The following is a 57,671-nucleotide window of genomic DNA, read 5'->3' on the forward strand; positions in this document are numbered from 1 at the left end:
TACTTTCTGCGGTTAAATAAAAATTACATTGAATTAATCCATATCTTTTTGCTCCTTAATTCCTAGCTTTACAGCTATCTTATGGCTTTCACCACGTCGTGGAACTTTATTATTTTTTAAAATTCGGTATACGAGGTCAGGTGAAAAATTATTATCTCGTGCCCATTCTGCGATTGAAATTCCTGATTTTATAAAATCATCTCGAACTTGCTTAATTGACTTGATCATATCAGACGAATTTTGAATAAATTTGACGAAAAAATATCGGATGGGAATGCTTAAGTCAAGTAATTATTTTTTATTTTAAGCTATTGTTTTTACTATAATAAATTAATTGAGAAACGTTTATTTATTCATTATATCGTCCATTAATTTAATATTTGATTTTATATTTTTAATATCATTCTCCATAGTTTCTTTATGGTTAATAAAATATTTCTCTAATGTTTTATCATCCGATAATAATGATTCTAGAAACTCAATATTATTTTCTTTATCTTTAATTTGATCTAAAAATTCTGTTTTCTTTTTAGAAAAAATCTCTTCCAATTTTTGCTTCTTTGTTCGATTCCTGAGTTCATTCATACGTGGTGTTTCGGTATAAGAAAAAACATTTTTTCTTGATGTTTCATGATTAACTTCTAAATATTGAAATCGTATTAAAACTTTTAAACCAGAATACATCAAACGCTTGGTCTTATCATTTCTGTAGATCTGATTAATATTAAGTTTTTCCCAAAATTGTTTGGCTTCCCAATTTTGAATTTCATAGTTATCGAATAATTCTAAGAATTCGTGATACAACGGCAAATGTACAGGTCTCTTCATGTTCAGTCTTTTAGTCTTTTATTAAAAATGAGGATTATAGTCCGTGGATATTTAATCCTCAATTAGTGATATTTCTATTTTTTGAACAATTTATTTTAAATGTTAGAATTATCTATTGAGATTGGTCAATTAATACGCAAAAAAAGAAAAGAGAAAAAAATTACACAAGAAGCTTTAGCGTTACAGTGTGGTATTGACCGCAGTTATATCGGTCGCATTGAGCGTGGCGAAGTAAACCTTACTGTTGAAAAGCTGTATGAAATCGCCACCGCACTAGAAGTAGACATGAAAGAATTATTGCCATAATTTTTAGCGTTTTTTTCCAGTACCATATCCTCCAAATACAGTCCGACCACCAATTTTCATAGACGTGTTCTCTATCAAGTCAAATTCGTCACGGGGTTCTTTAGAGTATTTTTTGTATTTTTCTATATAGTCTTCTTCGATCTCTGCTTTATGTGATTTAATTTCAGGTAATGGCCCTTTGTAAGTTTTTAGAAACTCCCCAAACATTTGATAATTCTCGTCTAAAAGAGTATTACTCTTACTCTTCTTTAATTTGTTATCTTCGATAAAAAAGCATGTACCAGTTCTATATTCAAACCATCTTACTGCTTTTAGATATTCGGTCCCTTTCAATTTTGTGAAATCCAAAACTTGCATAATAGGCGTGCTATCACTGTGTTCTTTATAATGCATCGCAGCAAAGACTGCTATTTGATGAAATAGCGTGGAATGTAAGAATTTTTTATGATCCAAAAATGGAGCTAGTTCTGATTTGGAAATTTCACTTACAGTTCTCAAAAGTTTCTGAAATCTGTCTTTGTTGCGTTTATATTCCTCACTTTTCATGCTCCTTCCTCTTTAGCGAATAGTTTATTTAATTTCTAATCTAGATGAATTTCTTGCATCTGTGAATAGGCTTTGTTGCACAAAGATTTCATAACTATATGATTTTAAAAGTTTTGATTATTTTTTGATCCAAAATTAAATTTATTTAAATCAGATGCTTACATATTTATGCAACAAAGCCGCTCTGTGATGACATCTGAAATTGCCCTATTAATATTGGTATAAAATTTAACCTCGCCTAAATAAAGATCTAATGTGCTCCCATCATAAACAACATGAACTGAATCAAACCCTTTAACAGTATCGTTTCTTGAGTCTTTAAAGAATATTTTAGAAATTGCAGGTGTTGTTTTAAAACATTGCCTTAAGATGATATGTAATATTAACTCACCAAACTCACCTCTACTCTGAAACTTATCAGTTTGATAAATTGATCTTGCTGCTTTTTGAAGCAATGCAACCGCATTATGCGCACTCATTGAACGCACTTCTTGATAATTCAAAGCAAACTCAGGCAACCATTGCATTACATGATTGGCAAACTGGGTTTCTCTCCATTCACCCAATTCGTATCCAGCACATACAGCAAGAAGGTTAGGATCTAAATCTGTTTTATGTATCCTTACTTCTAAAAAAGGCTCAGGCATTGCTAGTAAAGTTTGATTACCCATCATCTCGATATAATTTTATTATTCAATCGATTGCGTAATACTTTACCTTATTTTCATATTGAACATTTTAAATACAAATTGATCATTTTTATTAATTTTATTAAGTATTAGGAAAATACCTGAATTTGACCGAAAAGTTTTAGAGGTTTTAAGACAACCTTTAGAAGCAAGAGAAATTGTGATCTCTCGTGCATCACGACAAATTACTTTTCCTGCTAATTTTCAACTCATTGCAGCAATGAATCCTTGTCCGTGTGGTTATGCATTTAATCAAGACAGTCGTTGTCAATGTTCAAGTGAAGTCATCAAGCGTTATCAAAATCGTATTTCTGGTCCATTATTAGACCGTATAGATTTACACATTGATGTACCACCATTAAAAGCTCATGAACTGCAAAATGATGCTGTTACTGAAAACTCTACTGTCGTTCGAGAACGCGTTTTACAAGCTTATCATTTCCAAATCAATCGACAAGGTGCAACCAATCAAAATTTGTCGCCACAACAACTTGAAAGCTATGCTCGACTTGATCAAGCATCACAAAAAATGCTGGCAATGGCTCAGCAACGTTTAAATTTATCTGCACGTGCATATCATCGAATTTTACGTGTAGCGAGAAGTATTGCCGATCTGGCACAGTGTTCGGATATTAACAGTGCTCATCTGAGTGAGGCGTTGTCTTATCGCCAACAAGAATCTTGAGTATATATTTTTATTTATTTTTTAAATTACAAAAAAAGGCAACCACTGTTGCCTTTGATCTTTTATGCATGATTTCGCATTATTGTTATAGGGTTAGAATGCTTTAGTTAAAGTAAAAACAGCACCTGTTTCAACACCACGTTCAGCCGCAGATGTCCAGCCATCAGTGTCAATATTGGTACCAACGGCTGCAAGTTCTGCACTCAGACCTTGTACAGATTTAAAGCCATAGTTTACGCCCAGTTTCCAATCCACATAATTATCATCACCATTAAATGAGTACTTTTCTTTATCATCGACAACGGTATATCCAACTGCGGCAACACCACCAAATCCTGTAGCACCAAATGGCGCAGAATAACCAAAATTAATATTCCAGCTATTGGTATCTGCACCTGCATAGTCATTGGTAAAGTTAATATTGGTCAATAAACTATCTCCCGATACAACCGTGTCTTTTAAAGTCACTTTACCGTAGAGCTCAGCCCAATTTAAGTCGCTATAACTTGGATAGTTATAATAAACCACCCCAACATCAATGACAGGTTTCGTACTAAAATTTTCTAAAGTTGTTGAATAACCAATCGATGGGTCTAGTTCTAAATGTGGACCACCATCACCAAAATTAACATTTGAACCCCAAACACCTGCATAAAAACCTGATGAATGTGCCAAAGTAAACCCAGCCTGTACAGCAGGATCATTACTTGTTTGCGTGATGCCACGGAAACGATAATCACTGGTTAATGCTGCACTGCCTGAAAAAGTTAAGCCTAGATTTGAAAGTGAATTTTCTTCAGCCATACTGACTGTTGCGGTTGAAGCCAAGATGCCAAATGCTAAAAGTTTAGTGATAATTTGCATGTTTAATGCTCCCCCATCGCTCGGATGTTTATTCTTGGTTTAAATTGGTCAAACTCCTTAGGTATTTAGCAATTGCTATGCCAAACTTAAAAAAAGATTAAAAAAATCATCTTAAAAAATAATATCACTTTGTTTTTTTATTTAGTTTTTATATAAAAATTATTTTTCTACATTAAGTTTTTAAACATCACTAAAAAAGATAATATGCTTTGCTATAGTTGATTTATTGTCATATTTGTTTCATTTATTCACAAATTGCTTGGTCTCTTTGATTACATCAGCCGCTATATCGTTGCATTTATTTTATGATTCTTTTTTGGTCACTTATTTTTATACATTTTCCCCATGCACAAAAAAAGCGCATTTTATATCCAAATGCACTTTCTCATTCTCAGGTTTACTCTTAAAACAGTGATGCTTTAAAAGTGGTAATCTAAACCAAAAACCACATGATTATCAAAATCTTCACCTAAACGGTCTTCGCCACCCATGACATAATCAAGTGAAGCAACAATACCCGTTTCTGCAATACTTTTGCTTAAGCCTATACGTGCTTCATTAAATGCAAAATCTTGAGTGGTCTGAATTAGTTCATCGTCACGGCTACTGTTATAAGCAGAACCACCGACTGAAGCATTTAAAATAAAGTTTTGAGGCAATGGATGATTATAAGCCGCACTCAAATAGACATCTCCTGCATTACCAAATGAAGCATCAGCCAGTAAAACAGATGCAGCAAAAGTGACTTCTTTATAAGCTAACTCACCAAGCACATCAAATGCTGTGGTTTTTCTTTTATTTTCATCACCATAAATAGTACCGCCATGATGATATACATAAGCGGTTGCTTGTAGGTTGTAGCTTAAATCTGGATTAATCTCATTACCATACGCCACATAAAAATCATGTTCAAAACCATGATTACGGGTTTCATCTGTAGCATCATAATCTAATGTTGAACCCCAATAGCCCACGCTCATTCCACTTTTATGGGCATATTCCAAACCTGTTTGTATAGCAACTTTGTCATTTTCCACGCCACCACGATAAATATATTGAGATACAGCAGCAATATTTCCTGACCAGACCCCATTTGAAGTTGTTATTGGGGCTTGTGCTGCATAGAGCGCACTTGATGGCACTACAACACATAATGTCATCATTAATTTTTTAAATGAAAATGCTATCATTTTTCAACACATATAGAGGGAAAATTTAAGCGAAGAATTTTACTGGTTTTTTAAACTTTTGGTAAATTATTCAATCATTTTTACACTAGAACTTAAGTATTATTTCACTAAACTCAAACAACAATATCTGTTAAAAAGCTAAAGTTAGAAAATAAAATTGTTACAAATACTAGTTTTTCTGTAATTTAATTATACAATTCACTTATTTTAAATATATTGAAAAGCAACATTCAAGAGGCAGCCTTAATGCTAACCCAAAAAAAAATGACCTTAGTTGTCCTAATACAAGCTGCGCTGATCTCTACAGCTTATGCAAGTGAACAAAGTGAAGCAAAAGGATTTGTAGAAGACGCTGATGCATCTGTTCTATTTCGCACAGGCTTTATACATCGTGATAAAAAAAATGGCGTTGAAGACCAAAGCTCTTATGCCCAATCTGCAATTGTCAATGTAGACTCTGGCTTTACTCAAGGGATCGTCGGTTTTGGTGTTGGTGCTGTAGGCGATGGCTCAATCAAATTGGGTTCAAATAACCATGCTGGCAACAATATGATCCCGAAACATAACGATGGTTCTGCTTATGATCATTGGGCGCGTGGTGGAGCAAATGTAAAAGCTCGTTTTTCTAATACCACTGTGCGTTATGGTACACAAGTTTTAGATTTACCTGTTCTTGCAAGTAATACAGGTCGTATGGTTCCTGAGTATTTTGAAGGTACATTAATCACAAGCCGTGAAATTAAAAATTTAGAACTGACTGCGGGTAAATTTACTAAAAACCAAATGTCAGACCAAATTTCTACTGATGGAAATCACTTAGATAATGCCATCGTTTGGGGTGCAAAATATAAGTTTGATGATCAACTCAATGCTTCATATTATGGCTTAGATTCTAAAAATGCTTTAGAACGCCATTATGTAAATGCAAACTACAAGCTTCCACTTGCAGATAAAAGCTCTTTGACGTTGGACTTTAGTGGTTATCATACTGAATGGGACAAAGATGCAGCAACGTATTCTTCTACTATTGGCAATGAAAATATAGAAGGTCGTAGCAATAATATTTGGGCATTATCAGGTACATATAACCAAGGCGCTCATAGTGTTATGTTGGCTTACCAACAAAATACAGGCAATACAGGTTATGACTACAACACAAATGCCGATGGTTTCCAAAGTATCTATTTACCAAACTCATATTTGTCTGATTTTATTGGAAATCATGAAAAATCAGCGCAACTTCAATATAACTTAGACTTTAGCAATTATGGTGTAGCAGGACTTAACTGGACGACAGCATTTGTTTATGGTTGGGATATTAAAGTTGCGGGTCTTACTGATGATGCGCAAGAACGTGAATTCTTTAACCAAGTAAAATATACCGTTCAAAATGGTTTTGCTAAAGATGCAAGTTTACGTCTACGTCATTCATATTATCGTGCAAGTGATGACTACCAAACCAATGCGTATATTGGTGATACCAATGAATGGCGTGTATTCCTCGACATTCCAGTTAAATTATTCTAATTCTTCAAATATTTAAGATATAGAAACATTTTAAAACCTGCATTTTGATGCAGGTTTTTTTATGTTCTGCCAAGCAAATAGCTCATCGTTTGACTTGAACAGAAGATTTATCAACTGATTAATGTGTACGCTCTAAAATATGAATCGTTGCAGTACGTCCAGCAACAAAGGCTAATTCATTTTTTGGTAACTCATCTAACACAATTTTTACAGGTACACGCTGCGCTAAACGCACCCAACTAAAAGTAGGGTTCACATTTGCCAATAAACCTGAAGATGTAGTGCGCTCACGATCTTCAATCCCAGATGCAATGCCCTGTACATGCCCTTTGATTTTTTCAGAATTGCCCATTAATTGTATAGTCGCTGCATCACCTAAATGAATTTTATTCAGTTTAGTTTCTTCGAAGTATCCAACAACATACAGTTGTTTTCTATCCAATAAAGCAGCAACAGCTTGACCAACTTTGACATAATTTCCTACGCGCATATCAAAATTAGATAATGTCCCATCGGCTGGTGCAACAACTTCAGCACGATGCATATTTAACTCAGCTAAATGAAAACTACTGGTTGCAGCTTCGATTAAAGCTTTTTGTTGTTTAATATTGGCTTCTGACTGTTGAATAGCAGCTTGCAGTTGTTGATGTTCAGCATGTGACTGATCTCTTGCTGCAAACATTTGATCTTGTTCTTGTTTAGAGATCGCACCATTCATTAAGTCTGCATATCTCTGTGCATTTTTATCTGCCAGTTGAATATTCGCTTGTGATTTGATGAGGTTGGCTTGGGCTTGGGCAAGACCTGCTTCTGCTTCTGCTAAACCTGAGTTTGCTTTGGCTAAATCTGATTTGGCTTGCTCAACATCTAAGGTTTGTCGTGCAAGATCAATTTTAAATAACACTTGCCCTTTTTTGACTGTCTGGTTGTCTTGCACCAAAACTTCTGTCACCAAGCCAGAAATGTCTGAAGAAACTTGTATAACATCACCACGAACGCGTCCATCACGTGTCCACGGCTCAGCATTATAGTAATTCCATAAATGTAAAACACATATGATTGCCAGTATTGCAACTGTCAATAAACCTAGAGGACGTATCACTTTACGCATATCAAAGCTGTTCATTTTTACCTGACCTAATCATCAAATTCCACATTAATCCAAATACATCGTAAAAAGATGATGCACTCCCCACAGCAACAACACGTATATACACAAATTAAAAATACTCGGTAATGCAATCCAGCCTTGCGTCGCCCAACGATCAGTGACTAAATTGACTATTTTTAATAGCAAATACGCTAAAATTGCCTGTACTAAAAAAGTGGGAACATAAACACCATAAAGATTAAATTCACCCATTTTTAAACTCCAATACTGGCATGTTCGAGTGTATGATCTGCTGCACTTTGCTCATCTTGATGGCAAATACTATGCCGAATATTATTTACAGAAATCCATAAACGATGACGTATATCTCGATCTTCAATACTCTCTGCATCGACTTGAATTTCTTTTAGTTTCAGCAAAACTTGGTCTAAAGTTGTAGTGACTTGTTGTTTTTCTTTTTCACCTAGCCATAACTCTAAATACGTTTGTAATTGTGCAATTTGAGCAATCAGTGGCGAATTTTTTGGTAATTTTTCTGCCAACTCTTGTAGTCGAGTAAAATCAATCACTGCACTTGACTCAATCAGCGCCGCATTCATTTCATGTATTAACTCTTCTGACAGTACTTGCTTTGTATTGAGTACGCCAATACGGTCTAACATACTTCTTAAATGAATACGAAAGTTTGCACCATAATTCATACGTACCGCTTTTTTCATTGCCTGATAATGTAAAGACAAAATACGCTGTGCCGTCATATCAGGCGACATTGCACGAACCAAATGCACGATATACACAGAAATAATAGGTCCAATAATCGTGCCTATCGAAAAGTCAAAAAAAGCCACTTGATCTAAAAAGTAACGATTTTGAATATTCATCCCCATGACACCTGCCATAATCAGCGGTAGCCCTAAACCATTTAGCGGAGGATGCAAGTACAGCATGAGGCAAAAAATTAAAAAAGGTGCGAGTACAATCATGAGTTCTATAAATGAATGTACATGTGGAAAAATGCCATATGCATAAATAAAAACAATAATCGCAGCATAAAAACTAGCACGAATAAAAATCTTTAATGCAGGTACAGGATTATCAAGTGCAGTCAAAATACATGCACTAATGGCTGCCATTTGAGCCATCATAAAACCTGATGTCCACCCACTCAAAATCCAAATACTTGAAGCAACAATAATCGTTAAAAAAGCAGATAAACCACCCCGAACTGCCACACCATAATCACGGTGTAAACTTGGATAAGATGTTGTTAATGGCACAATCGCTTCAGGTAAAGTGGTATCACCTTGTTGCATTCTTTGCCAAATCAAACGGACAGCACGAACATTTTGAATAAAATGTCGGATATCCATTTTTAAACTTCCTAACATGACATATTGTGTGGGTTGTGCTTGTTTCAAAATCAATTCAAATTTTTGCTCAAAATCACTCGGCAAATGATTTAATTCAGATTCTAAAATTTGATGTTGATCATCTAAAAATGCGTCAACCTCGGTATGTAAATCTTGCAAAGCAGCTCTATAATGAAGGTCAATTTGATCTAATTGTTTCAGACGCTCTGACATTGCCACCAAGTTTGCAACCAACATAGTCACTTGATGCAATAACTCTTGCAAAGGTTTCGCCATGCTTTTAAGCTTTGATTTTTCATAGTTTAAATGCACAAGCATAGTATGAAGATCTGAAGTATCTCGTGCAATTTCTGCCAATAATTTTGTATAGTTTTTTTGCTGTGGATCAGGATGAGATAAAATAAGATCAAACAATTTTTGCGTATCGGTCATGGTTTTTACTACACGATTTTCAACCACAGGACCAATATGCATAGGTAAAATCGTACTTGTTACCACTGCACTACAAATTACACCTATCGAAATTTCTAAAAACCGCCCAAGCGCCATATCAAAAATAGAAATCTTGTCGATATAATAAATGCTATTAAAACAAATAATAACAGCAGTATAACCAGCCAACATCACCACATAACTACGTGGTGTCCGATCCAATAAAGACAGATAAAGGCAAATACCCAACCAACACGCCAAGACAAAAATAAAAAGCCACGGTGTATTAATCAAATAAGGAGTCACTGCAACTGCAAAAATTGCTCCAAAAGTTGTACCCAGTAAACGATATAGACTTTTTGAAGCCACCATACCTGAGTAGGGATTTGCGATCACAAAGACAGTCCCAATTGCCCAAATGGGATAACTTAAATTCAATTCAAATGCGATAAACAGCGCCAGCATACCTGCAATAAAAGTCTTTATTGCAAAGATCCAATCCAACTTATTGGGTCGAAATGCTAAAAGCTGTTTAGTCAATAACATGAATGATCTCTATTTCATTGGAATCAAAAGATTGAGAAATATCTTGCTGCACATTTTGAAACGACCAAAAAACTCGCCATTTGACCTAAAGTAAATAGCGCATTTATTTAGAGAATGTTAAAACACTGAAAAGAGAAAATAAAATCAGATAAAAATACTGTTTTATTCCAACTTAGAGATATAAATGGCAAAACATGATGCTGAGTGAGATTAAATAAAAGCTCAAAAATTCATCATTAGATATTTAATCTGTTAATTTTTTCAAAAAAAATAGACTTAGTCAACAAAAATATCTTATATTGATAATACAAATGAATTATTTTATATTTTAGTGAGAATAATCTATTTTTTCTCAGGCAGAAATAAAAATAAGTGAATATTATTTTTTTGCTATTTTCTCTTTAAAAATCCATAAGAAATAGCTCAAATCCTAGAGAATTTTCTCAGAATATCTGAATTGATTCGATTTATGATGAAATTCCTTTTTTTTTGATAATTTTTTGTTATAAAGTAACATTATAAAATTTATTTTTTGATTTACAGTTACTAAGTAGGTAATCAATGGCGCTTTCTAGTTTTGGTAAAATTCTCACCGTATTAGATTTATTTTCGGTGTCACGCCCAGTGATTAATGTTGATGTCATTTGCGAAGAACTAAACCTATCAAAACCAACAAGTTATAGATATCTTAAAGAATTAGTTTCAGCAGATATTTTACAACGTTTAAGTGGGACTTCAGGTGATTACACACTTGGACCTAAAATTGCAGTCATGGATTATATTTCAAGAACAACAGATCCATTGGTGCAAATCAGTAAACCCTTTATGCAAGAGATTTCTGAGCGTACAGAACTTTGCTGTCTACTCACCCAACTGAATGATCATTATTGTATTGATCTTCATCATGAAGTGTATCGTGATGAGACTTTATTAACTTATGGGCGTGGTTGCCCTCGTCCTGTGTATATGGGTTCATCGCCTAAAGTGATCATGGCACATCTTTCTAAACAAAATCTGCAAAATTACTATACCCGTTTTCAAAATGAGCTTGCTCAAGTCGGTTTTGCTGAAAGTGAAGAAAATTTCATTCAAAGAATGAAAAAAATCAAAAAACAAGGTCACTATTTTTCCCAAGGTGAGCTTGATCCAAACGTTTCTGGTCTTTCCATTCCAATTAAGTTTTCAAATAAAGAAGCACCATTAGCACTCACTGTTTTGGCATCAAAAAATCGTTTTGAGTATTTAAATTTGCAAAAATTGATTGAAACATTACAAGATTCTGCTTCACAAATTGAAAAGCGTTATCAGGCGCTGTCTGAAAATGACCAATTGTCTGAGCTAAACCCAAGCCCTAAATTATTTCCAATTCACATCTAAGGCAACATGATAATTTAAAGAAATTTTACAATTTCCATCATTGTAAATTTAAACTTTTTCTCATAATATGATTATGTTCTTCAGCACAAATGCTATTTAAGTATTGCTTTTGCGAAAACAATACTTCCTCAGAGAGTAGAAAACCGATATATCATATGTCGGTTTTTTATTGTCTGCTCACTTTGCAAAAATTGACATTTAAAAACATGAAAACGTCTGTTCAGTAATTGGCTAAAGCAACTCTTTTGGTAATAATGAAGTCGATAAAAATACTCGCCAATAATTTGAGAAAGCAAGCTTATGAATATTTTAATTGTACATGCACACCCTGAACCGCAGTCTTTTACCAATGCGCTAAAAAATACAGCGATTGAAGAATTAAAAAAATTAGGGCATCAGGTTGAAGTTTCTGATCTTTATGCCATGAATTTTAATCCTGTTGCCTGTGCAGCAGACTTTACTGAACGCGGTAATCCTGACTATTTAAATTATGCCTTAGAACAACGCCATGCCAGTAAACAACATGCTTTAGCTGATGATATTCAAGCTGAAGTGGAAAAAGTCCAAAAAGCGGATTTGCTGATTTTAAATTTTCCAATGTATTGGATGTCTATACCTGCAATTTTAAAAGGTTGGATTGATCGAGTATTTGTATCAGGGATTTTTTATGGCGGTAAACGTTTTTATAACCATGGTGGCATGTCAGGAAAAAAAGCCATGCTGAGCTTTACCCTTGGTGGACGTGATCATATGTTTGGAGATGGTGCAATTCATGGCTCACTTGAGAATATTCTGATTCCTATTCAGCGCGGAACACTGGCTTATGTTGGCTATGAAGTGTTAACTCCTTTTATTGCCTATCATGTGCCCTATATTTCTCATGAAGCTCGTGAACAAATGCTCATAGACTATCGTCAACATTTACAAAATATCGAAAATTTACCCTCTATCGCATTTCCAACCTTAGAGCAGTTTGATGACAAACTCTATCCTCTAAATCAAAATTAAAACCTATGCAGCATAAGTGCATCGCTTGTGCTGTATTTTTATAAAGTGAGCTTAATCTTTATTTTCTTTTTATATTTTCTAAATCTAAGCATGTTTCAGCGCTCACGCAAAACAAAAAAACCTTTCATCAAGAAAGGTTTTTTTAAACACATCAAGCAGTCATTTAAGGCTGTTTTAAATAAGGCCATGCCGCTTTTAGGTAAATGAACATTGACCAAAGCGTCAAGATCACAGCAGTATAAAGTAGTGCATAAGCTAACATTTCTAATGGTTGCCAATTCAGTAAAAATACTGTAATCGCAATCATTTGAAATGCCGTTTTATATTTCCCTACTGTAGATACAGCGACATTGGTGCGTGCGCCTAATTCTGCCATCCATTCACGTAATGCTGAAACGGTAATTTCACGTGAAATAATCACAATCGCAGCAAATGCCATTGCAATAGAAGGCTGCCATTGAACTAACACAATCAAAGCTGCTGCGACCATCAATTTATCTGCAACAGGATCTAAAAACCGCCCAAAAGCAGAAGTCTGATTCAAAGTTCTAGCGAGATAACCATCAAACCAGTCTGTGATTGCGGCAATTACAAAAATTGCCGTCAAAATCAAATGACGGGTCATGCCACCTTCATGCCCACCAACCCCAATTGCAGGAGGCCAATAAGCGATGGCTAGAAAAACAGGAATTAACGCAATACGAGCTAGCGTCAAGATATTTGGAATATTCAGGATACGACCTGTAGTCATAGACACCGCCAGTAAGTCCCCTATTTACCTATGGAAAAGGCAAACTGTAATTTAGAGTAAAGCTCTATTTCGTTAATACTTTAAACGATTCACATGAAACTGTCGACTAGGTAAAGACTGTTACTGTCTGTCTGGCAATAGCAATAAGTCGATTTTCACTGTCCCACAAATAAGCATGTTCAGTGGCATAACCATGCTCTGCATAATCTGTAACCACTTGATATTTAAACCAGTCATGTAAATGGCTTTGTAAAGGATGAACAAAAGTCACTTGCCATGTTAATGTACTTGCAGGTGCAGGCTTGCGAAACATCGGTAAAACCCCAGGTGGCCATACATCCATTAAGGTTAAAATATCAGGCAAAGTCATTGCACGTTGAGTATGAAAATTAGGATCAAAACGGCATAAGCCTTTGAAGTCAGGGGTTTTACTGCCTGACATTGGATATTGCCCATCTGTCCAAGCCAGTTGGAAATTTTGAACACATTCAGGGAATGGCAAGTTTTTAGGTAAAACATGAATGTCATCTATTGCAGGGAAAGCAGGCACTTTAGGTTCAAGTGCAACCTGAATGCGTGACTCACGCTGACTGCCAAAACTTGCAATTAAAATACTTTGTACAGCATCATTTTGCCATAAACGTACTTCGATGGTGGTGACAGACTTACCCTGACGTAAAATTTCCGCAGTCAATCTGACCGCTTTTTCCTCAATGGGTCCGACAAAAGTCACACTGCAACTGAGTAGTTTTTTGCAAGCGTCATCAATGGTATGTGTGGCTTTATGGATCAACACGCCTGCCACCAAACCACCAAAGATTGTTCGTCCTTGTAGCCAGCCCTTTGGAAACTCAAATTCGCTGTTTTGTTCAATATCCTGATACAACTGTGCCAATACAGACATAGGTTTTCTCATTAAAACGTTGTGGTTTACTATGCCTATAGATAGTTCACTTGTGAATGATCAATGACTGTCGGGTCAATGAGTATTTCGGCAAATGAATACTGCAATGCTTACAAATTTTCAAGATTTAATACAAGCGGTTCACCTAACCACTGTGCCCCCTCAGTATGTGCAAGATATTCATTTTCCCATAAAGGATGAATCAACACAGATAACCCTAAATTACGACGATCCAATGTATTTTTCAACTGCGGCAAAACAGCTTGATCAAATGCCAATTGAAACATAGGTTTGGTATGTGGTCCTACCAATTTTTGATGTATACGACCATAACTCATGGTTTCACCAAACTCTTGCTGTAGTTGCACATAAAGCGACTCTATCAGCTCAATTTGCGTCAAATCAAAATAGATATGTGCATGATATTTCATAAATTTATAACATCCAAAACGTTTAAACCTGCATTGCAAAAAGTTTGAGTCAATGACTGACTATTCGTGTAACACCTTATAAATAGTTCTCGCCATCACATCACCCAAGCCGGGCACAAGTTTCAGATCATTTTCAGAGGCTTTCAATACACCCTGAATCCCACCAAAATGGGTCAATAAATCACGACGGCGTTTTGGTCCAAGTCCCGAAATAGCTTCCAACACTGAACCACCACGGCGTTTATCTCGTTTGGCACGATGTTTCGTGATCGCAAAACGATGCGCCTCATCCCTTACCTGTTGAATCAGATGCAAGGCTTTATTGTCCTCAGGCAACTGAATTTTAGTGCCATCCGTAAAATGTAAGGTTTCCAAGCCCGGTTTACGTCCTTCACCTTTGGACACACCGACCATAAAGGCTTCCAGTCCCAGCTCCTGCATGACTTCCATTGCCATATGGAGTTGACCTTTACCGCCATCAATCAACAGTAAATCAGGTAACATGGCTTTTTTATAGCGTCGGGTCAGTGCCTGACGCATTGCGGCATAGTCATCACCGCCTGTAATATCTTCAATGGAAAACTGACGATAATCACGTTTACGTGCGCCACCTGCATCAAAAACCACACAGGATGCAATGGTCGCTTCGCCCATAGTATGCGAAATATCAAAACACTCGATGCGGTCAATCGGACGTCCACAGACTTTTTCCAGTTGATGAAAGCGTTCATTTAACTCCAGATGATTGGCTAACTTGCCTTTAATGGCATGCTGAACATTCATTTCCGCCAACTCAAGCCATTCGGCACGGGTTTCACGTACTCTGTGTTTAATCTGAATTTTCTGCTCAAACTGCTGTTGTAAGCCTTCCTCAAGCTGTTTTTGATCGGGAATGGCAACATTGACAATCAACTCACTCGGCACTTCATCAGCGACCTGAAAGTAGAAATTTGCCATAAAATCCGACAGCATTTGCCCCAAATCATCACCGAGCATGTCAGGAAAATAACTTTTTCCGCCTAACATTTTACCGTTACGCACATGCATGATTTGCACACAGGTCACCCCTGCTTGATAAGCAATCGCTAAAATGTCCGCTTCGCCTTTGACTTTATAAATGGCTTGCTGTGCCTGTACATCACGTAATAAAGCCATGCGATCGCGATAGAACACCGCTTTTTCAAATTCCAAATTTTCTGCCGCTTGTTCCATTTTCTGAATCAATTCCTGATTCAGTTCTTTGGTATCGCCTTTTAAAAAACGGATCGAGTTCTGCACATCTTCATTATAGGCTTCAGGACTGATCAGACCGACACAAGGCGCAGTACAACGCTTGATTTGATACTGTAAACATGGACGTTTACGCTGTGAAAAATAGCTGTTTTCACATTGACGTACATTAAATAATTTTTGCAGAACCAATAAAGTATCTCGTGCATTATAAGCACTCGGATAAGGTCCAAAAAACTTACCGACCTGATGTTTTCCTTTACCTCGCCCTGCGGCAATTCGTGGATAAGGTTTATCTGCGGAAACAAAGATATAGACGTAAGATTTGTCGTCCCGCAACATGATGTTATAAGGTGGACGGTGCAGTTTAATCAGGTTTTGTTCGAGCAATAGAGCTTCGGTTTCTGAACGCACGATCAGTGTTTCTATATTATAAATACGTGCAACCAACGCCTGCGTTTTTGGATGTTCAATGGTTTTAACAAAATAACTCGACACACGATTTTTTAGATTTTTAGCTTTGCCGATATAAAGTAAATCACCATCTTTGCCCAACATCTTGTAGACACCCGGCAATGTGGTCATATTGGCTAAAATCTTTTCGATATTTTCACGTGCGTTTTCGTTCACTGTTGACCTATCATTCTCATTTCTACTGCATAATGTCGTGCTTTTTCATCCAATTTCAAGCACTCATTCTACAAACTATGCAGAATGTATAAATTTAGCAATGACCTGATTGTTAAAAGTGATTTTTATCAAAAGAAATAAATTTGGAGATGTTCTAAATAGTATGCTGATTATGATAATACTGAAATGAATGAAAAATATTCAAGCACAGCCTCATTTATATTACAAAGTTTGTACTTTTTTGCGTAGGTGATGCCTTACTTTTTAAGGATAAAAAGTAACAAAAATCCTTTGTTGGACAAAAGGGGATATCCTATCGCCCTTGTCCAACGGCGACATCCATGTCGCCCTGCGATAGCACTACCACGTTAATCTTTAATTTTGCATAAGATCTACTACAAAATGTAAAGTACTTGGTGTCTAGTTTCTTAAATATCGCTCAAAAATTTCTGAAAAATCATAATTTTCAATCTCTTTAATACGCTGGTTTGCATATTCTTCAACTTGATGTGCTGTTTGATTAATAATTTCAGGTAAATTTAAAATCACTTGCTCACTCAGCTCACGTAAATTAAACATTTTTTGCACATTTTCATTACTTTGCAGCAAAATATTACGTTTACGATTAATTTCCCTACATGTTTCACCAAGGGTAAATAAGGCTTTATATAAATCACGAATTTTTTCGATTTGCTTTTTATCAATATCAATAGAGAATGTTTGTTCGCCTAGTTGAAATTTAATTTCTGCATCTAAATCCACTGTACCTGCGGTTTCAAGCAATACATTTTTGATTGGATGATGTTTATATAAGTAACGGTAAAGCATGCGCTTTTTACTCATGGCACTTTTACCATCTAGGTGCATAAAAGCCACATTGGTAAAACAATATTCATCAGTCTTACTTTTAATGACGAAGAAAATTTTTTCATTGTCTTCATGAAAAATATAATCATCAATATCGGTTTTATTAAATTCATGTGGCTCAATAATGACCCCAATATCACTTATTCCCATGACTTCAGAGGCTAAATTTTTAAACATTTTTTATTCCATCCCAATAACACCCTTCTCAATTTAACAGTTCATGTGTGCGGTACAAGCTTAAAATTGTTATTTAGCTGCAAAATCATTTCCCATAAAAAAACGCCCCAAAAGGCGTTCTATAAAATACAAACTGAGCTTTTAAAAAACATAAGGACGTACAAAAATAAGGAAGAAAATTCCTAACATCAAAAACCATTTTAGAAAATAATACAATTTACGATTGGTTTTCTTTAATGCTTTGGCTTTGATCCGAATTTGGTAAACATAACCAAAAACTTTATTTAAACCACCTGTTTGATCACCTGCTTCATTTGGTGAACTCGCTGCAGTCATCACTTTTTTACCAAACCAATAATTAAAACGTTCCATCCATTTTGTGGTTAATGGACGCTCAACATCAGCAAAGAAAATGATACGATTTTGATCAGTTTTATTTTCAGCATAATGAATATAGGTTTCATCAAAGACTACGCTTTCACCATCACGCCATGAATATTTTTGCCCATCGACATCAATAAAACAGCGGTCATCATTGGGTGTAATTAAACCCAAATGATAGCGCAAAGAACCTGCATAAGGATCACGATGGCGAACCAAACGACTATCAGGCGCAAGCTCTGTAAACATCGCGGCTTTAATGGTTGGCAATGTTTTTAATAAAGCTGTAGTTTTTGGGCAAAGATCTGCCGCAGAAGGATGTGCGGAGTCATACCATTTTAAATAAAAACGCTTCCAGCCTGTCTTAAAAAATGAATTAAAACCTAAGTCATCATAACTGCTCGACGCTTTAATACCACCTTGTGTATATAAAGCTCGTGCTTCATCACGAATCATTTCCCAGTTCTCATCCAACACTTTTAAGTCTTTAAAATGTTGAGTGTCAATATACGGTTGATTTGGCACTTTAGAGAACATATACATTAAGAAATTAATCGGTGCGAGGATCGTGGAATGGTCAAAAAATTGACGATAAAACGAATGTCGCACCTTACCGCGATTTTGGATATACAACGCTGAAATCACAAAAATCGCCAATATGATCCATTTAATCATATAGCACTCTTTCAAATATTCAGGGGGGGAATGCACCTTGTTAAAGGTGTAAGTTCGAAGGATAGAACCTTAAGATGATCAAATTTTAGCAAAAGCAACAAATAAAATCTGTATTATTTTTATCCTTTACCCTTTTTTACTTACTCACTACCATAAAAACACCCCTACTTTTCTCAATAAAAATAGGGGCATAGCACAACCAAATAAAATAATATTCACTTAATCAAATTTAGCGATCCCAATTTAATCCTCGTAATGCAACTAAAGATTTTGCTGCCGTTTCATTATAGATATAACAACCTGTGTTAATTTCTGCGATACGTAATTGAGTATTTCGTTTCTGCTGTTTATCTGTCAAAGTTGTCAGCAATTGATTTAATACTTTTGCTTCTTGTTGAAGTGTTCGCTCAAAGTTTGGATTAAACTCGGCTGCATAGAGTCGATTTTGGAACTCAACGGCTGTGCCATCTTTTGGATTTATTCCAAAATCTAAATCATAAACGGTTGACCAAGGAATTGATTGCCAAATACCACTTGCATAACGATAGTTTAAACCATTTTTTTGCTGATTAAGCTGATCAACATACATTAGATTTTCATCATCAAAATCTTCAAAAGACTGCTTAATTTCATTATCAGTGTTGACATCAAAGTTGAAAGAATCTACTTGATCTTTTTGAGAAATAAGACGATAGCAGCTACTGCCATTTGGAAAACGCTCTGATCCATAACTATTTAAGAAAATACGTGCATAAGCATAGGCATTCTCACTGTCAAAACCAAGTTGACGATAAGCAGGAAAAACCGTATCAAACATATTTTTGCCTGATAAGTTAACTTTTTCAAATCTCCAATCAGATTTTACCGCACCAATGGTATTGAATGTCCAATGCGTTAAACCATCTAAATCAATTGTATTTTGTGCAATATCTTTGGGTGTATAAAGCTTATTTTCAGTTAATAGATAATAACCAAGTGCTTTATTTGATTTTGAGTCTTTGAATTGTTTATTTTGAACTTCAATATAGCTCGCTCTTAAACGATCTGTAATTTTAGATGTTGAGTATTGTATATAATAATAACGAGTGCCATTTGCTAAAGAGTCTTTAGATTCAGTGTTATAGTCGTCATCTGAACCACCTCCACCACCACAGCCAGTCAAAACAAAAGATGTAGCGACCATAGATAACAATAATTTTTTTGTGAACATTCGTATTCAACTTATTTCTCATTTTTAAGTTTAAAATAATATCTATGTCTCAAAAAAAGTACAATTTTCTTTTTGCATTTTGTTTAACCAAAATCATTATTTTTGTATCAAGCATTGACCTAAATGACCAAAACAATACAAATAAATAAAAGCATCTTAAAACACTTTTTCATGAAAAAAGATTTGTATTTTCCATAAATTTATAATAAAAATAATGTATTAACTATAGATATAAGCACAACAATCAAAACTCAACATCAATGATGAGATTTATGCAAAAAAAAATTCATGACCCTTGCGTCACGGCTTGATACAACTTGTTATGTTCTTTTTAGATATAGTTATCGTAAGATTAGAGAAGTCGAAATGTGTGTAGAAAAAACACACATGTACTTCAAAACATCAACGTAGAAGTCCTCCAAAAAAAGGAGATCAGGGCATGATCCACGCTGGCAATGCCATTACCGTCCAATTGCTTTCGGACGGAATCGCAGAATTCCGCTTTGACTTACAAGGTGAGTCGGTTAACAAATTCAACCGTGCAACGATTGAAGATTTTAAAGCCGCTATTGAAGCTGTAAAAAATAACAGTGAAGTAAAAGGTTTAATCGTAACAAGTGGTAAATCAACATTTATTGTTGGTGCAGATATCACTGAATTCGGTGAAAATTTTAAACAAGGCGAAAGCGCAATCGTGGAATGGGCAATGCCTGTTCACGAAATTTTCAATGCTTTTGAAGATTTAGATATTCCTAAAGTCGCTGCGATCAATGGGATTGCATTAGGCGGCGGTTTTGAAATGTGCTTAGTGTGTGACTATCGTGTCATGTCTGAAGCAGCTGTAGTCGGTCTACCGGAAGTTAAACTTGGGATCATTCCTGGTTTCGGTGGTACTGTTCGTTTAAGCCGTGTGATTGGTATCGACAATGCTGTCGAGTGGATTGCAACGTCAGCAAACAAAAAACCTGCTGCTGCACTCAAAGATGGTGCTGTAGATGCGGTTGTTGCTGCAGACAAACTTCAAGACGCTGCGATTGATCTTGTTAAACAAGCAATCTCTGGTCGTTTAGACTGGAAAGCAAAACGTCAAGAAAAATTAGAGCCTGTTAAACTCGACATGCTTGAACAAATGATGGCGTTTAACTCATCTAAAGGTGTGGTTCTTGCGAAAGCAAACCCTGCACAATACCCTGCGCCTAAACTTCTTCTTGATTCACTGCAAGCAGGTGTCAGCCAAGGTCGTGATGCAGCATTGAAAATTGAAGCTGAAGCATTTGCTAAAGCTGCGATTACACCACAAGCAGGTGCATTGATCGGTTTATTCATCAATGACCAAGTTGTGAAAAAAGCCTCGAAGAAACATGAGAAAGGTGCTCATCCTGTCAACCAAGCAGCTGTTTTAGGTGCGGGTATCATGGGTGGTGGTATCGCTTACCAAGCGGCAAGCAAAGGTACACCAATCATCATGAAAGATATTGGTAATCCACAACTTGCTTTGGGTATGAAAGAAGCAAATGGCTTGTTGACTAAACAAGTTGAACGTAAGCGTTTAACACCTGCGAAAATGGGTGAAACCCTTGCTCGTATCCGTCCTACTTTAAGCTATGACGAGTTTAAAGAAGTGGATATCGTGATCGAAGCGGTCACTGAAAATCCGAAGATCAAAGAAGCTGTTCTTAAAGATACAGAAAGCAAAGTACGTGAAAATACCATCATTGCTTCAAATACATCAACAATTTCAATCACGCGTCTTGCAAATGCATTGGCTCGTCCTGAAAACTTTGTCGGCATGCACTTCTTCAACCCAGTTCACATGATGCCTTTGGTTGAAGTGATCCGTGGTGAAAAAACCTCTGAAGAAGCAATTGCAACCACTGTTGTGTTAGCTCAAAAAATGGGTAAAACACCAATCGTTGTCAACGACTGCCCGGGCTTCCTTGTAAACCGTGTATTGTTCCCTTACTTCGGTGCGTTTGACCTTCTGCTTAAAGATGGTGCTGACTTCCAACAAATCGATAAAGTGATGGAAAAATTCGGTTGGCCTATGGGTCCTGCTTACTTGATGGACGTTGTCGGTATCGACACGGGCGTTCATGGTGCAGAAGTCATGGCTGAAGGCTTCCCAGACCGTATGAAACCTGATTATAAAGGTTCAATCCAAGCGATGTATGAAGCAAAACGCCTAGGTCAAAAGAACGATGTCGGTTTCTATAAATACGTTTTAGACAAAAAAGGTAAGAAAGCGAAAACTGTTGATCCAACAGCGTATGACGTGATTGCATCAGGTGTTACGGGTGAAAAACGTGAGTTTGATGCTCAGGAAATCATTGACCGTATGATGCTTGCATTCTGTAACGAAACTGTTCGTTGCTTAGAAGACAACATTGTTGCGACACCAAACGAAGCAGATATGGCGATGATCATGGGTGTAGGTTTCCCTCCATTCCGTGGCGGTCCAGCACGTTATATCGACCAGACAGGTGTTGCTGAATACGTTGCACTTTGCGACAAGTATGCACACTTAGGTAAGGCTTATGAAGCGCCACAGATGTTGCGTGACATGGCTGCTAACAACAAAAAATTCTACGGTTAAGGAGCGACGTGAATGGCTACTTTAAATCCGCGTGACGTTGTCATCGTTGATGGCGTACGTTCTGCAATGGGTAAAACCAAAAACGGTATGTTCCGCAATGTACGTGCTGACAGCTTATCTGCTGAGTTAGTTCGTGCTTTAGTTGCTCGTAACCAATTTGATGTCAACGAAGTTGAAGATGTGATCTGGGGTTGTGTTAACCAAACTTTAGAGCAAGGTATGAACATTGCTCGTAACATCGTGTTATTGGCAGATCTTCCTAAGACTGTTGGTGGTCAAACGGTTAACCGTCTTTGTGGTTCTTCTATGCAGTCAATCCACACTGCTGCGGCTCAAATTGCAACCAACCAAGGTGATATTTTCATCATCGGTGGTGTTGAGCATATGGGTCACGTTGGCATGATGCACGGTATCGACCTAAACCCTGAAGCATCTAAACACTATGCAAAAGCGTCTAACATGATGGGCTTAACGGCTGAAATGTTAGGTCGTATGAATGGCATTAGTCGTGAAGAACAAGACGCATTTGGTGTTGAATCTCATCGCCGTGCTTGGGCTGCTACACAAGAAGGTCGTTTCAAAAACGAAATCGTAGGTGTTGAAGGTCATGATGCCAATGGTTTCAAAATCCTATGTGATATCGATGAAGTGATTCGTCCAGATGCTAACCTTGAAGCATTCCAAGGTTTACGTCCTGTATTTGATCCTAAAGGTGGTACGGTAACGGCTGCGACTTCTTCTGCATTGTCTGATGGTGCATCTGCAATGTTGTTGATGTCTGCTGAACGTGCGCAAGCTTTGGGTCTTAAGCCACGTGCTGTGATTCGCTCTATGGCAATTGCAGGTTGTGATGCTGCGATCATGGGTTATGGTCCTGTTCCTGCGACTCAAAAAGCACTGAAACGTGCAGGTTTAACAATGGATGATATCCAAACCATCGAGTTGAACGAAGCGTTTGCTGCTCAAGGTCTTTCTGTAATGAAAGGTTTGAACATCTATGACAAACAAGACATCATTAACTTGAACGGTGGTGCGATTGCGTTAGGTCACCCATTGGGTTGTTCTGGTGCACGTATTACAACGACATTGCTTAACGTAATGGAGCAACAAGATACTCAAATCGGTCTTGCGACCATGTGTATCGGTCTTGGTCAAGGTATCGCGACAATTATCGAACGTGTTTAATTTTTAATTAAACTCCGATAAAAAGAACCCCGCTTATTGCGGGGTTTTTTTACTTATATCTTTCTAGCTATTTTCCACACATTATTAGCTTCTAATAAAATATCAAGTTCATCTAGAAGTTCTTTAAATAAATTATGGTAATCTTCTTGAGTCATATCATCATACATAATATCTCTTGCATTCCATGAATCAATTACTATTTCATCAAAATAATTTAAGCTTACATTTAAATGATTAATACTTTTTTTGAAGTTTAAAATATCTTCATCACTTGCATTTTCCCATTCAAACAAAAGTGGTAAAATAAGAAGTTTCTTGGTGTTCTGAATACCTGCTAGACGAATAGCTAATTCTGATCTGCAAAATAATGGTTTAAATTTTTGAAAAAACGGAAGCTCTAACCACTCATCGTTATAAAATTGTCTTTTATCTGGTGATTCTAAAAAAGTATTCATATCATTAATTATTTTATAGTTGCTATCTAATTCTAATGTATTTTTCGAATATACTTGCTGATTAAAGCGTCCCATTCTTTTTTCTTCAATAATTCCATTATTTTTATACCAGCATTCATTAAAATCATTCATAGCCCAAGAACGAAATTGATTTGTATCAATAAGTATGTCATTTACACTAAATTTTTCCTCAATTTTATTGCTTGATCTTATATCAACAATAGAAAAACTATCCAATTCAAGTAACTCATTAAAAGAATTTTCATATAAGCCACAATTCTCATTATAATTTCCATATGTTAATCTTTTAGAGAAAAGCTTCATATTTTTCCAAAAGTTTTGATCTATTTTTTTCAACTTATTTTCTGGATCATATAAGTAGCTAAAAAGACTAAGCTTCAAATCATCCTCTAACATTTCTTTTAATTCTTCATAATGTAATTCCAATACCGAATAATTTAAATTCTCAAAAAAATTATTCTTTTGAATCTTTCTTATAAAATCATTTTTCCAACTTTTCCTATCCACATTTAAACTTGATTTTGCATCTAAGCCATAGAATATAATAGAAAAGTTAAAGACATCGTATATTCCAGTATTTAATCTATCAACATGTTGACCTTTAAACCAAGCATTCCATCCGCCACTAAAATCAGAAAGACTATCGCCATTAGTACTTACATAGAAATACAGTTGTTCATGCTCCAACCAAATCCATTTATGACTTTTTTTATCCGTAAACTCATTGCTATAAATAATATCTAAATTTTTCTGCCAGAAATCACCAAACTTGATACTTATTGGTGAAAATTTAGCTACATCATTATAAATATCATCTAATTGCGTCGCAATGTGTAACTTATCAAAAGTTTCTTCTAATAAAGGATCATAATTTTTTTCTAAATATTTATATAGTTTAGAGTGATTTGAATAATATTTCCGTCCACGCCTAATAACTTTCAATTTTAATTTAATGGTTGTCCCATAAGATATATCACTACTATCACTCAATTCTTTAATAAAGCAATACCCTTTACTCTTACTTAAAGGAGAATACATTTCAACTTCATAAGCCTTATTCGTGTAAATACTTTTTGTAGTTAAAACTATCTTCTGCTCATCTTCTGATAAATTTTTCATAAGTAGGAATGCACTATGCATACCTATACCGAATTGCCCCGATGGGCGAAGCCATCGAGGCATACTTTCTATTATTTTTTGTCGATTTATATTTTTACTAGAACCTGCTATTTTTTGCATATAATTCAAATCATTTAAAGATATGCCACATCCATTATCTTTTAATTCAAATTCCCATATACTTTCATCTTCACCATCAATGTCTTCTATTTTTTTAAAATCGATAGTAATAGGATATTTATTCAGTATTTCTTGTGTTTTCTTATCAAATGGATGAGAGTTTTTTAGTAATTTATTCTCTTTACTTTTAGAATGCTGAATCCAAACACGCATTAGAGTTGCATCTATTGCATTTTGGATTAATTCTCTATAAATATTAGTATCATTTTTATAGAAACCACTCCCTTCAAGTATTTCTATAGCATTATTTTCATCAATAGAAAACTTCATCGGCTTATTACTTAATAAAACCTTATTTCCTTGCATTTTTACATCTAATTGTTCAATAGTAGGAAGAGAACCGAATTTTAAACTTGGTACAATCAAATTCCATTGTGACATCTGATTTTGAAATTCTTCTCGGATCCATCCAAACCAATTTTGTGTTTCGACATAAGACATTTCATCTGAACATTCAGCAACAAGCTTAACTGTTCTTTTATCAAGTTGAAATTCACGTAACGACAAATGCTTATCATGATGATGTTTACTAACAGAAGGCATATTACTGACATGCTTTGCCATCACAGGACAAAAACGATTGTCATCCAAATCGAATAAATCACCTAAACGGAGTAAACATCCTATAAAACGAGGATGGCAGTCTTCAGTACCCAAACCAGTTTGTTTATACGGTAGTGTTTCTATCAAAGTATCAAAATTCATACCATGAGAAACACAAATCTGCCCTAAATAGCGATAAATGCGATTAGGTAATAACTCTGTCCGAGGTGAAGTTATTCCTAAATCTTTAAAAGGATCTTCTACAATTTTACCAATACGCTTGTCATGCCCACGTCTAAACCATTCCGCAACTAACTGACGATACTTTTCAATACCGTCAAAAGGGTGACTTTCAGTACCAACAGCCGATAACCAATTTTGCTCAACATAGGCTTGGCAAAATTTTTGAAGATCATGTCCTTTTTCATTCGCAATCGTTTGAATCATGAAATTGAAATCAGAATTCATATGAACTTCTTTTGCATTTTTAGCGTCGACTAACATACCGACATCATGCCAATATGCTGCCTCAAGAATTAACCATGTATCCGTGGCACTGAGTAAATCAATATCATCACCTAAAATTCGTTCAATATTGACTAAAATTTGCTGTGAATGTGAAGCGTTATGATTACTAAAATGTGGATAAAAACCACCAATATTTTCTAATGCTTTCCCTACAAGCTTTTGATCAAACTCCCACTGTGCAAATAAAATTGCTACGTTTCCATCTTCTTCACATTTTTTCTTTAAGTGGGCGATTAAATTCGTGCTCATAGCTCTACATCAATTTATTATAAAGTTACAAAGATATTAGCAAATTTATTCATTAAAATAAGTATTTAACTATTTTTAAAATTTTAAGTAGTAACGTGATGAAAACAAAAAAGCCAATCAACTGATTAGCTTAAAACTAAATCTCACAACTCCTCTTCAATCTCTTCTGCATTTTGTTTTTTCTTCTGTTCAATCTCTTTATTTAAGTTTAAAACATCCTGATACAACGCATTAAACTGCTTCACTTGCGTATCTTTTTGGAACATGATCTGCCCATTTTCCTTATGCCAATCATTTTCTTTCAACAACACAAACATTTGTTCAGCTTTATCTAAAATTTTCAGCTCTAATAAAATTAATGCGCTTTCTTGATCTAATTTTAAATTCTTTTCCAGTTTTTCTTGCATAGATTGTTTTAGGTTTTGCTCAATCTTGAGCTCTTTAACCTTTGCCAAGGCTTCTTGTTTATCTACTAAATTTTGTTTTTGGTATTGCGTCGTAATTCTACGTACTGCTTGTAACATTTGCTCAGTTTCAACAAAATTTTTCTTGCGATCAGCATCTAAACGATTAATATCCAAAAAATAATTCCATTTTGCTGCGGCTAAATCACGTAAATAGGTATTACGAGTTTCAATATTTTTAAGCCAATAATTTAAAACAAATTCAGATAAAATTTTATAATCACCTTTTAAACGTTCATCATGAACATCAAGGCTGACAGGTTTTGACCAATCCTGTGCATTTTCATATAAATGACGCATTTTTTCAGACATGACAATGTCAAACATTTGGCGCTGTGCTTCTTGCTGCTTTAAAGTGGTATGCTCATAAAATAAATAACTCGCAATACCTAAAATAATCACAATGACAACACTCACAATTCGACGCATGTAGAATTTAGTTCCGAATAAAAAATGTAGAGTAACTTAAATTTTGCAAAACTGTATAATATTTATGCAAAAATAACTGCTATTTCTCTACATAATCTGACCAAAAATCTGCCATTTGCCAAAAAATACTTTAAATCCAACAATGATGACGCTACCCTCCTCATTAACCTTTATAGTTTTAGAGATTTCCCATGCGTGTAGATATTTGGTCAGATGTTGTATGCCCATTTTGTTATATTGGCAAAAAACGTTTAGAAGCAGCAGCACAACAAGTTGGTATTGAACTTGAAGTGCATTGGCATAGTTTTGAACTTGATCCAGAAGCACCACCACGCCAAGAAATTTCAAACTCTGAACGCCTTGCTCAAAAATATGGTCGTAGCTTAGCTGAAGTTGAAGAAATGCAACGTAATATTGCCGCAATGGCAAAAGAAGAAGGTATTGATTTTAATTGGGAAAATGCCAATTCAGGCAATACTTTTAATGCGCATCGTATTATTCACCTTGCACAAAGCAAAGGTTTAGGCTCAGAAGCAAAAGAAGCATTTTTCTATAGCTATATGACACAAGGCTTGCCAATTGGTGAGCGTGAAACGATTGAAGACGTTGCTTCACGTATTGGCTTAAATCCTGTAGAAGTGGATGATGTACTCAACTCTGATGAGTTTGCAGATTTTGTTAAATTTGACCAAGAAGTTGCGCGTGAACAACTCAAAGTCACAGGCGTGCCATTTTTTGTTTTTGACCAACGTGTCGCACTTGCAGGCGCTCAACCACGTGAAGTTTTTGTGCAAGTTTTAGAAAAAGCTTCTGAAACGATTCAAAATGACATCAGCGCAGAGCCAAATGCAGTATGTAATGATGAATCTTGTGAAACGCCAGATGCTAAATAATTTGTTTTAATTTTTCATATAAAAAGCCCATTCTTATAGATTGGGCTTTTATTTAGAGCAAATATATAGATGATCAATCAATTTATTCAACCAAGAAACTAATTTTGAGATTCACTCGATATTCTGTAATTTTATTGTCTTTAATAATGACTTTTTGTTCATTAATCCAAGCACCTTGTACATTTTTTACAGTTTCAGTGACCTTTTGAATTCCTGTTTGTATTGCATCTTCAAAACTTTTAGCACTACTTGAATTCACTTCAACCACTTTTGCAATCGCCATAGAGACACTCACTTTTGTAGATAAAAATTGAGCATAAGCGATTCTGCAAGCTTTTCAATTTGGATTAAAAAACAACCAACATCATCTTACAAAATTTGCACAATTCCAATATTATTCAACTTATTTGTAAAATAATTACCTAGATATGTATGTTTTTTACCCTATTAATTTTTTTATTTAGTCGAATTTTTTTGTCAGTTTTTAACATAATTTCTTTAAATAACAACAGCTTTTAAATAAATTTTTCTAAAAAATTTCATTAAATCAAAGATTTTTTTATAACAAGTATTTGAAATACATGTTCATATTATTCCAAGATTTTACAAAAATTGTCACTTCATGCCATTTATAGTGCTCTAGTTATCATTTTACAGGACTATTCATCTGATAAAACTTGTTATATTCTATATACAGAATTTAGTTCAACGAATTCATGCGCTGTAAGTTTCTTTTATATTTTCTTATTCTATAAGACTAGAGATCCTCCTTTATGGAGGATTTTTAGTTTCTATAAACATATTTTTTATGATTTCATTTATTTATAAAACTAGACCATTCCACTATTTTTAAACTTTAAAAGTTTGTATTTTAATCATTGTACACATTGTCGTATTTTATTTACTTAATCAGATCAGGTGTAACCAAAAGCCAAGAAAAATTTACAGCGTCACTACAGCATATCTCAGTATAGTCGGCTTATGATGTTTAAATACTTCATGTGATTTAAATGATTTCATCATGAAATTTTCTTTTAACAACTTGAAACTAAGAGAGATATTATGACTGATACAAACCAAACTCCTGATCTTTATTCCCATGATTCAACTCTAAAAGATTCAACTCCAACAGAAGCACAAAAAGACAAGAAATCACGTTTTTCTCCGACTGTAAAAGGTGTCTTGATTGGTGCAGTTGCAGGCAGTATTTTGCCAATTTTTGGAACTTTTAGTGGTGCCTTGGTTGGAGGAATTGCAGGAAAAGTATATGAAAAGAAATATTGTACTCAAACAACCTAAATATGACCTTTAACTAACTCAATATAGCCCCTCTCATGCTGTTAAACACGTCACCATCCCTTATTTTGTATAAAATAAGGGATGTCACTGATATGCCAACCAGACTCAAACGCTTGTTTATTGTAATAAAGATGTAATTTGTAAATTAATGCGCATGCATCTATTGAAAAATCAACTATAATTTTCTTTATTCATTCAATGGCTTGAATGAAATTTATAAGTATTTTATTTTAAATCAAATAGTTGAATACAGAATATTATGGAAAATATTACACTCTCCGTTCCATTCAATAAAGTTTATATCCTACTATTTAGCTGTTTATGCAGTGCGTATAGCTATGCTGATCAGGAAAAAAATTCAAGCGCAGTACCGCCTGTTTATATTCCACCTCCTGCCTTAGAAACAGATTTTAATGTTCTGGACTATATCCCTAAATTATTAGACGCTACACCCAATATTTTACCTGCTCAATCTGATGAACCTATTGTTCCTCATACTGAGTTAACAGAAAATTCAACATGGATAGATCAAAAACAAAAAGGAATCCGCAATTGGGCTGATCGTACTGCAAACCGTATGAATAATTGGTTTGGAGAAACTGATCCTAATGACCCTGCCTCTGCAACTTTACGTATTTTGTTAGATAACCGTTGGAACGAACATGACGGTTATGAATTTAAACCTCGTATTCGAGGCAAAATAAAATTACCTGCACTGGAAAATCGCCTCAGTGTCGTATTTGGTGATGACTCTCTAGATAATGAGATTCAAAATAATATTGCCATTACCAATGAAAACCCCAATAGTACTTCTGATAAGTCGATTGATGGTAAACGTATTCGTGATGATAACAGTTCAATTGCGTTACGTTGGTCACAGTTATCTAAGCGTTTACCTTTTGAGGTCGATGCCGATTTAGGTATTCGTTCTGGTAGTGATATTTATGCCCGTTTAAAAGCTGAAAAAGATTGGACCTTAAGCAATGACTTTTATTTTCATGCAGAGCAAATTTACCGTTATGGCATTGATAGTGAAAACTATTTACGTACCAATTTAGAGTTAACACATGCTCGTCCTAACCAAGCTTTTTTATCGAATCAGTTTTATATTACTTATGCAGATGAGCAAGATGATGACTTAACATGGGACAACCGTACTTATCGTCAACATCAGTTTTTTAAGGGAAATCGTTTTAACTACGGTATATATACAGGCGGTTTTTATAATGATGAACAATTACGTTTGAATAGTTGGGGACCTTTTATATCTTGGCGCCAACCCTTATGGCGTGAATGGTTTTATGTACAAGGTGATTTAAACTATTTTAACGATCATCGTGAAGATCGAAGTCATTATCCAAGTGCCTTAGCTCGTTTAGAAGCTTTATTTTAATATGAATATTCACTGCATTTAAATAAAAAAAGCCTATCTCTACGATAGGCTCTCTTCCAACATTTTACGACTTATTTCAATAATAAACTGTTAATACGTTTGATATATTCAGCAGGATCATCTGGTAAACCACCTTCTGCAATCACTGCCTGATCAAAGATGACATTCGCCAAATCATCAAACTGCGCAGAGCCTTCGAGTTTTTTCACCAATGGATGTTCAGGATTAATTTCAAGAATCGGCTTAGACTCAGGAACTGCCTGCCCTGCCTGTTTCAGCATACGCACCAATTGCGGAGAAAGTTCACCATCACCCGTCACCAAACATGCAGGCGAGTCCACCAAACGTGTTGTTACACGTACTTCTTTGGTTTTGGCTTTGAGTGAATCAGACAGCTTTTCAACCACAGGCTTAAACTGCTCAGCAGCCGCTTCAAGCGCTTTCTTCTCTTCGGCATCCTGTAAATCGCCTAAGTCAACTGCACCTTTAGCCACGTTTTGCATTGGTGTGCCATCGAATTCATTAACGAACTCCATTGCCCACTCATCAACACGATCCGCCATTAACAATACTTCAATGTCTTTTTTACGGAACAATTCAAGTTGTGGTGAGTTTTTCGCAGCAGCCAGACTGTCCGCAGTCACGTAGTAAATGGCTTTTTGCCCTTCTTTCATACGTGCTTTATAAGCTTCGAGTGAGGTTGAAACTTCATCATTGTTCGAGGTCGAGAAGCGTAATAATTTAAGAATACGCTCACGGTTGCCCATGTCTTCGCCCAAACCTTCTTTGATCACTGAACCAAATTCAGCATAGAAAGTTTTGAATTTCTCTTGATCTGCTGCATCTTCCGATTTAGCCAGTCCATCCAGAGTAGTCAACACACGGCGGGTATTGCCCTCACGAATGGTTTTGACGTCACGGCTTTCTTGCAATAACTCACGACTCACGTTCAATGGCAAATCGGCGCTGTCCACCACACCTTGTACAAAGCGTAAATAGTTCGGAATCAAGTTGTCTGCATCATCCATGATAAACACACGTTTAACATAGAGTTTGATGCCTGCTTTGGCTTCACGGGTAAAGATGTTACCTGGTGCTTTAGACGGAATATAAAGCAACTGGGTATATTCAGTGCTGCCTTCCACACGGTTATGTGCCCAAGCCAATGGCGCTTCAAAGTCATGGGTTAAGTTCTTATAGAACTCAACATATTGCTCTTCAGTAATTTCAGATTTATTGCGTGTCCATAAAGCACTTGCTGAGTTAATCGCCTCCCACTCATCCGTTTTCACATACTGACCGCCTTTAGGTTCTTCACCCTCAGCGACTTCTTCTTCCTGCCATACTTCTTTTTGCATTTCGATTGGCAAGCTGATGTGATCAGAATATTTATTGATGATTTGTTTAACTTTATAACTTTCCAGATAATCCAAAGCATCATCACGTAAATGCAGAATAATATCTGTTCCACGTGAAGCCTTATTGATCACTTCAACTTCAAAATCACCTGTACCACCACTAATCCAGCGTACACCTTCAGCAGTATCTAAACCTGCACGACGTGATTCAACCGTAATTTTTTCAGCCACAATAAAGCCAGAATAGAAACCTACACCAAACTGACCAATCAGTTGCGCATCAGATTTTTGATCACCTGAAAGTTTTGACATAAAGTCTTTGGTGCCTGACTTGGCAATGGTACCTAAGTTATCAATCGCTTCCTGCTGGCTTAAACCAATACCATTGTCTGAAATGGTGATGGTTTTTGCTTCTTTGTCCAAGCTGACACGAACATGCAAATCTGGATCATTTTCATAATATTCAGGATGATTAATCCCTTCAAAACGTAATTTATCGCATGCATCTGAGGCATTTGAGATGAGTTCACGTAAGAAAATTTCAGGGTTGGAATAGAGAGAATGCGTCACCAGATGTAAAAGTTGGGCAACTTCTGCCTGAAAACTATGCTTTTGTGCGCTTTGCTCGCTCATAAATCACTCCTTAAATTCATAACACATTTTTATTGAATGCTTTAGAAATGGAGTGACTTAAGAATATTTCAATAGCAGATGTTAATTTTTTTTAAAAAGGACCTTGCTTATACACACGATCCATATAGATATCGAGCTTTTGTTGACGCATTTGATAAACATCACTAAGACATTTTACATTATCTTGACACTGATCTCTCAGTTGCAACCATTTAACTTGTTGATCTTGAATGACGCCACGTGTGCCCATAGGAACCAGTTTGCGGATAATATTATAAGTCGTTGCCATTTTGACATCGGCATCATTTAAAACTCGATGCTCACATATTGCATGTTCTGTTTTGGTTTTCGCTGCATCACATTTAAAACTCGCAGCTTGTGTATTTGATAGTAAAAAAATACTTGCTAAATAAATGACTCCACATAATTTTTTATTGATCATTTTAAACATTCTTCCATATCGCTAGAATTTAAGCATAAGAAATTTCATTACCGTTTTATATGCTTTTTTTGCTCTTTTTTCAGTATTTTATGCTGATACAGACTTTTAAATAAAAAACCCCAGCAAATTACTGAGGTTTTTCAAATGAAATAACTTATTCTAAAACTTAGAATTTATAGCTATAACCTAATGTATACACAATTGGGTCGATGTCTAAATCGAATTTAGTTCCATCTACTAATGTAACTTCAGGGCTTAACTGTGCATAACGAGCATCAAAGAATACACCCCAATTTTTTGCATCAGCAGGTTTGAAGTTCACACCAATCTGACCTGCAAAACCAAAGTCTTCTTTAACGTCTTTTGCAACACCCGACTCATCCCATGCAACAAATGCAGTACCACCAACACCTACATATGGCGTAAATGGTGAAGAATTTTTCAAGTTATATTTCAATGTTACTGTTGGCGGCAAATGTTTAATTTTAGCAACTTTTTCATCATTTAATAAAACATCATGCGCAATTGGAGTAGCTAACAATAATTCAGCAGAAAATGGTGTTTCACCAAAGATATATTCTACAGATGGTGTGAACGCAAGCTCATGATCAGCTTTTACAACTGCTCCAGGTGCGATCGTTGTATCTTGTGTAGGTGAAATTAAAGAACCACCTACTTTCACTTGCCAATCAGCAAAAGAAAGTGTTGAAATCCCCATTAATGAAATAAGTGCAATTTGTTTTAACATTTTTAAAAATTCCCCAAAATAATTATATTAATTATTAAACACATCAATTAAATTTGATGCAAGTCTCATTTTTAAATATTTTGTAATGTTATTTTTAATATATTGAAAAATATAAATATTTATTTAATCCATATCAACCAAGTTGGTTTTAATCTCAACTTGGTTGGTCATTATATTGATTATCAAGAATATGATAATGAATATCATTTTTATTGCATAATAACGTTTTATTTAAAACTTTATAATACCATTGCAGCGATCCAACCAAAAATCATTAATGGAATATTAAAGTGAATAAAGGTTGGAACAACCGTATCCCAAATATGATCATGTTGACCATCTACACCTAAACCTGCTGTAGGACCTAAGGTCGAATCTGATGCTGGAGAACCTGCATCACCTAATGCAGCCGCGGTTCCAATTAAAGCAACGGTTGCCAGTGGTGAAAAACCAAATTGCACACAAAGTGGTACATAAATAACAGCAAGCACAGGCACACTAGAGAAAGATGAACCAATCCCAATGGTCACAAATAAACCAATGAAGAGCATTAAAAATGCGGCTAAAGCACGATTATCACCAATGATATGTACAACACCATTGACTAAACTATTAATATCGCCTGTATGCGTCATAACAGAGGCAAAGCCTGCGGCAGAAATCATAATGAAGCCAACCAATGCCATCATACGCATCCCCTGTACAAAGACATCATCAGCATCTTGCCATTTAAAAATACCAGATGCTGAAAGCACAGCAAAACCGACCAATCCACCTAAAATCATTGAACCCGAATAGATTTGCGCAGCCAAAGTCAAACCAATTGCTAAAACTGCCATAAAAATCGTTTTTCGTTCAACGATTGGCGTGTCTTTTGCCTCTTGTTCAAGTTCTAAGCCATCATTTTTTAACTGATCTGGGTTCACAGCACGAAGCGGTTTATCTAGGTCTATGGTTTGTACTGTTGCCACTTTATGATCAACATATTCACGCGGTTTACGATAACTAATAAAGATCGCAACCAATGTACCCAATACCATGCCTGATAATGGAATCGCCATACCTGCTGGCATCATCCAACGCTCTACATGTAGATTATAGGCAGCTCCAATTTTGTTGATATTTCCCATTAAAATTTGTTCAAGAAAAATCGCACCAAAACCTACAGGTAAAAATGTATAAGTCCCGACCAAGCCTAATGCTAATACACATGCTGCTGCACGACGATCAAGTTTTAGGTGATTCATGACTTTTAACAGTGGCGGAACTAAGACTGGAATAAAGGCAATGTGTACAGGGATTAAATTTTGCGAAAAAATCGCAGAAATCAATAAAATAAACAATAAAAGATATTTTACTTTACGTGCTTGGCTATGTGTAGCTTCACCGCCAAGTAGTCCAATCAATTTATGAGCAAGTAAATCAGGTAAACCAGATTTAGATAAAGCCAAAGCAAAAGCACCTAAAACAGCATAAGCAAGTGCGACTTCTGCACCATCACCTAAACCTGCATTAAAGGCTTCTACAGTGTCTTTTAAACTTAAACCTGCCACCAAACCACCCACAATTGCTGAAATGACCAATGTCAAAACAACAGAAACTCGTGCCAGTGATAAGATAAACATCACGGCAATCGCGATAACGACAGCATTCATGGAGAAAAATTCAGAATTTGCGAAGACGCTATTTTAACAGATTCAACTTAGTGAGAGGCTAATTTAGTCAATAAGGTCATCTAGCCCATCCATTTTCTCATGATGTGCCAGATGACTCAGCGATTTATATTAATTTTTGTTGGCAAAGTTACGGATATATTGAGCGATTTCTTGTGGACGACTTAAGACAGCCCAATGATTTGCATCTACCTCGACACGTTCAAACTTCTCTACCCATTTTGGCATTTCATCAATCAATTCTGGGCTAACAAACTTATCGCGTTTTAAGACAACCGCTTGCACAGGACATACTGCATGACGTTGACGTGGTTTAAGTAATCTTGGTGCAAAGTTAGCACGATATAGTGCTATACCATGTTCACCATCTTTTGAAATATTTGAATTCAGTGGTAGACCTTTGGTTTTTTCCAGTTGGCTTAAAACGACGCCCCAACGTTCAGGATTGAAAAAATGCCAAACGGTTGGCGCAAGCACTGGTAGTTGGAATGCAACGATATACCAAGATTTAAATAACTGTTTAAAAAATTTAGATTTTTCATGTTTAAATTGGTCACGCATCCAAAATGCAGCATGATCTAAACATGGACCTGAAATTGTTGTATAAGATAAAATACGACCTTTAAATTTTGCTTCAGTCACAGATTCCCAAGTTTGAATTGAACCCCAATCATGCGCAGCTAAATGAAAATTACGATCTTCGAGTAAAGCATTCACAACACATTCTAAATCTAAAGATAAGCGCGGTAATGCATAATCACGAATACGTTTTGCCACAGAAGACTGACCTGCGCCACGTACATCGTAGGTTACAATGTAAAAATCTGTTATTAATTGTTCAATAATTGGCTCCCATACTTCCTGATTATCAGGATAGCCATGTACCAAAACTAAAGCAGGGTTTTCAGGCTTACCCCATGTTTTTGCATAAAGTTTTTGTTGGTCTTGTGTCGAAATCCAATGAGTTTGTGCTTGCATTTAAATACCTTTTTATTTTCACATTGACTACGCAATGGCGGTCTTGGGCATTTCGATCAATGCCACATCACAATCGTTTATTTATTATGATCTAAAATATGTGAATTAGAATTGACCATGATTAGCCTGATCAAGAAACTACAGACAATCCCCTTAATTTCAAAATTTTTACTTAACCATTATTCACCTTATAAAGGCGCAGGTATTGAAATAGAAATTTTGGATCTTAAAAACTACCATATTCGTGTAAAAATGCCACTCACTTATAAAAATCAAAATGTCGTGGGTACACATTTTGGAGGTAGTTTATATTCAATGGTCGACCCTTTTTATATGCTGATTTTAATGCATCATTTAGGTGACCGTTATATCGTGTGGGATAAATCTGCCACCATTCATTTTTTACTTCCCGGGCGAGATACGGTTTATGCTGATATTCGTTTAGATCCGAGTGAAATTGAACATGTCAAAAATTTGGCAGAAAATTATACGCCTGTACATCGTAATTATATTCTCAATATTTTTGATGGTTCTGGTTCACGAATCGCCGAAGTACATAAAACAGTTTATATTCGTCGGAAAAAACCACGTCCATTTAAACGTTAATTTGTTAAAAATCCGAAATGAATTTCAAATATTTGTTATTCATCAATATATTTAGACTTTACTCTTCTTCACCTCAGCATTTTAAAAAGATCATTTCCCATCATTGGAAAATTTAAACCTCACACTTGGTTGTTTTTTGCTATGATGGCATATCTCATTTTCTCTCTTTTAAAGACTTTTCAATACTGTGTCCGATATTTTTAAAGCTACTTCAGAACAAAATTTTGCTATTGCAGAGGCACAAAAGGGGCAATCATTTAAAGTCATTGCCTATGCGGGCACAGGAAAAACAACAACACTGAAATTAATCAGTGATGCAATGCCACAACGCCGTGGCATGTATTTAGCTTTTAATAAAGCAATCGCAACCGAAGCTCAACATAAATTTCATCGCAATGTTGACTGTCGTACATTTCATTCCTTGGCTTTTCGCAGTGTGCCACGAGGTATTACTGATAAATTACGTCTACCACGTTTAAGTCCAAGTTTTATTGCAAAAGAGTATCGTCTCGAACCTATTACGTTACGACGTTTAATGGGTGGACGTTATGAACGCTATGCACTCATGCCAAGCCGCTTAGCCAGTTTGGTGGCAAATGCGGTGAGTTATTTTTGCTCAACCAGCTCACAATACCCTGCTCCTCGTCACATCCAAGCACCGAGTTGGTTACATCCTGATGATATAGAAAGTTTGCAAAAACATCTTTATCCTGCTGTAGAACGTCGTTGGTTAGAATCGATTGATCAAAGTCATCAGGCAGGTATTGGGCACGATATTTATTTAAAGTTATGGGCATTGTCGAGCCCTATTATTCCTGCAGATTATGTTTTGTTTGATGAAGCACAAGATGCTGATCCACTTATGCTGGGTATTTTATTACGACAACGCAGTACGCAAGTGATTTATGTAGGCGATGCACATCAACAGATTTATGCATGGCGTGGTGCAGTCAATGCAATGCAGCAAATGCCTTTACCTGAGTCACGTTTAACGACTTCATTTCGTTTTGGTGAGTCCATTGCAGAAGTTGCCAATAGTTTATTGGGAGCCTTAAATGAAACCGTTCCTTTATTAGGCAATCCTGAAATGCGCTCAAGTGTGGTCAATAAACCCCATACTAAAATGCGCGATGCAATTTTATGCCGTACCAACGCCCGTGCTATGGAGCTTTTATTGTCTGGTTTGGTACAAGGCGATAAAGTCAGTTTACAAGCCGATCATGCCAAATTAAATCGTTTTGTCGATGCAGCAAGTCTACTCAAACAAGGTAAACGTGTTGTAGATGTACCAGAACTTGCATGGTTCAACTCATGGCATGACGTACATGAATATTGTGAAACAAATGATGGTAGTGATATCAAGCCCTTAGTCAAACTTGTAGATGATCATGGTACAGAACCTCTCAAAAAAGCACTTGCCAAAATCACCCCAATAGAGCAAGCTGATTATGTCATTTCTACAGCACATAAAGCCAAAGGTTTAGAATGGAATCGGGTACACATAGAAGATGACTATCAATTTAAAATCAATGGATTAGAACATAAAATCAGCGATGAAGAACTAAGGCTACTTTACGTTGCTTGTACACGTGCAAAATTAAGTCTTAATATCCATCATATTTATGATCTTATTCAACAGTTAAAAATCAAAACTCCTTTAAAAGCTCAAATCACTGCATAAAGCTCTAAACTTTTATTTATATTTTGCAGGTATAGTATGAAAATTCTCTCTATCCATTTGCGTCATGTTTTTCATTTTACTGATCTAAAACTAGAATTAAATCCAACACAATATCCTGTTGCTATTATTGTGGGTCAGCAATCTTCAGGCAAAACTGCAATTTTAAAAAACTTGTATCAAGCTCTGACATGGTTCTCAGCACGTTTTAAAGACTTACGTACTGCGGGTGTCGTCATGTTAGATCAAGATATTATGCAAAATCGAGTACAAGCAAAAGTTGATATTGCAATTAAAATACCTAATGAACTCGGTACATTAGCTGAAAATAGTCACTCTCATTCACAGGATTTATCTATCTGTTCATGGCAACTGTATAAAACATTAAATGCCAATGGTGTCGGGATCAGCCGTACAGAAATGGCTGAATTAGAGCAGCTTGCGGCTTTATATACAAAAGCAATTCAACAAGACCCTTTACAAGGTTTACCTCTGATTGCTTATTATCCTGCTGAACGTTTTATTAATGAAGTTAATTTACTCAGTAAAAACAATCCTGCGGTCATGCAAACATCAGCAGCCTATGAGTTAACAGCGATTCCTTTTACTACTTTTGCTCGTTTTTTTGAATGGTTTCGAGAAATTAGTGATATTGAAAATGCTCAATCTGCACAACTATTCCAACAAATTTTAAATGAAACTTCACTCAACAATTCAGCTCAAAATGATACACAAAATCTGCAAAATGCTTTATTTCAAGCACGTAGTCATTTACAGACACCAAGTTTACAAGCACTTAAAAATAGTTTGAAAATTGTTTTACCAGAACTTGATGATATTTTTATTGAATATAAGCCTAAATTACAACTTATGGTGACTTACCAAGGCACAACGCAATGTTATCAGCAACTTTCCAATAGTATAAAAAATTGGATTGCCTTAGTTGGCGATCTTGTTCGCCGTTTATGTTTACTGAATCCTCTGAGTTTGTATCCTTGTCTAGAAGGTGATGGTATTTTACTGATTGATCATATTGATGTTGATTTAGATGAAACTTCTGCTTCAAATATTTTGCTGCGTTTACATCAAGCTTTTCCACAAATTCAAATCATTAGCAGCAGTTTGCATAGCTCTATTTTAGAATCTGCACATCAGTTCCAATGTTTTGAATTAAAAAATCAAAAAATTCAGGAAATCAAAATCAATGAATATCAAAATGATTTAGCAAAACTCTATGAACGTCTACAACATGTAGAAACAGAGCTTTCATCAAATGAAGTCGCAACAGAGTCAAACCCAACGGTAGAGCAACTTTTTGCTCAGTTTCAAAATATGTCGGAACAAGAACAACAGCAACTTCGTACTTTGTTACATATTGATGATGACCGTTCATCACAAACGTTTTTATCTTAACATGATGATGAAGTACAAATTTTATACTTGATTAGGCTCATAATTTTTCAGCTAAATTATTCTTATATATTTCGTTATATTTTTGTTTTTTATTCGTTCACTTAACCGAAATAAAAGCCTTGTAACTTTTAATCATCATCCTAAGGCGTACAATATTCTCGTCTGCGCAAAAAAAGGTTTGATGTTATTTTATTCATGTAATAGTATAAAATATCATTTATTTCTTAGTGTAAAGCTCGGCTTTATTTTTACATTAAGTTTCTCAGGTTGCGCAACACAACTTGTTTTCTTACGATTTTTTCGGCTTTCAAGATTTAAGTCGTTGGATGGTTCTTTGCTGTCCTCAAATGCTTGAAAGATAAATTCATCATAGGTTCTCGACCTATTCAAGACAATGGATACACGTGTGCTACCGATTATTATATTGCTACCGTTAATTCTAGGCACAACCCTTGTCTCGTGGCTGAAGCAGTTTTCTCGTGGGGCAACTGCATTCGGTGCGATTGGCATCAGTTCAGCAAGTTTAGGCTTGTTACTTTCACAAGCACCGCAAGTGTTTCAAGGTCAAGTCATTTCCGAATCATGGCAATGGCTTCCTCAAGTGGGAATTGATTTAAGCTTTCGCTTAGATGCATTGGGTTTAATTTTTTCGTTGCTAATCACAGGCATTGGCACGCTCATTTTTATTTATGCTTACTTTTATTTAAGCCCCAAAAATTCTTTAAGTAAGTTGTATGTTTTACTGATGCTGTTTATGGCAGCAATGCTTGGAATCTCTCTTTCCAACAACTTAATTATTTTGTTAGTTTTTTGGGAATTAACCAGTATTTCTTCCTTTCTCTTGGTTGGATATTGGAGCAATTATGATGCGGCACAACGTGGTTCACGTATGGCTTTAACCATTACAGGCATGGGCGGTTTAGCCATGCTGGGTGGTTTTGTGTTGCTCGGTCAAGTGACACAGACTTATCAAATTGATCAAATTTTAACGATGTCAGAGACGATTCAAAATAGTCATCTTTTTGTCCCTATTTTATTACTCATTTTATTGGGTGCTTTTACCAAAAGTGCGCAGTTTCCTTTTCATTTTTGGTTACCAAATGCAATGGCTGCACCAACACCAGTCTCTGCTTATCTGCATTCAGCCACGATGGTGAAAGCGGGTATTTTCTTACTGGCGCGTCTATTGCCTATTTTTGTTGGCTCAGCACTTTTTCATAATATCGTGACGACTGTTGGTCTTTTCACGCTATGTATGGCTGCATTTTTTGCCATTTTTAAAGAAGATTTAAAAGGTCTATTAGCCTACTCGACGATTAGTCATTTAGGACTCATTGTTTGTTTGCTAGGGATCGGCTCACCACTGGCTGTTGCTGCTGCAATTTTTCACATTATCAATCATGCGACATTTAAAGCTGCATTATTTATGATTGCAGGAATTATTGACCATGAAACAGGAACACGTGATTTAAGAAAGCTCAGTGGGATTTGGCAATTACTACCCTTTACAGGCACTTTGACCATGATCACTGCTGCCTCTATGGCAGGTGTTCCACTGACCAATGGTTTCTTATCTAAAGAAATGTTCTTTACGGAACTGTTGGCAAATTTATCAGGTGGATATGTCGTCCTTGCTGCCATTATCGCCACTTTAGCAGGCTTATTTGCTGTCGCTTATTCAACACGTTTGGTTCACGGTGTATTTTTTGATGGTGGTTTAGGCAAAAATGTTCCAAATAAAGACGCCCATGAACCACCGATAGGTATGCGTGCACCAGCAATTTTATTGGCTGTTTTATGTATCGCCGTTGGTCTAATGCCTGCGCTACTGGTTGAAAATATTGTCAATATGGGCACACGTGCCAGTACACAACTCCATCAATTTGAAGGTGTACATTTAGCAATTTGGCATGGTTTTAACTTGCCATTACTCATGAGTGCGATTGCTTTAGTGGGTGGTATCATTTTTTACTTTGCTTTAGCCAAAGGCAGTCGTATTCGAGACATAGATTTAGATCCAAAACTTGGACCTTTTCAGGGCTATGTGTTATTTGAAAATTTCCTTAAATATTTGTTGCTCTACGCACGTAAAATTAAACAAAAAACAGAAACAGGCTCATTACAAACTTATCTCTTTTGGATCATCGCCTTTAGTGTCGTTTTAGTCGCAACGCCTATGTTTAATCAGGGTTTAGCGACAGGCACACGCGAACTGACCAAAGCACCCATCATCGCAATTGTCTTATGGATGGTTTTATTCTCTGGTTGTTGGATGATGCTCTGGTTCCATCATGAGCGTATTAAAGCAGTGCTTATCAGTGGTGCTGTTGGTTTAGTGGTGACGATGGTATTTGTCACCATGTCCGCACCAGATTTGGCATTAACCCAAATCACAGTCGATGTGGTCACCACTGTTTTATTATTAATGAGTTTGTCGTTATTACCACAGCTTACACCGTATGAATCTAGTCGTACCCGACGTTGGCGTGATGCAGTTTTAGCAATAGGTGGCGGTTTAGGTATCGGTTGGATTGCTTGGCTTATTTTGACACGTGATCATAATTCAATTTCATGGTTCTTTGCACAGCAGTCTATGCCTTTAGGCGGTGGCTCTAATATTGTCAATGTGATCTTGGTGGATTTCCGTGGTTTTGATACTTTCGGTGAGATTACAGTTTTAGGAATTGCAGCGATTGGGGCACTCTGCCTTATGGATGGGATGCGTGCGCATGGCACAACCATGACCCAAGGCTTAACTTTCCGTTTTAATCCCTCTCCATTAATGTTTCGTATGACTGCTTCATGGGTTCTACCATTAGCTTTAGTTGTTAGTCTTTATATTTTCTTACGTGGACACAATCTACCCGGTGGCGGATTTATTGCAGGTTTAATTACCTCAATGGCATTGGTGATTCAATATATTGGTTTGGGGCAAGATAAAGCGGAACAACTTTTACGTGCTAAATCAGGTCGTTTATATGAAATTTGGATTGGTTCTGGTTTAGTCATTGCAGGAATAACAGGTCTTGCTGCTTGGTTATGGGGAAGACCATTTTTAACGAGTGCTCATATTTATGCTGAGACCAGTATTTTTGGTACCTTTCATCTCGCTTCAGCCGCAGCTTTTGACTTAGGGGTATATATTACTGTTGTTGGTGCAACCATGTTGCTCATTTCTGTTCTTGGCGACTCTCGACATTCGAGTATGTCAGGCCCTGTACCTAAGGAGTAACTTATGATCAGTTTAGAATTTTTACTTGCCTCTGCAATTGGTCTATTGGTTGCAACAGGAATTTATTTATTACTACGTGCCCGTACTTTCCCTGTCGTTTTAGGTCTAGCCATGATTGGTTATGCCGTTAATTTATTTCTATTTGCTATGGGGCGTATTCAGACCAATTCACCTGCTATTTTAACCAATGCGGCTAAAATTACCGATCCATTGCCTCAAGCTTTAGTATTGACTGCGATTGTGATTGGCTTTGCAACTACTGCCTATATTGTACAACTTGCTTTACGTAGCCGTTATGAATCAGGAACAGATCATGTGGATGCCAAAGATGAGCCGAGCAACTTTGACTCACGTGAGGATGCGCCATAATGAACTTCCTTGATTTTTGGCTTCAACATATGCCTATTTTCAGCATTCTTATTCCTGCTTTCACAGGTTTTTTGCTGATTTTATTGGGTAATCCTGGTTCTGGTTCACTGGCAAGTGACTGGCGACAACCTTGGCGTCGTAGTATCAGTTTAACTTCGGCTATTTTAGGTTTTGCAACAGCAATTTACTATTTATATCAAGCAAATACAGGTCAAATCTTTGTTTATGAACTCAGTGAATGGTCTGCTCCATTTGGTATTGTACTGGTTTTAGACCGCTTATCTGCATTAATGCTGGTTTTGACTTATGCGCTTGCAACGCCTTTAATTTGGTTCGCAAGTAAAGAATGGGATGCACGTGGACGTTATTTCCATGCAATTTCTCATTTGTTGTTAATGGGAATTTGTGGTGCATTTTTAACAGGTGACTTATTTAACCTGTTCGTATTTTTTGAAATTTTGCTGATGGCATCCTATGTATTGTTATTACATGGGCAAGGTAAAGCTCGTTTTCAACTTGGTGTTCACTATGTCACCATCAACTTACTGGCTTCTGCACTCTTCCTCATTGGTTTAGGCATGATCTACGGCAGTGTTGGTAGTCTAAATATGACGGATGTTGCTCGAATCATCCCGACTTTAGAAAATGATCAACATACTTTAGCCGTTGCAGGTGGGTTATTACTCTTTGTTGTTTTTGGTATTAAAGCAGCTATGCTGCCTGTAGGGTTTTGGCTACCGAAAACCTATGCAGTTGCTGCGACTCCGATTGCAGCACTGTTTACCATCATGACCAAAGTGGGTATTTATGCCATTTTAAGAGTCAATGGAACAGTCTTTCATGATGAATGGGGACAACAGATTTTTAGCAATTGGCTATTACCGATCGGACTAGTGACTTCGCTATATGGTGCAATTGCAGCGCTTGGTGCAGAACGTTTAAGACGTTTTGTTGGCTTTATGATTTTGTCTTCTGTAGGCACCATTTTGATTGCTGTTTCATTGCTCAATGAAGCTGCATGGATGGCAGGTCTATATTATATGGTACACAGTACCATCATTGCTGCCTCATTTTATTTATTGTGTGGTTGGATTACGTCACAACGTGGGCAATTTAAAGACCATCTCAAAATTGCACCTAAAATGAAACAAGACAAAGTTGTTGCAATCACATTTTTTATCATCGCTTTGATGATGGCGGGTTTACCCCCCTTCAGTGGCTTCTTAGGTAAAGTTCTGATTTTACAAGCGACAGCAGATTCTCCATATCAAATATGGATTATTGTGATTGTTTTATTGGTCAGTTTGTTGAGCATTATTGCATTTACACGTGCAGGTTTTGTACTGTTTTGGCGTGCAACGACGCCTGAAGATAATCCAAAAGAAGAAGCTTTTGCTGCATATCAAAAATTACCTCATCAAGCCCCTGCTCGTAATGATAAAACCATTTATCTGTTATTAACGGGTTTGATATTCTATGTAATTTGCGCTCAACCCATTGTTCATTATTTAGAACTGACAGCAAAACAGCTCAAAGATGCTGACTTATATCAAGAAACGATTTTAAAAACAGATCGTGACCAAGAGTATATTAGCGTACAACCTTTTGATCCAAACTACCTACCTGAAACAAAATATGGTGGTGAAAACCCAGATGCAAATGCGCATTTTATTCCTTATATTATTTCGCCAAATACACTAAAAGGTGATCATATTTCTGAATATAAGCAACGACAAATTCAACATCAGGAACATGAGTTAACCCCGCTTGATGACACTAAATTACAGCCTATGGAGCAATAAATGAAAAAAAATATTTCATTCCTTGACCGCTGTTTACCCCATCCATTTGTTTCTTTAGTGGTGGCTGTAAGTTGGCTCATGTTGGGGCATAGTTTTGATCCTTTTGATATTTTTTGTGCTGTCTTATTGGGTTTAATCATTCCTAAGCTGATACAACCTTTTATTGTACGTACGCCAAATATTCATTGGGCTTTGGCATTCAAGTTATTTTTTGTCGTGCTCTGGGATATTATTCTTTCCAATATTCGCGTAGCTAAGCAAGTTTTAGGTCCAACCAAAAACCTAAAACCCAAATGGTATCGTGTACCTTTGGATACCGATCATGAGCATGTGAATACATTATTGGCAATGATCATTACCACAACACCCGGTACAGTGACCGCAGGAATTGACCAAGAACGAGGGGATATTTTGGTTCATTCTCTCAGTTCGGATGACCCAGAAGCAGAAGTTCAAGAGATCAAAAGCCGTTATGAAATGCCTTTAATTGCCATTTTTAATGCCACTCAAGGAGATGATCAATGATTATTTTGCAATATGCATTGGGAATTTTTTTAGTGGCGCTGACCATCTCAATGTTCTTATGTTTATACCGTTTAATTATTGGACCTTCTATTGTTGACCGTCTATTGGCTTTAGATACTTTGTTCTTAAATGCAACTTGTTTAGTCATTTTACTCAGTATTTATTGGGCAAGTACCAATCTATTTGAAGGTGCATTATTAGTCGCTATGCTTGGCTTTGTTTCAACTGCCGCTTTAGCACGTTATTTTACCATTGGTCATGTCATTGATTAGGAGCACGATATGGAAACAAATATGCAACTGATCATGGAAGTTATTGTTTCGTTCTTTTTGATTATTGGCGCATTTTTCTTATTGGTTGGTGGAATCGGCATGGTTAAATTGCCCGATTTATTCATGCGTTTACATGCACCCACCAAATCCAGTACCTTAGGCTTAGGTAGCGTATTATTAGCGGCAATGATTTATGCTGCATTTCAAGGACGTTTTGGTTTTGCTGAGCTACTCATTACGCTATTTGCATTTATCACAGCACCTGTATCTGCAAATTTAATTGCACAAGCAGCCATCCATTTACGTTTACGCTCAACCTCAGGAGATGTACCCGAAGCTTTAGATCGACCATTACCATGGCAACGTCAGCGTAAAATCAAACAATTTGAAGATGACGAGATCTAAACACGTCATTCAAATCAATGAGCATTTTCAATCTGTAAATGCTCATTTTATAAAAGTTAATTTTAAATACTTAAATCTGGCTTTATAAAGAAAGACGATAACGTGATCAGCATTTTCAAAGATAAAAAAACCAATGCTGAACATTGGTTTTTATAAAATTTTATTTAGCTATACAAAGGTGGATGTACATCTTCTTGGAAGCTCTCCATCCCATAATCATCTGCCAGTTTTTCTTTCCAATATGCCACGATTTTTGAATAATCAATTTCATCAGGGTGAAAATCTGCTTTGTAATATGACAAATATTCAGGAATCAATGAAATCAACATCTTGGAAATCATATACATTCCAAAAAGATTCTGAGGTACTTTTGGTAAGCTTTTCTTCCAATCCTGCATAAACAAACGTGTTGCAGAATAAAACGTCAAACTTGCAAAACCAGTTGTCACATTACGCATGACTGAACGGCGCACTTTATCATCATGATAAATCGCTTGATATACATCAAAAGCCACAGCGCGATGTTCAATTTCTTCAATCGCATGCCAAACCCAAAGCTTAATCGCATCGTCATCTAAGGTTTGTAACACTTCAGGATGACGTAAAATATAGCCACCAAGCAATGCTGTAAAATGCTCAAATGCAGCCGTGACTGCCAATTGTAATTTTGGATGCACACTTTTAATAAATGCATCACGACGTCCTAACCAAGCTTGAAAGCTATCTAGATTATAATCATCACGACGCCATGCATCATTAAAATCTGCATGTGCCTTAGAGTGCATCGCTTCCTGACCAATAAAAGCCGCAATCTGAGCCTGTAACTTCTCATCCGTAATTTTGTCACGAACATTACGTACACTATGCACAAAAAACTGTTCACCAATTGGAAAAGTTGATGAAAGTGCTGTCAATAAATGCGACATTACAGGAGAATTCGCAAAAAAATGTCGACGAATATTTTTCGGATTAAAGCTTGGCTTACGCACTTTAATACCAATCGCTTTAGGACGATTTAAATATGATTTTTCTTTCGCAACCTGAGCAACTGTCATAGGGATAATCCTACATTTGTTGGAATTTGATCCTATAGTGACAGATCAAACTTATTTGTATATTGCCAAAATGATCACACAATTGACAAAAAAGATAATCATGTCATTTAAGCCAATAACTAACAAAATATAAAACCAGAAATCAAACATAAAATATTGAATAATCAATATTTACTTAAAAAAATAAAAATATAAAATCTTACATTCTTGATTTACCTTTCATCGTAAAAACAAAACCCGCATTGCTGCGGGTTCTGGAAATGGGTCTTTGGAATTTAAACGTTATCGTCCAATCAAACGTCAAGGTAATCCAAAATACCTTCTGCTGCCTGACGACCTTCCCAGATTGCAGTTACAACCAAGTCAGAGCCACGCACCATATCGCCACCCGCAAAGATTCTCGGGTTGGATGTCTGGAATTTATATTGTTGTTGCTCAGCCGCAATCACACGACCAGAACCATCAAGATTGATATTTGATGATGCAAACCAGTCCGCAGGAGAAGTACGGAAACCAAACGCAAGCAATACTGAATCGGCTGGTAAAATTTCCTCAGAACCTGGTACAGGTTCAGGGCTGCGACGACCACGACTGTCAGGTTGCCCAAGTTGAGTCGTTACAAACTTAACACCAGTCACTTTGCCATTTTCACCGACAATTTCAATCGGCTGACGGTTAAACTGGAACTCCACGCCTTCTTCACGGGCATTTTTCACTTCACGACGTGAACCCGGCATGTTTTCTTCGTCACGACGGTATGCACAAGTCACAGACTTTGCACCCTGACGAATAGACGTACGGTTACAGTCCATCGCAGTATCACCACCACCAAGTACGATGACTTTTTTGCCTTCTACACTGATGTATTCAGATGGATCTTTTTCCCAACCTTGCGTACGGTTGACATTGGCAATTAGGAAATCGAGTGCATCGACCACACCATCCAGATCTTCACCTGCGAAACCACCTTTCATGTAGGTATAAGTTCCCATGCCCATGAACACAGCATCATAGTCTGCAAGAAGTTGGTCAATGGTGACATCTGTACCAATGTCAGTATTTAAACGGAATTCCACGCCCATGCCTGTGAAAATTTCACGGCGACGTTTCATCACATCTTTTTCCATTTTGAATTCTGGAATACCAAAAGTCAGCAAACCGCCAATTTCAGGACGCTTATCAAATACAACTGGTTTTACACCATTACGCACAAGGATGTCTGCACAACCCAAGCCCGCAGGGCCTGCACCAATGATCGCCACTTTTTTGTCTGTCCATTTCACAGACGACATGTCTGGACGCCAGCCTAAAGCAAATGCTGTATCGTTAATGTATTTTTCAGCATTACCAATAGTCACTGCACCAAAACCATCATTCAGGGTACATGCCCCTTCACACAAACGGTCTTGTGGGCATACACGACCACAGACTTCAGGCAAAGTGTTGGTCTGATGACACAGTTCAGCCGCCTGGAAAATGCGACCTTCCGCAATCAATTTTAACCAGTTCGGAATGTAGTTATGGACTGGACATTTCCATTCACAATAAGGATTACCGCAACCTAAACAACGGTGGGTCTGATTGGCTGCCACTTCTGCTGTATAAGGTTTATAAATTTCCACAAACTCTGCTTTGCGGACATTAATATCTTTTTTCTCTGGATCTTGGCGTGCTACATCCAGAAACTGAAAGTCATTATTGAGGCGTTCTGCCATGTCAATCTCCGTGGGTTGGACGTGGATCACTTCTATACGTTCACTTGTGTATATCGTTGAAGTTATCCACACCTACCTAATATTTGAGTCGTAGAATTATTGTGGATCTGCTTGAGTTCTTTTCAAAAGCGTTTGTAAATTCGCCGCTTTTGGTTTCACCAGCCAGAATTTACGGCTGTAGAAATCAAACTCATTGCGGATCTTATACGCCCAAGCACTGCCCGTTTCAGCAATATGTTCATCCAGAATACGAAGTAAGAATTCTTTGTGTTCTTCCATTGATTCTGTAGAAATACGGTTTAACTCGATCAGTTCATGGTTGTAGTAATCTACGAAATCATTATCCAAGTCAAGTACATAAGCAAAACCGCCAGTCATCCCTGCACCAAAGTTGTGTCCAACTTTACCGAGTACAGTGACAATACCGCCAGTCATATATTCACAGCAATGATCGCCTGCGCCTTCAATCACGGCAAATGCACCGGAGTTACGTACTGCAAAACGCTCGCCCGCTGTACCCGCTGCAAATAACTTACCGCCAGTTGCACCGTACAAACAGGTATTACCAATGATTGCGGTTTCCTGAGTCTGAAATGGTGAACCTTTTGGTGGGAAGATCGATACACGACCGCCTGCCATACCTTTACCGACATAGTCGTTGGCATCACCTTCAAGGCTGATGTGTAAACCACCTGCATTCCACACGCCAAGCGACTGACCTGCTGTACCTTTCAGATTCATTTTCACAGGATGTGCTTCCATACTCAGGTTGCCATAACGTTTGGCAATTTCACCTGAAATACGTGCGCCGATTGAACGGTCACAGTTACCGACTGTGAAGTGATATTCACCACCTGTACCTGCTTCAATCGCAGGCAGCATTTCTGCCACCATTTTCTCAGCCAGTACACCTTTGTCGAATGGCTCATTGCCCTGAACCTGACAGTACTGTGCTTTGCCTTCCGCAGATGGATGCGACTCAAGTAATGCACTTAAATCCAGATGTGCATGTTTAGCGGTTTCACCCGGTAACATTTCCAGTAGATCTGTACGACCAATCAAGTCTTTTAATGACGCAACACCAAGCGCTGCCAACCATTCACGGGTTTCTTCCGCAATAAAGTGGAAGAAGTTGATCAGCATTTCAGGTTCACCAATGTAGTGTTCCTGACGTAAATGATCCTGCTGTGTTGCAACACCCGTTGCACAGTTATTTAAATGGCAAATACGCAGGTATTTACAACCTAATGCGATCATTGGCGTAGAACCAAAACCGAAGCTTTCTGCACCAAGAATGGCTGCTTTTACAACATCCAGACCTGTTTTTAAACCACCATCGGTTTGTACACGAACTTTGCCACGCAAGTCATTCACACGCAGTGCCTGATGCGCCTCACTTAAACCCAATTCCCACGGTGAACCTGCATGGTGAATCGAAGAAAGTGGAGATGCTGCTGTACCACCGTCATAACCCGAAATGGTAATGAAGTCAGCATAGGCTTTTGCCACACCTGCCGCAATCGTACCGACACCCGGCTCAGACACCAGTTTTACAGACACCATCGCTTGAGGATTGACTTGTTTTAAGTCAAAGATCAATTGTGATAAATCTTCAATCGAGTAAATGTCATGGTGCGGTGGTGGCGAAATCAAAGTCACGCCCGGTACGGAATAACGTAAACGTGCAATTAAGCCATTCACTTTACCACCCGGTAATTGACCGCCTTCACCCGGTTTTGCACCTTGTGCCACTTTAATCTGTAACACTTCCGCAGAGGTTAAATAAGCAGGCGTTACACCGAAACGACCTGATGCAATTTGCTTGATTTTTGAGTTACGGATTGTGCCATAACGTGCAGGATCTTCACCGCCCTCACCTGAGTTTGAACGACCACCAATGGTATTCATGGCAATGGCAATCGCCTCATGCGCTTCAGGTGATAATGCACCCAATGACATGCCTGCTGAGTCAAAACGTGGCAGAATTTCTTCAACTGACTCAACTGCTTCAAGCGGAATGGAATTTTCAGTTTTCAGTTTCAGCAAGTCACGAATGGTTGCAATCGGACGTTTGTTTACAAGCTCTGCATATTCTTTAAAGTCAGCATAGTTGCCTGAACGTACTGATTTATGTAGCGCATTGATCACATCAGGGTTAAATGCATGGTATTCCTTATCGAATACAAATTTCAGCAAGCCACCCTGTTCAATTGGCTTACGTGATTTCCACGCAGTTTCAGCCAATTTTTTCTGATCATTTTCCAGGTCTTCAAAAGTCGCACCTTTAATACGGCTTGGAACGCCTGTGAAACATTTGGCAACCACTTCATCAGACAGACCAACAGCTTCAAACAACTGACCGCCACGATAAGAGGCAACCGTTGAAATCCCCATTTTTGACAGGACTTTCAATAAGCCTTTGTCGATCCCTTTACGGAAGTTGGCTTGTGCATGGATTGGATCACCGAGTAATTCACCTTTGGCAATCAGATCATTGATGACATCATAAGCAAGGTATGGATAAATCGCAGTTGCACCAAAACCTAAAATCACCGCAAACTGATGCGGATCACGTGCAAGTGCAGTTTCAACAATAATGTTGGCATCTGTACGTAAACCGACATGAATTAAATGGTGGTGAATGGCACCTGTGACCATTGCCGAGTTAGCAGGCAAGAAACCTTCACGGATTTTCTTGTCTGAAATCACCAATAATGTTTTACCGTCACGTACTGCCTGTGCTGCTTCTTCACAAATTCGTGAAATCGCTGCTTCCAGACCTTCTACTTCAGGATAGTTCAGATCAAGATCAGCAATCTCATATCCTTTACGACCACTGGTACGAATCTGATGCATTTTCGAATTTGACAGAACAGGACTTGAAACAATCAAACGATCTGCATGTTCAGGACCTTGTTCAAAGACATTTTGCTCACGCCCCAAACAAGTTTCCAACGACATCACAATCGACTCACGTAATGGATCGATTGGCGGGTTAGTGACTTGGGCGAACTGCTGACGGAAATAATCAGTCACATGGCGAACCTGGCGTGACAAAACTGCCATCGGGGTATCATCACCCATAGAGCCAACAGCTTCCTGACCGCTTTCAGCGATTGGACGCAACAATTGATCACGTTCTTCAAAAGTCACCATAAACATTTTCTGTGCTGCTTTTAAGGCATCGCCTTTTAAGCCTTGTTCACATAAATATTCTTCAAGCTCAGGACTGCCTTGTACACGAACTGAGTTTTCACGTAGCCATTCACGATATGGACGCATTTTTTTCAAGTGATTGCTGACATCTTTGGTATCAAGCATTTTACCTGTATGCGTATCAATGACTAAAATCTGACCTGGACCGACACGACCTTTAGACACAACATCTTCAGGTTCATAGCCCCAGACACCAATTTCCGAAGCTAAAGTGATATAACCATTTTTGGTAATCACCCAACGTGCAGGACGTAAACCATTACGGTCAAGCATACAAATCGCATGACGACCATCTTGAATCACCAAGCCCGCAGGACCATCCCAAGCTTCCATGTGTTTCGAGTTAAACTCGTAGAATGCACGTAAGTCAGCATCCAAAGTTTCCACGTTTTGCCATGCTGGTGGTACCAACATACGCAGCGCACGGAACAAGTCCATTCCACCACCGACCAAAATCTCAAGCATATTGTCCATACTTGAAGAATCTGAACCTGTACGGTTTACAATTGGGTTTAGATCGGTCAACCCTGGTAATAATGGGTTTTCAAATTTAGGGGTACGTGCTGCTGCCCAATTACGGTTCGCTGTAATGGTATTGATTTCACCATTGTGTGCCAAATAACGGAATGGCTGTGCCAATGGCCAGCGCGGTAAAGTATTGGTCGAGAAACGCTGATGGAATACCACAATGTGAGAATCTAAACGTTCATCTGCAAGGTCAGTATAAAAATCTGCAATATATGCAGGCATCATCAAACCTTTATAGCTAATCACAGTTGAGCATAAAGTAGTGACATAAAAGTATGGGTCATTGCTGATTTGCTGTTCAGCACGACGACGTGCCATAAACAATTTACGATTGAATTCAACCTCAGTCACACCCATTGGGCAATTGACAAAAATTTGCTCAAATGCAGGCAATGACTGCATTGCGATTGAGCCTAAAGCATCATTATTGGTTGGAACCACACGCCAGCCGATGACACGACAACCTTCTTCTTCTATTTCTTTAGTTAAAATTTGTTTGGCATGTGCAGCAAGAGCAGGATCTAAATTTAAAAATACTGTGCCGACTGCAAAAATTTCACTGAGCGTAATATCACTAATTTTTTTTGCTTCTTCACGGAAAAATGCTTTTGGCATTGCCAATAATAATCCGCAACCATCGCCTGTCTTACCGTCTGCAGCAATACCACCACGATGCGTCATGCAACTTAAACTATGAATTGCGGTCTTGACTAAGTCATGACTTGCATCACCCTGCATATGGGCGATCAAACCGAAACCACAGTTATCTTTGAACTCATCCGGTTGGTATAAACCTTGAGCGGGAGCTACAGTATTAGGCGATGGCATGTGCATAGCGTACCCTTCTTTTAATCAACGCCCATATGGGCAAAAAATCTAATATTTAAAATCATTTAGCGTATTAAGCTTCTATTTAGTAATACACCTTAGATTCACACTACTCCAGTCAGTTTTGGATTAAATTGCAAGAAATTTTTTCTTACTTCATGCACTCATTTAAAGCAATGGTTCTGACCAAAATTGTACACTAATCAAACTATATTGCTCCAAAAGAGGGACAATCAACTTCATTAGTGCACCAATAAAGCAAAAAATATGCCAAACTCTATTTTCATTCACTAAACAACTCAAATCTTATAAAAATAAAGTATCTTTTAATATTCTGGCTTGATTTTACCTATCTTTATTTGCACCATTTTTGTGCTATTGCTTTTATTTCGCTCCAAATTTGCTCTATTTTAGCACCATTTAGTTAAATGGATCACTAATTTCATGCGTTACTGGCTTTTTTTCTGTCGTCGTTGTTGATGTATTGGTAGGTGCTGTTTGTGACTGTGTCGTTGCTACAGGTTTTTTAACTTCTGCCGTTTCTTCTTTACGAGGACTTACAGCTGCGCTTGTATTTGTTGTTGTGCTACGTTGTGGCTGCTGTACAACAGGCTTAGGTTGAACAGCCAGTAAGGTTTCATCAATGATAGGTAATGGTGCAGATCTTAAGTTAATGGCATATAACTTATTTCCACCAAGCATTTCATCTGAGCCCAGATCATTCACCAAACTTGAATAAGCTTCTAAATTTACAACTCTAGGTTGAATTGAAGGCGGAAGTTTTAAAGCAGCAAGTTGCTGTAACCCTGCTTTAGCTTGATCATCATTTTTATAGACGCCATATGCAACAACATATTGCTCTGCTTGATCTTCTGCACTTAAACGAAAATAAATAAAATTTTTACGATCAGCTTGCTTAATTAAAAATCCACGAATCACATCTTCATTTGAAGATTTAAATAATTCTACGATGTAATTTTTTTTATTTTCGTCAAAAAAACGATTACCACGAAATTCTGGCTCATGATCTCCTGATGCCACGACACGTGTTGTCAATTCTAGTGGTCGTACTTCATCCATCAATGCACCAAGATGAGTCGTTGCAGCCACTTTTTCAGGTTGAATTTGTACTTGAGTTTCTTCTATAGGATTGACAACTTCAACCAATTCTTTGGTATCTGTTAATGTCCAAAAAATTAGTGCTGCAACAAAGCACAGCAATCCTATAATTAACCAAATATATTGTTGAATATTTTGCCAATTTTTTCGAACTGCTGCCATGTAAAACGTACCTTTTTATATTTGATTCGCTAGAATTGCTTGCTTCATCAGCTCAACATCAAAGTCTTTCGTGATGACAGCTTGACCAAGTTGCTTCAGTAATATTAAACGAAGTTGCCCATTTAATACTTTTTTATCATGCGACATAAATGCTAAAAATTCATCAAGTGGAATTTTAGGACATACTATAGGTAATTTCGCACGTTGTATGATTTTTTTTGTACGCTCAAGATCTTCAATAGAAATCCATCCCATACGTTGTGATAAATCCGCTGCCATCACCATACCTGTTGCAACAGCTTCACCATGTAACCAAACCCCATATCCCATATAAGATTCAATTGCATGACCAAAAGTATGACCGAGATTTAAAAGAGCACGTTCTCCTTGCTCTTTTTCATCATTGGCAACAATACGTGCTTTATGCGCACATGAACGATAAACAGCTTCTGCTAAAAGTTCAGGGTCTTGAGCAACTAAGCCATCTATATTTTCTTCTAACCACGTTAAAAATTGTTCATCCCCAAGCAAAGCATATTTAATAACCTCTGCTAAACCCGCTGATAATTCACGTTCAGGTAATGTTTTTAACTGTGCCATATCAGCTAAAACAACTTGAGGCTGCTGAAATGCACCAATCATGTTCTTGCCTAAAGGATGATTAATACCCGTTTTTCCTCCCACACTTGAATCAACTTGAGATAACAAAGTAGTCGGTACTTGGATAAAATAAACGCCTCGTTGGAAACAAGCTGAAGCGAAACCAGCCATATCACCAATCACACCACCACCCAAAGCCAACACAGTACAATCACGATTAAAATTCGCTTCAAGTAATGCATCAAAAATCAGATTTAAATGCTCAATATTTTTATATTTTTCACCATCAGGCAAAATACAAGTCGCGACTTTTTTACCCAACTTTTCAATTGACTCGACATAATGATTTAAATACAACGCTTGTACAGTCGTATTGGTTACAATCATCACTTGCTGACCTTTGATATAAGGCTCAAGTAATTGTTGTGGATTTAAATGACTACCAATAAAAATTGGATAACGACGATCACCAAGTTCAACATGTAAAGTTTGCATGAATACCTATGCCTAACAACTCGTACTAAATAATTTCTTTTGAAATAATCAATTGTAAAATGCGTTGTGCTAAATCTCGTGCCGCACCTTGATTAGTCTCAATAATATAATGAGCAACATCACGATAAAGTGGATCTCTTATATTCAGGAGCTCTCTCAGTTTTTGTTCAGGATTTTCGACTTGCAATAAAGGACGATTCTTATCTCGATATGTTCTTTGTAATTGAAGCTCTACAGGTGTATACAAATAAATCACAATTCCACGATTTTTTAAATAATCTCGATTTAGAACTTGAGTGACTGCACCACCGCCTGTTGCTAAAACTAAATTTTGTTTCTTGGTTAATTCATCTATAACTGTAGACTCTCGAGAGCGAAATCCGTGTTCACCTTCTTTTTCAAATATCCAAGGAATTGTTGCGCCAGTTTTGCGCTCAATTTCGTGGTCACTATCTAAAAACTCACGCCCTAACAGATCTGCCAAATGTCGACCAACAGTGGTTTTTCCTGCTCCCATTGGCCCTACCAAATATAAATTTGGTAGGGAATCAAACTCTTTGCTTGGCAAGGAGTCACCTATTGAATTGCTTTCATTGAAAGTATATTAATGATTTCTGCTACGACTGTCATTAATAATTCTTGGTGTAACAAAGATTAACAACTCACGTTTATTATCTTTTTTCACATCTTTTCGGAATAAGCTTCCGATATATGGTAAATCACCAAAGAATGG

The 57,671-nt window shown here is 36.9% G+C and carries 47 protein-coding genes and 3 pseudogenes (1 of these 50 running past the window's edge); 19 read left to right on the forward strand and 31 right to left on the reverse strand.

All coding sequences use genetic code 11. The features are described 5' to 3' along the window. Positions 1-33: 33 nt before the first annotated feature. The gene (locus tag C9E89_RS10780; protein WP_005401752.1) at positions 34-228 is read right to left on the reverse strand and encodes a DNA-binding protein; all 195 of its coding nucleotides are present in this window, start codon (positions 226-228) and stop codon (positions 34-36) included. A gap of 117 nt (positions 229-345) precedes the next feature. Beyond that, the gene (locus tag C9E89_RS10785) at positions 346-828 is read right to left on the reverse strand and encodes a hypothetical protein (protein ID WP_017386453.1); all 483 of its coding nucleotides are present in this window, start codon (positions 826-828) and stop codon (positions 346-348) included. A 99-nt stretch (positions 829-927) separates the two neighbouring features. Here C9E89_RS10785 and C9E89_RS10790 point away from each other — a divergent pair, with 99 nt between their 5' ends. After that, the gene (locus C9E89_RS10790; protein WP_005401581.1) at positions 928-1,134 is read left to right on the forward strand and encodes a helix-turn-helix domain-containing protein; all 207 of its coding nucleotides are present in this window, start codon (positions 928-930) and stop codon (positions 1,132-1,134) included. A gap of 3 nt (positions 1,135-1,137) precedes the next feature. Here C9E89_RS10790 and C9E89_RS10795 read toward each other — a convergent pair whose 3' ends face one another. Next, on the reverse strand, positions 1,138-1,680 hold the full coding sequence (locus C9E89_RS10795) for a hypothetical protein (RefSeq protein WP_107008363.1): 543 nt from the start codon (positions 1,678-1,680) through the stop codon (positions 1,138-1,140). A gap of 158 nt (positions 1,681-1,838) precedes the next feature. Continuing rightward, complete coding sequence (locus C9E89_RS10800) at positions 1,839-2,351, reverse strand: HamA C-terminal domain-containing protein (protein ID WP_213069637.1); 513 nt, start codon at positions 2,349-2,351, stop codon at positions 1,839-1,841. A 115-nt stretch (positions 2,352-2,466) separates the two neighbouring features. Between C9E89_RS10800 and C9E89_RS10805 the strand changes: the two are divergent. Continuing rightward, positions 2,467-3,054: pseudogene (locus C9E89_RS10805) on the forward strand (ATP-binding protein); the annotation flags it as partial. A 93-nt stretch (positions 3,055-3,147) separates the two neighbouring features. Here C9E89_RS10805 and C9E89_RS10810 read toward each other — a convergent pair. Then, positions 3,148-3,918, reverse strand: coding sequence for a TorF family putative porin (locus C9E89_RS10810; RefSeq protein ID WP_107008365.1), 771 nt, complete (start codon positions 3,916-3,918; stop codon positions 3,148-3,150). A 419-nt stretch (positions 3,919-4,337) separates the two neighbouring features. Next, a complete protein-coding gene (locus C9E89_RS10815) occupies positions 4,338-5,108 on the reverse strand; it encodes a TorF family putative porin (protein ID WP_107008366.1) in 771 nt (256 codons plus the stop codon). Between the two features lie 246 nt (positions 5,109-5,354). Here C9E89_RS10815 and C9E89_RS10820 point away from each other — a divergent pair, with 246 nt between their 5' ends. Then, positions 5,355-6,635 carry an OprD family outer membrane porin gene (locus C9E89_RS10820; protein ID WP_107008367.1) on the forward strand — a complete coding sequence of 427 codons (1,281 nt, stop codon included), beginning with the start codon at positions 5,355-5,357 and terminating at the stop codon, positions 6,633-6,635. Between the two features lie 118 nt (positions 6,636-6,753). Here the strand turns inward: C9E89_RS10820 and C9E89_RS10825 are convergent, their stop codons facing one another. Genes C9E89_RS10825 through C9E89_RS10835 form a run of 3 tightly spaced genes read right to left on the reverse strand, consistent with a single transcriptional unit; the run spans position 6,754 to position 10,094 of the window. Next, a complete protein-coding gene (locus C9E89_RS10825; RefSeq protein ID WP_107008368.1) occupies positions 6,754-7,761 on the reverse strand; it encodes an HlyD family secretion protein in 1,008 nt (335 codons plus the stop codon). 30 nt (positions 7,762-7,791) lie between these two features. Further along, positions 7,792-7,998, reverse strand: a complete 207-nt coding sequence (locus C9E89_RS10830; RefSeq protein ID WP_107008369.1) for a DUF1656 domain-containing protein — start codon at positions 7,996-7,998, stop codon at positions 7,792-7,794. A 2-nt stretch (positions 7,999-8,000) separates the two neighbouring features. Further along, on the reverse strand, positions 8,001-10,094 hold the full coding sequence (locus C9E89_RS10835) for an FUSC family protein (protein WP_107008370.1): 2,094 nt from the start codon (positions 10,092-10,094) through the stop codon (positions 8,001-8,003). A gap of 561 nt (positions 10,095-10,655) precedes the next feature. Between C9E89_RS10835 and C9E89_RS10840 the strand changes: the two genes are divergently transcribed. Next, on the forward strand, positions 10,656-11,471 hold the full coding sequence (locus C9E89_RS10840) for an IclR family transcriptional regulator (RefSeq protein WP_107008371.1): 816 nt from the start codon (positions 10,656-10,658) through the stop codon (positions 11,469-11,471). A gap of 300 nt (positions 11,472-11,771) precedes the next feature. Beyond that, entirely contained in the window at positions 11,772-12,479 is a 708-nt protein-coding gene (locus C9E89_RS10845) for an NAD(P)H-dependent oxidoreductase (protein WP_107008372.1), read from the forward strand. Positions 12,480-12,642: 163 nt separating this feature from the next. Here the strand turns inward: C9E89_RS10845 and pgsA are convergent, their stop codons facing one another. The 7 genes from pgsA to C9E89_RS10880 all read right to left on the reverse strand — a co-directional run bounded on the left by pgsA (position 12,643) and on the right by C9E89_RS10880 (position 19,735). Then, on the reverse strand, positions 12,643-13,230 hold the full coding sequence (gene pgsA, locus C9E89_RS10850) for a CDP-diacylglycerol--glycerol-3-phosphate 3-phosphatidyltransferase (RefSeq protein WP_107008373.1): 588 nt from the start codon (positions 13,228-13,230) through the stop codon (positions 12,643-12,645). 106 nt (positions 13,231-13,336) lie between these two features. Then, positions 13,337-14,134 (reverse strand): thioesterase family protein, encoded by a 798-nt coding sequence (locus C9E89_RS10855; RefSeq protein ID WP_107008374.1) that lies wholly within the window; start codon positions 14,132-14,134, stop codon positions 13,337-13,339. A gap of 110 nt (positions 14,135-14,244) precedes the next feature. Then, positions 14,245-14,565 (reverse strand): DOPA 4,5-dioxygenase family protein, encoded by a 321-nt coding sequence (locus C9E89_RS10860; protein WP_107008375.1) that lies wholly within the window; start codon positions 14,563-14,565, stop codon positions 14,245-14,247. Between the two features lie 60 nt (positions 14,566-14,625). Continuing rightward, positions 14,626-16,425: an excinuclease ABC subunit UvrC gene (gene uvrC, locus C9E89_RS10865; RefSeq protein ID WP_107008376.1), complete on the reverse strand. Its 1,800-nt coding sequence runs from the start codon at positions 16,423-16,425 to the stop codon at positions 14,626-14,628. 420 nt (positions 16,426-16,845) lie between these two features. Continuing rightward, on the reverse strand, positions 16,846-17,469 hold the full coding sequence (locus C9E89_RS10870) for a PH domain-containing protein (RefSeq protein WP_107008377.1): 624 nt from the start codon (positions 17,467-17,469) through the stop codon (positions 16,846-16,848). 141 nt (positions 17,470-17,610) lie between these two features. After that, positions 17,611-18,525 carry a lipid A hydroxylase LpxO gene (lpxO, locus tag C9E89_RS10875; RefSeq protein WP_107008378.1) on the reverse strand — a complete coding sequence of 305 codons (915 nt, stop codon included), beginning with the start codon at positions 18,523-18,525 and terminating at the stop codon, positions 17,611-17,613. A 229-nt stretch (positions 18,526-18,754) separates the two neighbouring features. Further along, a complete protein-coding gene (locus C9E89_RS10880; protein ID WP_107008379.1) occupies positions 18,755-19,735 on the reverse strand; it encodes a hypothetical protein in 981 nt (326 codons plus the stop codon). 439 nt (positions 19,736-20,174) lie between these two features. On the opposite strand from C9E89_RS10880, the gene fadB reads away from it, so the two are divergent. Together fadB and fadA are read left to right on the forward strand one after the other, a co-directional pair. Then, the gene (gene fadB, locus C9E89_RS10885) at positions 20,175-22,328 is read left to right on the forward strand and encodes a fatty acid oxidation complex subunit alpha FadB (RefSeq protein WP_107008380.1); all 2,154 of its coding nucleotides are present in this window, start codon (positions 20,175-20,177) and stop codon (positions 22,326-22,328) included. A 12-nt stretch (positions 22,329-22,340) separates the two neighbouring features. Next, positions 22,341-23,513, forward strand: a complete 1,173-nt coding sequence (gene fadA, locus C9E89_RS10890) for an acetyl-CoA C-acyltransferase FadA (protein WP_107008381.1) — start codon at positions 22,341-22,343, stop codon at positions 23,511-23,513. A 53-nt stretch (positions 23,514-23,566) separates the two neighbouring features. Here fadA and C9E89_RS10895 read toward each other — a convergent pair whose 3' ends face one another. Both C9E89_RS10895 and C9E89_RS10900 read right to left on the reverse strand, forming a co-directional pair. Then, entirely contained in the window at positions 23,567-26,608 is a 3,042-nt protein-coding gene (locus C9E89_RS10895; RefSeq protein WP_107008382.1) for an HD domain-containing protein, read from the reverse strand. A 143-nt stretch (positions 26,609-26,751) separates the two neighbouring features. Then, on the reverse strand, positions 26,752-27,501 hold the full coding sequence (locus tag C9E89_RS10900) for a hypothetical protein (RefSeq protein ID WP_107008383.1): 750 nt from the start codon (positions 27,499-27,501) through the stop codon (positions 26,752-26,754). Positions 27,502-27,692: 191 nt separating this feature from the next. Here C9E89_RS10900 and C9E89_RS10905 point away from each other — a divergent pair, with 191 nt between their 5' ends. Further along, on the forward strand, positions 27,693-28,394 hold the full coding sequence (locus tag C9E89_RS10905; protein WP_107008384.1) for a DsbA family oxidoreductase: 702 nt from the start codon (positions 27,693-27,695) through the stop codon (positions 28,392-28,394). A gap of 82 nt (positions 28,395-28,476) precedes the next feature. On the opposite strand, the gene C9E89_RS10910 is transcribed toward C9E89_RS10905, so the two are convergent. Next, on the reverse strand, positions 28,477-28,677 hold the full coding sequence (locus tag C9E89_RS10910; RefSeq protein ID WP_107008385.1) for a dodecin family protein: 201 nt from the start codon (positions 28,675-28,677) through the stop codon (positions 28,477-28,479). A gap of 779 nt (positions 28,678-29,456) precedes the next feature. Between C9E89_RS10910 and C9E89_RS10915 the strand changes: the two genes are divergently transcribed. Both C9E89_RS10915 and C9E89_RS10920 read left to right on the forward strand, forming a co-directional pair. Next, positions 29,457-29,693: a hypothetical protein gene (locus C9E89_RS10915; RefSeq protein ID WP_107008386.1), complete on the forward strand. Its 237-nt coding sequence runs from the start codon at positions 29,457-29,459 to the stop codon at positions 29,691-29,693. Between the two features lie 403 nt (positions 29,694-30,096). After that, positions 30,097-31,086, forward strand: a pseudogene (locus C9E89_RS10920) (hypothetical protein); the annotation flags it as partial. Positions 31,087-31,157: 71 nt separating this feature from the next. Here the strand turns inward: C9E89_RS10920 and htpG are convergent. The 5 genes from htpG to C9E89_RS10945 form a co-directional block, all read right to left on the reverse strand. After that, entirely contained in the window at positions 31,158-33,077 is a 1,920-nt protein-coding gene (htpG, locus tag C9E89_RS10925; protein ID WP_107008388.1) for a molecular chaperone HtpG, read from the reverse strand. Between the two features lie 91 nt (positions 33,078-33,168). Beyond that, complete coding sequence (locus tag C9E89_RS10930) at positions 33,169-33,519, reverse strand: lysozyme inhibitor LprI family protein (RefSeq protein WP_107008426.1); 351 nt, start codon at positions 33,517-33,519, stop codon at positions 33,169-33,171. Between the two features lie 166 nt (positions 33,520-33,685). Continuing rightward, a complete protein-coding gene (locus tag C9E89_RS10935; RefSeq protein ID WP_107008389.1) occupies positions 33,686-34,267 on the reverse strand; it encodes an OmpW/AlkL family protein in 582 nt (193 codons plus the stop codon). A 239-nt stretch (positions 34,268-34,506) separates the two neighbouring features. Next, positions 34,507-35,922: a Na+/H+ antiporter family protein gene (locus tag C9E89_RS10940; protein WP_107008390.1), complete on the reverse strand. Its 1,416-nt coding sequence runs from the start codon at positions 35,920-35,922 to the stop codon at positions 34,507-34,509. 129 nt (positions 35,923-36,051) lie between these two features. Further along, positions 36,052-36,918 (reverse strand): alpha/beta fold hydrolase, encoded by an 867-nt coding sequence (locus C9E89_RS10945; RefSeq protein ID WP_107008391.1) that lies wholly within the window; start codon positions 36,916-36,918, stop codon positions 36,052-36,054. Positions 36,919-37,035: 117 nt separating this feature from the next. On the opposite strand from C9E89_RS10945, the gene C9E89_RS10950 reads away from it, so the two are divergent. The 9 genes from C9E89_RS10950 (at position 37,036) to C9E89_RS10990 (ending at position 47,220) form a co-directional block, all read left to right on the forward strand. Beyond that, positions 37,036-37,524 (forward strand): DUF4442 domain-containing protein, encoded by a 489-nt coding sequence (locus C9E89_RS10950; RefSeq protein WP_171405120.1) that lies wholly within the window; start codon positions 37,036-37,038, stop codon positions 37,522-37,524. Between the two features lie 187 nt (positions 37,525-37,711). Then, entirely contained in the window at positions 37,712-39,205 is a 1,494-nt protein-coding gene (locus tag C9E89_RS10955) for a UvrD-helicase domain-containing protein (protein WP_107008392.1), read from the forward strand. Positions 39,206-39,241: 36 nt separating this feature from the next. Further along, positions 39,242-40,615 carry an ATP-binding protein gene (locus C9E89_RS10960; RefSeq protein ID WP_107008393.1) on the forward strand — a complete coding sequence of 458 codons (1,374 nt, stop codon included), beginning with the start codon at positions 39,242-39,244 and terminating at the stop codon, positions 40,613-40,615. Between the two features lie 394 nt (positions 40,616-41,009). Then, the gene (locus tag C9E89_RS10965) at positions 41,010-43,847 is read left to right on the forward strand and encodes a monovalent cation/H+ antiporter subunit A (protein ID WP_107008394.1); all 2,838 of its coding nucleotides are present in this window, start codon (positions 41,010-41,012) and stop codon (positions 43,845-43,847) included. A 3-nt stretch (positions 43,848-43,850) separates the two neighbouring features. Continuing rightward, entirely contained in the window at positions 43,851-44,216 is a 366-nt protein-coding gene (locus C9E89_RS10970) for a Na+/H+ antiporter subunit C (RefSeq protein WP_107008395.1), read from the forward strand. Then, positions 44,213-46,018: a monovalent cation/H+ antiporter subunit D gene (locus C9E89_RS10975; protein WP_107008396.1), complete on the forward strand. Its 1,806-nt coding sequence runs from the start codon at positions 44,213-44,215 to the stop codon at positions 46,016-46,018. The genes C9E89_RS10970 and C9E89_RS10975 overlap by 4 nt, the downstream gene beginning before the upstream one ends. Then, a complete protein-coding gene (locus C9E89_RS10980) occupies positions 46,019-46,543 on the forward strand; it encodes a Na+/H+ antiporter subunit E (RefSeq protein ID WP_107008397.1) in 525 nt (174 codons plus the stop codon). It abuts the gene before it with no gap. Next, on the forward strand, positions 46,540-46,815 hold the full coding sequence (locus C9E89_RS10985; protein ID WP_107008398.1) for a monovalent cation/H+ antiporter subunit F: 276 nt from the start codon (positions 46,540-46,542) through the stop codon (positions 46,813-46,815). Before C9E89_RS10980 ends, C9E89_RS10985 begins: the two co-directional genes overlap by 4 nt. Before the next feature lie 21 nt (positions 46,816-46,836). Further along, positions 46,837-47,220, forward strand: coding sequence for a Na+/H+ antiporter subunit G (locus C9E89_RS10990; RefSeq protein WP_107008428.1), 384 nt, complete (start codon positions 46,837-46,839; stop codon positions 47,218-47,220). Between the two features lie 164 nt (positions 47,221-47,384). Here C9E89_RS10990 and C9E89_RS10995 read toward each other — a convergent pair whose 3' ends face one another. The 7 genes and pseudogenes from C9E89_RS10995 to pilQ all read right to left on the reverse strand — a co-directional run. Then, positions 47,385-48,275: a metal-dependent hydrolase gene (locus C9E89_RS10995; RefSeq protein ID WP_107008399.1), complete on the reverse strand. Its 891-nt coding sequence runs from the start codon at positions 48,273-48,275 to the stop codon at positions 47,385-47,387. 293 nt (positions 48,276-48,568) lie between these two features. Next, positions 48,569-49,990: an FAD-dependent oxidoreductase gene (locus C9E89_RS11000; protein WP_107008400.1), complete on the reverse strand. Its 1,422-nt coding sequence runs from the start codon at positions 49,988-49,990 to the stop codon at positions 48,569-48,571. Between the two features lie 96 nt (positions 49,991-50,086). Next, complete coding sequence (gene gltB / locus C9E89_RS11005) at positions 50,087-54,562, reverse strand: glutamate synthase large subunit (RefSeq protein ID WP_171405121.1); 4,476 nt, start codon at positions 54,560-54,562, stop codon at positions 50,087-50,089. A 420-nt stretch (positions 54,563-54,982) separates the two neighbouring features. Next, positions 54,983-55,843, reverse strand: a complete 861-nt coding sequence (locus C9E89_RS11010; protein WP_107008402.1) for a hypothetical protein — start codon at positions 55,841-55,843, stop codon at positions 54,983-54,985. Positions 55,844-55,858: 15 nt separating this feature from the next. After that, entirely contained in the window at positions 55,859-56,938 is a 1,080-nt protein-coding gene (aroB, locus tag C9E89_RS11015; RefSeq protein WP_107008403.1) for a 3-dehydroquinate synthase, read from the reverse strand. A gap of 25 nt (positions 56,939-56,963) precedes the next feature. Further along, positions 56,964-57,506 carry a shikimate kinase AroK gene (gene aroK, locus C9E89_RS11020; RefSeq protein ID WP_107008404.1) on the reverse strand — a complete coding sequence of 181 codons (543 nt, stop codon included), beginning with the start codon at positions 57,504-57,506 and terminating at the stop codon, positions 56,964-56,966. A gap of 36 nt (positions 57,507-57,542) precedes the next feature. Then, a pseudogene (pilQ, locus tag C9E89_RS11025) lies at positions 57,543-57,671 on the reverse strand (type IV pilus secretin PilQ); it runs 1,991 nt beyond the window's last position.

Source organism: Acinetobacter sichuanensis (assembly GCF_003024515.2).
GTDB lineage: Bacteria > Pseudomonadota > Gammaproteobacteria > Pseudomonadales > Moraxellaceae > Acinetobacter > Acinetobacter sichuanensis.

What these genes read in the sequence shown, in the direction of transcription:
- C9E89_RS10780 (WP_005401752.1), bottom strand. Translation starts at nt 228, where the DNA reads ATGATCAAGTCAATTAAGCAAGTTCGAGATGATTTTATAAAATCAGGA.
- C9E89_RS10785 (WP_017386453.1), bottom strand. Translation starts at nt 828, where the DNA reads ATGAAGAGACCTGTACATTTGCCGTTGTATCACGAATTCTTAGAATTA.
- C9E89_RS10790 (WP_005401581.1), top strand. Translation starts at nt 928, where the DNA reads ATGTTAGAATTATCTATTGAGATTGGTCAATTAATACGCAAAAAAAGA.
- C9E89_RS10795 (WP_107008363.1), bottom strand. Translation starts at nt 1,680, where the DNA reads ATGAAAAGTGAGGAATATAAACGCAACAAAGACAGATTTCAGAAACTT.
- C9E89_RS10800 (WP_213069637.1), bottom strand. Translation starts at nt 2,351, where the DNA reads ATGGGTAATCAAACTTTACTAGCAATGCCTGAGCCTTTTTTAGAAGTA.
- C9E89_RS10810 (WP_107008365.1), bottom strand. Translation starts at nt 3,918, where the DNA reads ATGCAAATTATCACTAAACTTTTAGCATTTGGCATCTTGGCTTCAACC.
- C9E89_RS10815 (WP_107008366.1), bottom strand. Translation starts at nt 5,108, where the DNA reads ATGATAGCATTTTCATTTAAAAAATTAATGATGACATTATGTGTTGTA.
- C9E89_RS10820 (WP_107008367.1), top strand. Translation starts at nt 5,355, where the DNA reads ATGCTAACCCAAAAAAAAATGACCTTAGTTGTCCTAATACAAGCTGCG.
- C9E89_RS10825 (WP_107008368.1), bottom strand. Translation starts at nt 7,761, where the DNA reads ATGAACAGCTTTGATATGCGTAAAGTGATACGTCCTCTAGGTTTATTG.
- C9E89_RS10830 (WP_107008369.1), bottom strand. Translation starts at nt 7,998, where the DNA reads ATGGGTGAATTTAATCTTTATGGTGTTTATGTTCCCACTTTTTTAGTA.
- C9E89_RS10835 (WP_107008370.1), bottom strand. Translation starts at nt 10,094, where the DNA reads ATGTTATTGACTAAACAGCTTTTAGCATTTCGACCCAATAAGTTGGAT.
- C9E89_RS10840 (WP_107008371.1), top strand. Translation starts at nt 10,656, where the DNA reads ATGGCGCTTTCTAGTTTTGGTAAAATTCTCACCGTATTAGATTTATTT.
- C9E89_RS10845 (WP_107008372.1), top strand. Translation starts at nt 11,772, where the DNA reads ATGAATATTTTAATTGTACATGCACACCCTGAACCGCAGTCTTTTACC.
- pgsA (WP_107008373.1), bottom strand. Translation starts at nt 13,230, where the DNA reads ATGACTACAGGTCGTATCCTGAATATTCCAAATATCTTGACGCTAGCT.
- C9E89_RS10855 (WP_107008374.1), bottom strand. Translation starts at nt 14,134, where the DNA reads ATGTCTGTATTGGCACAGTTGTATCAGGATATTGAACAAAACAGCGAA.
- C9E89_RS10860 (WP_107008375.1), bottom strand. Translation starts at nt 14,565, where the DNA reads ATGAAATATCATGCACATATCTATTTTGATTTGACGCAAATTGAGCTG.
- C9E89_RS10870 (WP_107008377.1), bottom strand. Translation starts at nt 17,469, where the DNA reads ATGTTTAAAAATTTAGCCTCTGAAGTCATGGGAATAAGTGATATTGGG.
- lpxO (WP_107008378.1), bottom strand. Translation starts at nt 18,525, where the DNA reads ATGATTAAATGGATCATATTGGCGATTTTTGTGATTTCAGCGTTGTAT.
- C9E89_RS10880 (WP_107008379.1), bottom strand. Translation starts at nt 19,735, where the DNA reads ATGTTCACAAAAAAATTATTGTTATCTATGGTCGCTACATCTTTTGTT.
- fadB (WP_107008380.1), top strand. Translation starts at nt 20,175, where the DNA reads ATGATCCACGCTGGCAATGCCATTACCGTCCAATTGCTTTCGGACGGA.
- fadA (WP_107008381.1), top strand. Translation starts at nt 22,341, where the DNA reads ATGGCTACTTTAAATCCGCGTGACGTTGTCATCGTTGATGGCGTACGT.
- C9E89_RS10895 (WP_107008382.1), bottom strand. Translation starts at nt 26,608, where the DNA reads ATGAGCACGAATTTAATCGCCCACTTAAAGAAAAAATGTGAAGAAGAT.
- C9E89_RS10900 (WP_107008383.1), bottom strand. Translation starts at nt 27,501, where the DNA reads ATGCGTCGAATTGTGAGTGTTGTCATTGTGATTATTTTAGGTATTGCG.
- C9E89_RS10905 (WP_107008384.1), top strand. Translation starts at nt 27,693, where the DNA reads ATGCGTGTAGATATTTGGTCAGATGTTGTATGCCCATTTTGTTATATT.
- C9E89_RS10910 (WP_107008385.1), bottom strand. Translation starts at nt 28,677, where the DNA reads ATGGCGATTGCAAAAGTGGTTGAAGTGAATTCAAGTAGTGCTAAAAGT.
- C9E89_RS10915 (WP_107008386.1), top strand. Translation starts at nt 29,457, where the DNA reads ATGACTGATACAAACCAAACTCCTGATCTTTATTCCCATGATTCAACT.
- htpG (WP_107008388.1), bottom strand. Translation starts at nt 33,077, where the DNA reads ATGAGCGAGCAAAGCGCACAAAAGCATAGTTTTCAGGCAGAAGTTGCC.
- C9E89_RS10930 (WP_107008426.1), bottom strand. Translation starts at nt 33,519, where the DNA reads ATGATCAATAAAAAATTATGTGGAGTCATTTATTTAGCAAGTATTTTT.
- C9E89_RS10935 (WP_107008389.1), bottom strand. Translation starts at nt 34,267, where the DNA reads ATGTTAAAACAAATTGCACTTATTTCATTAATGGGGATTTCAACACTT.
- C9E89_RS10940 (WP_107008390.1), bottom strand. Translation starts at nt 35,922, where the DNA reads ATGAATGCTGTCGTTATCGCGATTGCCGTGATGTTTATCTTATCACTG.
- C9E89_RS10945 (WP_107008391.1), bottom strand. Translation starts at nt 36,918, where the DNA reads ATGCAAGCACAAACTCATTGGATTTCGACACAAGACCAACAAAAACTT.
- C9E89_RS10950 (WP_171405120.1), top strand. Translation starts at nt 37,036, where the DNA reads ATGATTAGCCTGATCAAGAAACTACAGACAATCCCCTTAATTTCAAAA.
- C9E89_RS10960 (WP_107008393.1), top strand. Translation starts at nt 39,242, where the DNA reads ATGAAAATTCTCTCTATCCATTTGCGTCATGTTTTTCATTTTACTGAT.
- C9E89_RS10965 (WP_107008394.1), top strand. Translation starts at nt 41,010, where the DNA reads ATGGATACACGTGTGCTACCGATTATTATATTGCTACCGTTAATTCTA.
- C9E89_RS10970 (WP_107008395.1), top strand. Translation starts at nt 43,851, where the DNA reads ATGATCAGTTTAGAATTTTTACTTGCCTCTGCAATTGGTCTATTGGTT.
- C9E89_RS10980 (WP_107008397.1), top strand. Translation starts at nt 46,019, where the DNA reads ATGAAAAAAAATATTTCATTCCTTGACCGCTGTTTACCCCATCCATTT.
- C9E89_RS10985 (WP_107008398.1), top strand. Translation starts at nt 46,540, where the DNA reads ATGATTATTTTGCAATATGCATTGGGAATTTTTTTAGTGGCGCTGACC.
- C9E89_RS10990 (WP_107008428.1), top strand. Translation starts at nt 46,837, where the DNA reads ATGCAACTGATCATGGAAGTTATTGTTTCGTTCTTTTTGATTATTGGC.
- C9E89_RS10995 (WP_107008399.1), bottom strand. Translation starts at nt 48,275, where the DNA reads ATGACAGTTGCTCAGGTTGCGAAAGAAAAATCATATTTAAATCGTCCT.
- C9E89_RS11000 (WP_107008400.1), bottom strand. Translation starts at nt 49,990, where the DNA reads ATGGCAGAACGCCTCAATAATGACTTTCAGTTTCTGGATGTAGCACGC.
- gltB (WP_171405121.1), bottom strand. Translation starts at nt 54,562, where the DNA reads ATGCCATCGCCTAATACTGTAGCTCCCGCTCAAGGTTTATACCAACCG.
- C9E89_RS11010 (WP_107008402.1), bottom strand. Translation starts at nt 55,843, where the DNA reads ATGGCAGCAGTTCGAAAAAATTGGCAAAATATTCAACAATATATTTGG.
- aroB (WP_107008403.1), bottom strand. Translation starts at nt 56,938, where the DNA reads ATGCAAACTTTACATGTTGAACTTGGTGATCGTCGTTATCCAATTTTT.